At 66.3% G+C, this 57,671-nt stretch carries 47 protein-coding genes, 4 tRNA genes and 1 pseudogene (2 of these 52 running past the window's edge); 35 read left to right on the forward strand and 17 right to left on the reverse strand.

Annotated elements, in window-relative coordinates:
- From AC1AYN_RS02635 to AC1AYN_RS02645, 3 genes are all read left to right on the forward strand, one after another.
- Positions 1 to 992, forward strand: partial view of a DNA gyrase/topoisomerase IV subunit B gene (locus AC1AYN_RS02635; protein ID WP_476531894.1) — the final stretch only. The gene continues 1,297 nt to the left of window position 1, outside the view; only the last 992 of its 2,289 coding nucleotides appear in the window; its start codon lies off the left edge, out of view; it ends in the stop codon at positions 990 to 992.
- Positions 993 to 1,627: 635 nt separating this feature from the next.
- Complete coding sequence (locus tag AC1AYN_RS02640; RefSeq protein ID WP_476532317.1) at positions 1,628 to 2,602, forward strand: ribokinase; 975 nt, start codon at positions 1,628 to 1,630, stop codon at positions 2,600 to 2,602.
- Positions 2,603 to 2,739: 137 nt separating this feature from the next.
- A complete protein-coding gene (locus tag AC1AYN_RS02645) occupies positions 2,740 to 3,969 on the forward strand; it encodes an MFS transporter (RefSeq protein WP_476531896.1) in 1,230 nt (409 codons plus the stop codon).
- Positions 3,970 to 3,972: 3 nt separating this feature from the next.
- On the opposite strand, the gene AC1AYN_RS02650 is transcribed toward AC1AYN_RS02645, so the two are convergent.
- On the reverse strand, positions 3,973 to 5,370 hold the full coding sequence (locus AC1AYN_RS02650) for a DUF4153 domain-containing protein (protein WP_476531898.1): 1,398 nt from the start codon (positions 5,368 to 5,370) through the stop codon (positions 3,973 to 3,975).
- Between the two features lie 224 nt (positions 5,371 to 5,594).
- Here AC1AYN_RS02650 and AC1AYN_RS02655 point away from each other — a divergent pair, with 224 nt between their 5' ends.
- The 3 genes from AC1AYN_RS02655 to AC1AYN_RS02665 all read left to right on the forward strand — a co-directional run bounded on the left by AC1AYN_RS02655 (position 5,595) and on the right by AC1AYN_RS02665 (position 11,314).
- The gene (locus AC1AYN_RS02655; protein ID WP_476531900.1) at positions 5,595 to 6,173 is read left to right on the forward strand and encodes a DUF2975 domain-containing protein; all 579 of its coding nucleotides are present in this window, start codon (positions 5,595 to 5,597) and stop codon (positions 6,171 to 6,173) included.
- Positions 6,174 to 6,380, forward strand: coding sequence for a helix-turn-helix domain-containing protein (locus AC1AYN_RS02660; protein ID WP_476501865.1), 207 nt, complete (start codon positions 6,174 to 6,176; stop codon positions 6,378 to 6,380). It begins immediately after the preceding gene.
- 74 nt (positions 6,381 to 6,454) lie between these two features.
- Complete coding sequence (locus AC1AYN_RS02665) at positions 6,455 to 11,314, forward strand: DEAD/DEAH box helicase (RefSeq protein WP_476531902.1); 4,860 nt, start codon at positions 6,455 to 6,457, stop codon at positions 11,312 to 11,314.
- A 15-nt stretch (positions 11,315 to 11,329) separates the two neighbouring features.
- On the opposite strand, the gene AC1AYN_RS02670 is transcribed toward AC1AYN_RS02665, so the two are convergent.
- From AC1AYN_RS02670 to AC1AYN_RS02685, 4 genes are all read right to left on the reverse strand, one after another.
- Positions 11,330 to 11,758 (reverse strand): hypothetical protein, encoded by a 429-nt coding sequence (locus AC1AYN_RS02670; protein ID WP_476531903.1) that lies wholly within the window; start codon positions 11,756 to 11,758, stop codon positions 11,330 to 11,332.
- A 2-nt stretch (positions 11,759 to 11,760) separates the two neighbouring features.
- A complete protein-coding gene (locus AC1AYN_RS02675; RefSeq protein WP_476531905.1) occupies positions 11,761 to 12,906 on the reverse strand; it encodes a 4-hydroxybutyrate dehydrogenase in 1,146 nt (381 codons plus the stop codon).
- Positions 12,907 to 13,103: 197 nt separating this feature from the next.
- On the reverse strand, positions 13,104 to 13,232 hold the full coding sequence (locus AC1AYN_RS02680) for a hypothetical protein (RefSeq protein WP_476501861.1): 129 nt from the start codon (positions 13,230 to 13,232) through the stop codon (positions 13,104 to 13,106).
- Between the two features lie 646 nt (positions 13,233 to 13,878).
- A complete protein-coding gene (locus AC1AYN_RS02685) occupies positions 13,879 to 14,076 on the reverse strand; it encodes a hypothetical protein (RefSeq protein WP_476531907.1) in 198 nt (65 codons plus the stop codon).
- 230 nt (positions 14,077 to 14,306) lie between these two features.
- Between AC1AYN_RS02685 and AC1AYN_RS02690 the strand changes: the two genes are divergently transcribed.
- Positions 14,307 to 15,008, forward strand: a complete 702-nt coding sequence (locus AC1AYN_RS02690; protein WP_476531908.1) for an ADP-ribosylglycohydrolase family protein — start codon at positions 14,307 to 14,309, stop codon at positions 15,006 to 15,008.
- Here AC1AYN_RS02690 and AC1AYN_RS02695 read toward each other — a convergent pair.
- From AC1AYN_RS02695 to AC1AYN_RS02705, 3 genes are read right to left on the reverse strand one after another with little or no spacing between them, the layout of a single operon-like run.
- Positions 14,986 to 15,762 carry a hypothetical protein gene (locus AC1AYN_RS02695; protein WP_476531910.1) on the reverse strand — a complete coding sequence of 259 codons (777 nt, stop codon included), beginning with the start codon at positions 15,760 to 15,762 and terminating at the stop codon, positions 14,986 to 14,988. The two genes, AC1AYN_RS02690 and AC1AYN_RS02695, sit on opposite strands and share 23 nt — an antisense overlap.
- Positions 15,752 to 17,983 carry a hypothetical protein gene (locus tag AC1AYN_RS02700; protein WP_476501857.1) on the reverse strand — a complete coding sequence of 744 codons (2,232 nt, stop codon included), beginning with the start codon at positions 17,981 to 17,983 and terminating at the stop codon, positions 15,752 to 15,754. The genes AC1AYN_RS02695 and AC1AYN_RS02700 overlap by 11 nt, the downstream gene beginning before the upstream one ends.
- A 2-nt stretch (positions 17,984 to 17,985) precedes the next feature.
- Positions 17,986 to 19,413 (reverse strand): hypothetical protein, encoded by a 1,428-nt coding sequence (locus tag AC1AYN_RS02705; protein ID WP_476501856.1) that lies wholly within the window; start codon positions 19,411 to 19,413, stop codon positions 17,986 to 17,988.
- Positions 19,414 to 19,554: 141 nt separating this feature from the next.
- Between AC1AYN_RS02705 and AC1AYN_RS02710 the strand changes: the two genes are divergently transcribed.
- Both AC1AYN_RS02710 and AC1AYN_RS02715 read left to right on the forward strand, forming a co-directional pair.
- Positions 19,555 to 21,210 carry a restriction endonuclease gene (locus AC1AYN_RS02710; protein ID WP_476531912.1) on the forward strand — a complete coding sequence of 552 codons (1,656 nt, stop codon included), beginning with the start codon at positions 19,555 to 19,557 and terminating at the stop codon, positions 21,208 to 21,210.
- A gap of 564 nt (positions 21,211 to 21,774) precedes the next feature.
- A complete protein-coding gene (locus AC1AYN_RS02715; RefSeq protein WP_476531913.1) occupies positions 21,775 to 22,623 on the forward strand; it encodes an inositol monophosphatase family protein in 849 nt (282 codons plus the stop codon).
- 97 nt (positions 22,624 to 22,720) lie between these two features.
- Here AC1AYN_RS02715 and AC1AYN_RS02720 read toward each other — a convergent pair whose 3' ends face one another.
- From AC1AYN_RS02720 to AC1AYN_RS02745, 6 genes are all read right to left on the reverse strand, one after another.
- Positions 22,721 to 23,371 carry a response regulator transcription factor gene (locus AC1AYN_RS02720; protein ID WP_476531915.1) on the reverse strand — a complete coding sequence of 217 codons (651 nt, stop codon included), beginning with the start codon at positions 23,369 to 23,371 and terminating at the stop codon, positions 22,721 to 22,723.
- 188 nt (positions 23,372 to 23,559) lie between these two features.
- Positions 23,560 to 24,273, reverse strand: coding sequence for a hypothetical protein (locus tag AC1AYN_RS02725; protein ID WP_476531917.1), 714 nt, complete (start codon positions 24,271 to 24,273; stop codon positions 23,560 to 23,562).
- Complete coding sequence (locus tag AC1AYN_RS02730) at positions 24,270 to 25,622, reverse strand: ATP-binding cassette domain-containing protein (RefSeq protein ID WP_476531919.1); 1,353 nt, start codon at positions 25,620 to 25,622, stop codon at positions 24,270 to 24,272. Before AC1AYN_RS02730 ends, AC1AYN_RS02725 begins: the two co-directional genes overlap by 4 nt.
- 67 nt (positions 25,623 to 25,689) lie before the next feature.
- Positions 25,690 to 26,019, reverse strand: a complete 330-nt coding sequence (locus AC1AYN_RS02735; protein WP_476531920.1) for a transcriptional regulator — start codon at positions 26,017 to 26,019, stop codon at positions 25,690 to 25,692.
- The gene (locus tag AC1AYN_RS02740) at positions 26,016 to 26,678 is read right to left on the reverse strand and encodes a hypothetical protein (protein WP_476531921.1); all 663 of its coding nucleotides are present in this window, start codon (positions 26,676 to 26,678) and stop codon (positions 26,016 to 26,018) included. Before AC1AYN_RS02740 ends, AC1AYN_RS02735 begins: the two co-directional genes overlap by 4 nt.
- Before the next feature lie 321 nt (positions 26,679 to 26,999).
- Positions 27,000 to 29,678: a DNA gyrase/topoisomerase IV subunit A gene (locus AC1AYN_RS02745; RefSeq protein WP_476531922.1), complete on the reverse strand. Its 2,679-nt coding sequence runs from the start codon at positions 29,676 to 29,678 to the stop codon at positions 27,000 to 27,002.
- A gap of 118 nt (positions 29,679 to 29,796) precedes the next feature.
- On the opposite strand from AC1AYN_RS02745, the gene AC1AYN_RS02750 reads away from it, so the two are divergent.
- Positions 29,797 to 31,134: an alkaline phosphatase family protein gene (locus tag AC1AYN_RS02750; protein ID WP_476531923.1), complete on the forward strand. Its 1,338-nt coding sequence runs from the start codon at positions 29,797 to 29,799 to the stop codon at positions 31,132 to 31,134.
- Between the two features lie 61 nt (positions 31,135 to 31,195).
- On the opposite strand, the gene sepH is transcribed toward AC1AYN_RS02750, so the two are convergent.
- The gene (sepH, locus tag AC1AYN_RS02755; protein WP_476531924.1) at positions 31,196 to 32,275 is read right to left on the reverse strand and encodes a septation protein SepH; all 1,080 of its coding nucleotides are present in this window, start codon (positions 32,273 to 32,275) and stop codon (positions 31,196 to 31,198) included.
- A 153-nt stretch (positions 32,276 to 32,428) separates the two neighbouring features.
- Between sepH and AC1AYN_RS02760 the strand changes: the two genes are divergently transcribed.
- From AC1AYN_RS02760 to AC1AYN_RS02790, 7 genes are all read left to right on the forward strand, one after another.
- The gene (locus tag AC1AYN_RS02760; RefSeq protein WP_034530006.1) at positions 32,429 to 32,722 is read left to right on the forward strand and encodes a DUF4193 domain-containing protein; all 294 of its coding nucleotides are present in this window, start codon (positions 32,429 to 32,431) and stop codon (positions 32,720 to 32,722) included.
- Positions 32,722 to 33,204, forward strand: a complete 483-nt coding sequence (gene dut, locus AC1AYN_RS02765; protein WP_476531925.1) for a dUTP diphosphatase — start codon at positions 32,722 to 32,724, stop codon at positions 33,202 to 33,204. Before AC1AYN_RS02760 ends, dut begins: the two co-directional genes overlap by 1 nt.
- Before the next feature lie 77 nt (positions 33,205 to 33,281).
- Positions 33,282 to 35,612 carry a RelA/SpoT family protein gene (locus AC1AYN_RS02770; protein ID WP_476531926.1) on the forward strand — a complete coding sequence of 777 codons (2,331 nt, stop codon included), beginning with the start codon at positions 33,282 to 33,284 and terminating at the stop codon, positions 35,610 to 35,612.
- A 201-nt stretch (positions 35,613 to 35,813) separates the two neighbouring features.
- The gene (locus AC1AYN_RS02775) at positions 35,814 to 36,653 is read left to right on the forward strand and encodes a MetQ/NlpA family ABC transporter substrate-binding protein (protein WP_476531927.1); all 840 of its coding nucleotides are present in this window, start codon (positions 35,814 to 35,816) and stop codon (positions 36,651 to 36,653) included.
- 119 nt (positions 36,654 to 36,772) lie between these two features.
- On the forward strand, positions 36,773 to 37,591 hold the full coding sequence (locus AC1AYN_RS02780; RefSeq protein WP_476501842.1) for a methionine ABC transporter ATP-binding protein: 819 nt from the start codon (positions 36,773 to 36,775) through the stop codon (positions 37,589 to 37,591).
- Positions 37,592 to 37,593: 2 nt separating this feature from the next.
- The gene (locus AC1AYN_RS02785) at positions 37,594 to 38,274 is read left to right on the forward strand and encodes a methionine ABC transporter permease (protein ID WP_476501841.1); all 681 of its coding nucleotides are present in this window, start codon (positions 37,594 to 37,596) and stop codon (positions 38,272 to 38,274) included.
- A gap of 123 nt (positions 38,275 to 38,397) precedes the next feature.
- Entirely contained in the window at positions 38,398 to 38,937 is a 540-nt protein-coding gene (locus AC1AYN_RS02790) for a peptidylprolyl isomerase (protein WP_101622857.1), read from the forward strand.
- A 133-nt stretch (positions 38,938 to 39,070) separates the two neighbouring features.
- Here AC1AYN_RS02790 and AC1AYN_RS02795 read toward each other — a convergent pair whose 3' ends face one another.
- Positions 39,071 to 39,874 carry a Cof-type HAD-IIB family hydrolase gene (locus AC1AYN_RS02795; protein ID WP_476531928.1) on the reverse strand — a complete coding sequence of 268 codons (804 nt, stop codon included), beginning with the start codon at positions 39,872 to 39,874 and terminating at the stop codon, positions 39,071 to 39,073.
- Between the two features lie 146 nt (positions 39,875 to 40,020).
- Between AC1AYN_RS02795 and AC1AYN_RS02800 the strand changes: the two genes are divergently transcribed.
- The 18 genes and pseudogenes from AC1AYN_RS02800 (at position 40,021) to AC1AYN_RS02885 (ending at position 57,398) form a co-directional block, all read left to right on the forward strand.
- A complete protein-coding gene (locus AC1AYN_RS02800; protein ID WP_476531929.1) occupies positions 40,021 to 41,274 on the forward strand; it encodes a M20 metallopeptidase family protein in 1,254 nt (417 codons plus the stop codon).
- Positions 41,275 to 41,343: 69 nt separating this feature from the next.
- Positions 41,344 to 43,041 carry an NAD+ synthase gene (locus AC1AYN_RS02805; RefSeq protein ID WP_476531930.1) on the forward strand — a complete coding sequence of 566 codons (1,698 nt, stop codon included), beginning with the start codon at positions 41,344 to 41,346 and terminating at the stop codon, positions 43,039 to 43,041.
- Between the two features lie 51 nt (positions 43,042 to 43,092).
- Positions 43,093 to 43,299, forward strand: a complete 207-nt coding sequence (locus AC1AYN_RS02810) for a hypothetical protein (RefSeq protein WP_476501837.1) — start codon at positions 43,093 to 43,095, stop codon at positions 43,297 to 43,299.
- Positions 43,300 to 43,507: 208 nt separating this feature from the next.
- Complete coding sequence (gene pflB, locus AC1AYN_RS02815; RefSeq protein WP_476501836.1) at positions 43,508 to 45,883, forward strand: formate C-acetyltransferase; 2,376 nt, start codon at positions 43,508 to 43,510, stop codon at positions 45,881 to 45,883.
- 141 nt (positions 45,884 to 46,024) lie between these two features.
- A complete protein-coding gene (pflA, locus tag AC1AYN_RS02820; RefSeq protein WP_476501835.1) occupies positions 46,025 to 46,903 on the forward strand; it encodes a pyruvate formate-lyase-activating protein in 879 nt (292 codons plus the stop codon).
- Between the two features lie 63 nt (positions 46,904 to 46,966).
- On the forward strand, positions 46,967 to 47,617 hold the full coding sequence (locus AC1AYN_RS02825) for a DUF3000 family protein (RefSeq protein WP_476501834.1): 651 nt from the start codon (positions 46,967 to 46,969) through the stop codon (positions 47,615 to 47,617).
- A 43-nt stretch (positions 47,618 to 47,660) separates the two neighbouring features.
- The gene (locus AC1AYN_RS02830; RefSeq protein WP_476501833.1) at positions 47,661 to 48,929 is read left to right on the forward strand and encodes an HRDC domain-containing protein; all 1,269 of its coding nucleotides are present in this window, start codon (positions 47,661 to 47,663) and stop codon (positions 48,927 to 48,929) included.
- A gap of 51 nt (positions 48,930 to 48,980) precedes the next feature.
- The gene (tig, locus tag AC1AYN_RS02835; RefSeq protein ID WP_476501832.1) at positions 48,981 to 50,348 is read left to right on the forward strand and encodes a trigger factor; all 1,368 of its coding nucleotides are present in this window, start codon (positions 48,981 to 48,983) and stop codon (positions 50,346 to 50,348) included.
- A gap of 151 nt (positions 50,349 to 50,499) precedes the next feature.
- A complete protein-coding gene (locus AC1AYN_RS02840; protein WP_476532318.1) occupies positions 50,500 to 51,801 on the forward strand; it encodes a chloride channel protein in 1,302 nt (433 codons plus the stop codon).
- 165 nt (positions 51,802 to 51,966) lie between these two features.
- Positions 51,967 to 52,581, forward strand: coding sequence for an ATP-dependent Clp protease proteolytic subunit (locus AC1AYN_RS02845; RefSeq protein ID WP_101623121.1), 615 nt, complete (start codon positions 51,967 to 51,969; stop codon positions 52,579 to 52,581).
- Positions 52,582 to 52,586: 5 nt separating this feature from the next.
- Complete coding sequence (locus AC1AYN_RS02850; RefSeq protein WP_476531932.1) at positions 52,587 to 53,288, forward strand: ATP-dependent Clp protease proteolytic subunit; 702 nt, start codon at positions 52,587 to 52,589, stop codon at positions 53,286 to 53,288.
- 78 nt (positions 53,289 to 53,366) lie between these two features.
- Positions 53,367 to 54,734, forward strand: coding sequence for an ATP-dependent Clp protease ATP-binding subunit ClpX (clpX, locus tag AC1AYN_RS02855; RefSeq protein WP_476531934.1), 1,368 nt, complete (start codon positions 53,367 to 53,369; stop codon positions 54,732 to 54,734).
- 71 nt (positions 54,735 to 54,805) lie between these two features.
- Positions 54,806 to 54,882 (forward strand) — tRNA-Arg (locus tag AC1AYN_RS02860).
- Between the two features lie 32 nt (positions 54,883 to 54,914).
- Positions 54,915 to 54,988, forward strand: a tRNA-Arg gene (locus AC1AYN_RS02865).
- A gap of 46 nt (positions 54,989 to 55,034) precedes the next feature.
- Positions 55,035 to 55,111: transfer RNA gene (locus AC1AYN_RS02870), tRNA-Arg, on the forward strand.
- 32 nt (positions 55,112 to 55,143) lie between these two features.
- Positions 55,144 to 55,217 (forward strand) — tRNA-Arg (locus AC1AYN_RS02875).
- Between the two features lie 86 nt (positions 55,218 to 55,303).
- Positions 55,304 to 56,587, forward strand: a pseudogene (locus AC1AYN_RS02880) (Na+/H+ antiporter NhaA); the annotation flags it as partial.
- 55 nt (positions 56,588 to 56,642) lie between these two features.
- Complete coding sequence (locus AC1AYN_RS02885) at positions 56,643 to 57,398, forward strand: LOG family protein (RefSeq protein ID WP_476531935.1); 756 nt, start codon at positions 56,643 to 56,645, stop codon at positions 57,396 to 57,398.
- A gap of 13 nt (positions 57,399 to 57,411) precedes the next feature.
- On the opposite strand, the gene AC1AYN_RS02890 is transcribed toward AC1AYN_RS02885, so the two are convergent.
- A protein-coding gene (locus tag AC1AYN_RS02890; RefSeq protein WP_476531937.1) for a hypothetical protein crosses the window boundary here: on the reverse strand, positions 57,412 to 57,671 show its final stretch. It continues 484 nt past the right edge of the window; only the last 260 of its 744 coding nucleotides appear in the window; the start codon falls outside the window, past its right edge; its stop codon occupies positions 57,412 to 57,414.

Here is a 57,671-nt window from a genome sequence, read left to right on the forward strand (position 1 = left end):
GACTCGTGGCCGTCGTCACCGTGCGCATCGCCGAACCCCAGTTCCAGGGCCAGACCAAGGACGTGCTCGGCACCGCGCAGGTCAAGCCGATCGTCACCCGCATGACCGACAAGCAGTTCGGCGAGATGATCACCGGCGCCAAACGCGGCTACAAGGAGCAGTCGGCGCGCGTGCTCGAGAAGATCGTCGGCGAGATGCACGCCCGCGTCCAGTCGCGCAAGGCCAAGGAGGTCACGCGCCGCAAGAACGCGCTCGAATCCGCGTCGATGCCGTCGAAGCTGTCCGACTGCCAGCCGGGCAACGACGACGTGGCCGAACTGTTCATCGTCGAGGGCGACTCCGCGCTCGGCACCGCGAAGGCGGCCCGCAACTCCGGGTTCCAGGCGCTCCTGCCGATCCGAGGCAAGATCCTCAACGTGCAGAAGGCGTCGATTACGCAGATGCTGTCGAACAAGGAGTGCGCGGCCATCATCCAGGTGGTGGGCGCCGGAAGCGGCCAGAGCTTCGACATCGAACAGGCGCGCTACAACAAGGTCATCATGATGACCGATGCCGACGTGGACGGCGCGCACATCCGCATCCTGCTGCTCACCCTGTTCTACCGCTACATGCGCCCGCTCATCGAGCACGGCCACGTGTACGCGGCCGTGCCGCCGCTGCACCGCATCGCGCTCGCCGGTTCGCACAAGGGCGAGTACATCTACACGTATTCGGACGACGAGCTCGCCGGCAAGCTCGCCGACCTGGACCGCCGCCACATCTCCTACAACCCGGACATCCAACGCTACAAGGGTCTGGGCGAGATGGACGCCGACCAGCTGGCCGACACGACGATGGATCCGCGCACGCGCATGCTGCGCCGCATCCGCATGGAGGACGCCGCGCAGGCGGCCGAGATCTTCAGCCTGCTCATGGGCGACGACGTGCCGCCGCGCAAGGCGTTCATCGTCGAGAACGCGGACGACTTCGACCGTTCCAAGATCGACACCTGACGGTTCTCCCCATCGTGGGGATGCGGGAGGCGCGGGACGCCCGGTCGCGTGATGTCACGGCCGGGCGTTCCCATATGTGTGCGATTTGTGCGCAACCGCTACTATGCTTGTCCGATGTGAATACCGAGATGAGCGCAGAAGAAAGCGACGGCATGGACGCGGAACCGACGGAGGGATTCGTATCCGAACCTCCGGCGGACACCGAACGCATCCCCGTGATCCATCCCGACGCGGCGGCGATGCCCGCGGCGATTCCCCCCGTCACGCCGATGAGCGAACGGTCGAAGATCCAGTCGCAGGAGCGGCTCGCCTCCCTCGTGCACACCGTGGAGCAGGAGACGGCGGCCGCCGGTCTGCCGTCGCCGCTCACCCAATCCCAATCGCAGCCGCTCGTCGTGCAGGCCCCCACCCAGACCCAGCCGGTCGTGAAGGTGCCGTCGGTCGCGCGGCAGACGACGCCGCCGGTCGTCGCCAGGACGGCGGCCGCCAAACCGTCGCTGGCGAAGGCCGTGGTGGAGTCCGTCACCCAATCCATGCCGGCCGTCGTCACCAACGGCGCCGGCTCCGGCCTGAAGCCGGTGATGATGACCGGCGTCATCCCCGCCGTCATCCTCGAGGGCGGCGCGCGCCCGGTCATGCCGCAGGAGGTGCGCGACCGGCTGATCAGCCTCGAACGCGCCGAGGGGTCGGTCGCCGTCGTCGGCTCGATGAACGCCGACTACACGGTGACCACCCGACGGCTGCCCGAACCGGGCGAGACCGTCAGGGGAGGGGCGTTGAAGATCCTGCCCGGCGGCAAGGGCGCGAACCAGGCGTCCGCCGCCGCGCGTCTCGGCGCCAACGTGTGCATGTACGGCGCGGTCGGCGACGACGTGAACGCCGACTTCCTGCTCGGCGAACTCGACGCGGCCGGCGTCGACACGAGCGAGATCCTGCGCGCCGAAGGCACCAGCGGCACCACGGTCATCACCGTGGACGCCGACAACGAGAACACGATCGTCTACTCGCCGGGCGCGAACGGCAAGGTGAGCGCCGGCTACGTGCAGTCGCACCGCGAGGCGCTTGCCGCCGCGAGCGTGCTCGGCCTGTGCCTGGAAAGCCCGATGACCACCGTGATCGCCGCCGCCGAGGCCGCGCACGCGGACGGCGTCACCGTGCTGCTCAACGAATCCCCGTTCCTGCCCGAACTGCCGCACGAGCTCGTCACGTCCACCGACATCCTGCTTGTCAACGAGCATGAGGCCGCCCAGCTGCTCGAACTGGACGAGCCGGACGGCGGCGACTGGTCGGGCTGCGACTGGGACGACGTGGTCTCGCGCATCGCCGACTACGGGTTCGAGCGCGCGATCGTCACGCTCGGCGACCAGGGTTCCATCGTCATCGAGAACTACCGCTGGTACCGCGTCGACGTGGCGAAGGTGCCCGCCAAGGACACGACCGGCTGCGGCGACGCATTCATGGGCACCGTGCTCTCCGGTCTCGCCGCCGGCTACTCGCTGCTCGAATCCGCGCAGATGGCCTCCTACGTGGCCGGCTACGCCGCCACGCGCCTCGGCGCGCAGGCGTCGTTCGGCTCGGCCGCCGACGTGCTCGCCTACTTCTCCGCGTGACGGGCGCAGCGTGATCCGTCTCCCGCCGCATACGGCCCCGGGACGCCTTCGGCGTGTCCCGGGGCCGTTCTGTCATGTGCCGCCCGCTAGTATGTACGAACGTACATAACGATTGACCGTCACAGTGGAGGGAAACCATGGCAAGCCTGCTGCTCGCCGTCATCTACGTCGCCTTCATATCGCTCGGCCTGCCCGACGCCCTGCTCGGCGCCGCATGGCCGACGATGAGCCAGGATCTCGGCGCCCCCGTCTCGTGGGAGGGCGGCATCTCGATGACCATCTCCGCGGCGACCATCTGCTCCGCGCTCCTGTCCGACCGTCTCACCCTGCGGTTCGGCACGGGCCGCGTCACCGCCGCATCCGTCGCCATCACCGCCGCCGCCCTGATCGGCTTCTCCGTCGCCCCCAACTACTGGGTGCTGGTGCTCATCGCCATCCCCTACGGGCTGGGTGCCGGCGGCGTCGACGCGGCGCTCAACAACTACGTGGCCATCCACTACGAGAGCCGCCACATGAGCTGGCTGCACTGCATGTGGGGCGTCGGTGCGCTGATCGGCCCCTACGTGATGGGCCATGCGCTCGCCGGAGGTCAGGGGTGGCCGTGGGGCTACCGGTACATCGGATTCCTGCAGATCGGCCTGACCGCGATCCTCCTCCTCAGCCTGCCGTTGTGGAAGTCGCGCAAGGCGGCCGCGGCTCCGGCTCCCTCCGGGCCCGACGCCGATTCCGATTCCGACGCCGGCTCCGGCGACGGCGCGCAGGGCGCTCCGTCCGCCGAGCCCCGCAAGTCGCTCGGCCTCAAAGGAGTGCTCGCCATCCGCGGTGCGCGCGAGATCCTCATCATGTTCCTGTGCTATTGCGCCATCGAGCAGACCGCCATGCTGTGGGGATCCAGCTACATGGTGCTCGGCCAAGGCATCGACAAGACCACCGCCGCCCGCTGGGCCAGCCTGTTCTGCATCGGCATCACCGTGGGGCGCGGCCTGAGCGGCTTCATCACGATGAAGCTGTCCGACCCGGCGATGATCCGCCTCGGACAGGCGCTCATCGCGCTCGGCGCCGTCACCATGCTCATCCCGCTGCCGAACCACATCGGCGTGCTCGCCGGCCTCATGATCGTCGGCCTCGGCTGCGCACCCGTCTACCCGTGCGTCATCCACTCCACGCCCGGATACTTCGGCGAGGAGAACTCGCAGGCCATCATCGGCGTGCAGATGGCGTTCGCCTACGTCGGCTCCATGCTCATGCCGCCGCTGTTCGGACTCATCGCCCAGTACGTGAGCATCGGCCTGTTCCCGTTCTATCTGTTCGCGTTCCTCCTGCTCATGGTCGTCATGCACGAGGTGTTGCGCCGCAAGCGCGCGTGACGGTCACATCGCCGCCATCGCGCCCGCCGCGTCGAACCCGTGGGCCGCGTTGTACGCGTCGACCAACGCCATCGGATCGCACCATCCGAGCGCGACGTACCAGACGACGAACAGGACGAAGCACGTCGCGACCAACGGCAGCCGGTCCACGCGCATGCGCACCGTCGCCGTCTTCACGAGACACAGCACAAGCACCACGGCCAGCAGGCCGATGAACGTCAACGACGCGAACCTCAGCCACGTGAGCCCGTACGCGCCCACATACAGGCCGAGCCGCATGCCCGCCGAGACCAGCATCACGCCCGTCGCCGCGACGAGCGCGACGAGCATCGCCGTCACCGTGCGCGTGCGCGGCGCGTAGGAAAGCACGACGCCGAACACGCCCAGATCGATCGCGGCGACCAGCAGCAGCTGGAAGAACCCGCCGCGCGCATACTCGGCGTACGTCATGCCGTCCGGCAGGCCCGCGCCCGCGAACAGGAACGCGAACTGCACCGCGCAGAACACGGCGTACAGGGCGAGCACCGCGCCCAGCACGATCGCCGTCACCATCGGATCCAACGACAACGAGATCCGCCTGCCGTACAGTCCGGCGACCGCGCCATCGCGCATGTCCTGGTTCGCGAGCAGCGAGAACATGAACGGGAGCGCGGTCAGCACGAACCCCGCATGCCAGGCGAACGCCGTCACGTCGACGTCCGCGGCGAGGCGGGAGAGGGCGTAGGCGAAGACCATGTCGGCGCTCGCCAGCAGCGTGCCCAGGACGACGAGCATCGGTACGGCGATGGCCATCGCCAGTCCGATGCGTCGCATCGTCGGACGACGGTCGCCGTTCGGGACGGTGTGGGTGGTGGTGCGGGCGATTCCGGCGACGGCCCTGCCGAACGCTCCCAATCCGGAGAACGGCTGCACCGCCCAGCCGGTCAGCCAGCGCAACGCGACGCCGGCGGGGCGCCACGCGTCGAACCGGCCGTTCACGAGCTGCAGGTGCAGCATGAGCAGCGCGGGCACGGCCATGAACATCGTGAACGGATAGGTGACGTCGTACGCCGTGAGCGCGCCGGCCATGTCCGTCGCCGTCCAGACGGCGCAGGCGACGACGGCCGCGGCGACGAACCACGTCAGCGGGCGGCGGGAGGCCGTCCGCCAGTGCAGCAGGGTCGTCGTCGCCATGCAGACGGTCCAGAAGACGGCGATCGGCGTGAACGGGGATGCGTATCGGAACGGCGCCGCGATGACGAGACGGTCGAACGCCACGACGACGAGCAGCGAGACGGCGAGTGTGAGGATGGTCCGCGTCGAGGGTTTCGCGGCGGCGGGTGACGGTCGTGCGGTCGTTGGCCGCGTGGCGGGTGGTTGCGTAACGGGTGGTTGCGTGGTGGTCGATGGTCGCGGATTCATGTCGTGCTCCTTCGATGATGCGTGCGGCGGGCCGTCCGTCGCTTCGTCGTGCTTTGCCCTCACCGTAAGCTATCGAAAAACGATAGATGATTATCGAGATACGATTCTTCACCGAATTTGCATATCGAATTTCGATAGGTTATTATCGTCGTGCGATTGCAATGATGCGCTGCGCCAGTTCGGGATGGGTTCAGGTGCATGCGACAAGGAAGGCGGTGGGGCATATGGCTGGCGTCGATCGATCGGACGGGAGTGATGTACCCGACGTGCGGCTCTGGAAGGAGTATTACCCCACGGCGATCGCCGTGCTCAAGGCGATGATCGTCCTCTTCGAACTGATCTGCCTGTGGGGGCAGTACGCCGTGGTCGTACTCTCCGGCGACATCGTCGCCACGTACCCGGAGCTCGCCTCCGCCCGATGGCCGTACGCCATCGCCGGCGTGCTCGGCATCCTGTGCTTCGAGGTCGCGCTGATCCCCCTGTGGCGGCTGCTCACGCTCGCCAAACGGCGCGACGTGTTCTCCGGCAAGGCCGTCACGTGGACCGACGCCATCATCGCATGCGCCGCCGCCGAAGGCGCGCTCGTCCTGTTCGTGCTGCTCTACGGATCGCTCGCGCACGCCGAATATTACGATCCGACCCAAGGCGTCGCCGCGGACGTCGCGATGGGCGCCGCCGCCATGAGCGCGGCGTGCGTCGTCGCATTGCTGCTCATCGCCGCGTTCGTTCTCCTCATGCTCGTCATGAGGTCCCTGCTCAAAGCCGCCATCGCGCAACGCGACGAACTCGAGGCGGTGATCTGAATGGCCATCCGCGTGAACATCGACGTCATGCTCGCCAAACGCAAGATGAGCGTCGGCGAGCTCGCCGAGCGCATCGGCATCACGCCCGTCAACGTATCCGTGCTCAAGAACGGCCGCGCCAAGGCGATACGCTTCACCACGCTCGACCGGCTCTGCGCGGCCCTCGACTGCCAGCCCGGCGACATCCTCGAATACGTGGAGGACTGACCGGCCGGAGCCATCGGGCCGAGGTCCGGGCGGGCGTGTGTCGCGTGTCCGCGGCCGAGCCGATAATCGAACATATGTGCGAAGGATTGGAATCGTTCTCGGAGCCCACGAGGGTCTGGTTCCAGCGCGCCTTCGGCGAGCCGACCGAAGCCCAGCGCGGGGCATGGCCGGCCATCCGTTCCGGCAGGCACGTGCTCGTCGTCGCCCCTACCGGTTCCGGCAAGACCCTCGCCGCCTTCCTCTCCGCCATCGACCGCCTGATGGGGGCCTCCGAGAAGCGTGCCGCCCACGGCGTGCGCATCCTCTACATCTCCCCGCTGAAGGCGCTCGCCGTCGACGTGGCCAGGAACCTCGAAGCGCCGCTCGACGGCATCGCCCGCGAATGCGAAACGCTCGGCCTGCCCGCGCCGCGCATCCGCGTCGCCACGCGCAGCGGCGACACCACGCCCAAGGAACGCCGCGCCATCGCCGCCCACCCGCCGGACATCCTCGTCACCACGCCCGAATCGCTCTACCTGCTGCTCACCTCCAAGGCGCGACGCATCCTCAAGACCGTGGACACGGTCATCGTCGACGAAGTGCACGCGCTCGCCGGCACCAAGCGAGGCGCGCATCTCGCCCTGAGCCTCGAACGGCTCGACGGCCTCGTCGCCGCGGACGCGCCCGTGCAGCGCATCGGCCTGTCCGCCACCGTGAACCCGCCCGCCGAAGCGGCGCGGTTCCTCGGCGGAAACTGGCCCGTCACGATCGTGAACCCCGGTTCGCGTCCCGACATGGATCTGAAGGTCATCGAACCATTGGCGGACATGCGCGACCTCTCCTCCGCGAACGTGCCGAACCGCGCCGGCGGTGTCGATGCGCCGCGTGCCGACGCGCCGCACATCTCCGGCGTGACGCCCGCCATGCAACGGCTCGCCGAACGCAAAGGCCTCGCCGACCGTGATTCCTCCACGGCGATCATCGGCGCGGCAGGCGACCGCACAAGCGGGTCGATCTGGCCGGTCGTCGAGGCGAGCGTGCTCGACGAGATCCTCGCCCACCGGACCACGCTCGTGTTCGTCAACTCGCGCGGACTCGCCGAGAAACTCACCGCGCGGTTGAACGACCTGTACGCCGAACGCCGGGGGAGCGGGGGCTCCGTCACCTCTCCTACGGCGGCAGACATGGGATCGCCCGAAGGGCGCGAACGGTTCGCCGCGCACTACGACGCGGTCGTCGGCGGCACCACGCAGCTCGTCGGCTCGCACAAGCCGGACGACGTGATCGCGATGGCGCACCACGGCTCCGTGTCGAAGGACCGGCGCAAACAGATCGAGGAACGGCTGAAGCGCGGCGAACTCAAATGTGTGGTCGCGACGAGCAGCCTCGAACTCGGCATCGACATGGGGTCGGTCGACCTCGTCATCCAGATCGCGCCGCCCCTGTCCGTCGCATCCGGACTGCAGCGCGTCGGTCGCGCCGACCACCACGTCGGCGGCGTCTCGCACGCCCTGTTCTACCCGCTGACGCGCGAACAGATCATCGGCGTCACCGCCGCCATCGAACGCATGCGCGCCGGCGGCCTCGAACCATTGGCCATACCGCGCAACCCGCTCGACGTTCTCGCCCAGCAGACCGTGGCCGCCGCCGCGATGGACGACCTCGATCCGGACGCCTGGTATGCGGCCGTACGCCGCGCCGCGCCGTTCGCCGAACTCGACCGGAGCATATTCGACGCGGTCATGGGCATGCTCACCGGTGCCTACGACACCGAGGAGTTCTCCGCGTTCCGCCCGCCGCTCATGTGGAACCACGAGGCGAACCGCATCTCGGCGCGGCCCGGCGCGCAACGGCTCGCCGTCACCTCCGGCGGCACCATCCCGGACCGCGGCCTCTACACGGTCGTCCTGCCCGAAGCGGACGGCAACCAAGGGAGACGGAGGGTCGGCGAACTCGACGAGGAGATGGTGTACGAATCACGCGTCGGCGACGTCATCACGCTCGGCACCTCCACCTGGCAAATCCAGGAGATCACGCACGACCGGGTCGTCGTCACGCCCGCCCCCGGCCGCACCGCGCGCCTGCCGTTCTGGCACGGCGAGGAATCCGGCCGCGACGCCGGCTTCGGACAGGCCAAAGGCCACCTCATCCGAGACCTCGCCGCCGGCCTCACCATTTCCCGCTCCCCCTGTGAGGGGGAGCTGTCCACAAAGCGGACCGAGGGAGCAATGACGACGACCGACCAACATTGCTCCCCCTTCGAGGGGGAGCTGTCCGCAAAGCGGACTGAGGGGGTATCACCATCGTCCCCATCCTTCACCCCGTCCGTCCTCGCGCGCCTCGACGCCGACGGTCTCGACCGCAACGCCGTCGACAATCTCGCCCGGCTGCTCGCCGAACAGCAGGTGGCCACCGGCGTCATCCCCTCCGACCGCACGATCGTCATCGAACGATGCCCGGACGAGGAAGGCGACCAACGCGTCATCATCCACTCGCCATACGGCAGACGCGTCCACGAACCATGGTCGATGGCCATCACCACGCGTCTGAAGCAACGCTACGGATTCGACGGGCAGGCCTACGCGGCCGACGACGGCATCGTCATCCGCATCCCCGACGGCGTCGGCGACGTCCCCGCACGCGACCTGCTCCTGTTCGACCCCGACGAGCTCACGCGCATCGTCGAACGCGAGGTGGGGGAGAGCGTGCTCTACGCGGCACGGTTCCGTGAATGCGCCGCACGCTCCCTCTACCTGCCGCGCACCGAACCCGGCCGGCGCGTGCCGCTGTGGCAGCAGAGGCTCCGCGCCGCCCAACTGCTCGCCGCCGCACGCACGCGACGCAACTTCCCGCTGCTGCTCGAAACCGCGCGCGAATGTCTCCAGGACGTCTACGATCTCAAGGCCCTGCGCGACCTGATGATCGGACTCGACGCCGGAACCATCGTCATGAAGGACACGGCCACCGAAACGCCGTCCCCGTTCGCCGAGAACCTGCTGTTCGGCTTCGTCGGATCCGTCATGTACCAGTACGACGTGCCGCAGGCCGAACGCAGCGTGCGCATGCTGTCCATGGACCCCGATGTGCTCGAACGGCTGCTCGGCAACGCCGACATGAGCGCCGTGCTCGACCCGGACGTGATCGCCGACGTCTCGCGGGAACTCGCCGGACGCACGTTCTGGAACGAACTCGCCGCCGACGACGTGACCGGACGCGTCACCCGCTACGCGAAGACCCACGGGCCGTTCACCGCGGACCGGATGATCGCCGACCTCGGCATCGACGCGACCGAAGCCGTGCACGCGTTGGACGGACTCGAACAGCGCGGCGAACTGCTGCACGGACGGTTCATGGATGACGCCGGGGATGCCGGGGACGTCGACGGTGGCGCGGACACTCCGGAGCGTGCGGGGAGCAAGCCGACGCAATGGCTGCATCGCGACGTGTTCCGCCGCATCCGCGCGCGGTCGCTCGCCAAGGCGCGCGAGGCGATACGACCCGTGCCGGCCGCCGCGTACCAGTCGTTCCTGCTGCAACGGCAGGGCGTCGGACCGGTCGGAGGCGAGACATACGAGGGCGCGGACGGGCTGATGCGCGTCATCGAGCAACTGGAGGGTGTGACGCTGCCCGCAGCCGTCTGGGAGTCGTCGGTGTTCCCGGCGCGCGTCGCCGGATACACGCCCGCCATGCTCGACGAACTGCTCGCCGGCGGCGAAGCGGCATGGTTCGGCTCCAAAACCGGCAGCACGAAACCCGCAGATACCGGCCTCATCGCCTTCCACCCCGCCGACTCCCCCCTGCTGGAACGGCAGTCCGGGGGAGAGAACACTGAAAAAAGTCCGTATGCCGCGGCCATCCTCGCCGCACTATCCTCCGGCGGCGCCTACCACGCGGCCCAGCTTGCCGACGCCGCAAAACACGTCTGGACCACGATCGCCGAGCCCGACATCGACGCCGCGACCGGCGAGATCCTCCTGCCCGAGTGGGATATGACACGCTTCGAGGAGGCGCTGTGGACGCTCGTCTGGCAGGGGAAGGTGACCAACAGCTCGTTCGCACCCGTGCGCGCATTGGGAGCCGGCACGCGCAAGGTGCGCACGCCGTCGCGCGCGTCGCGCCGGCGCATCCGCATGCGGCCCGCGACGCCGATGACGTTGGCGGGATTGTGGTCCGCGGTCGGCATGGCGGACGCGGATGACGTACCGGACACGGACGATATGGGGAACGTGGAGAACATGAGTGCCGACGGCGGCGAGCGGCGCGCGCTCGAACTGGTGGAGATCCTGCTCGACCGGTACGGCGTCATCGCCCAGCCGCTGGTCGACAAGGAGAATCTGCCCGGCGGATTCCCCGCGCTGTATCCGCTGCTCAAACGCATGGAGGAGCATGGGCGTCTCGCACGCGGCATGTTCGTCGAAGGATTCGGTGCCGCCCAATTCGCCGAACGGGAGACGGTCGACGAACTGCGGCGGGCCGGAGGCGACGGGCGCGGTGGAACTGGTGCGTCGGAGGTGTCGGGTGGACCGGGGGAGCCGGGCGTGGCGTCCGGGCATATGCGCTCGCCGGCGGCGTTGTCCGTGCTCGACCCGGCGAACCTGTACGGCTCGGCATTGCCCTGGCCGTCCGCGCCGGCGGGAGCATCCAAGCCGGTGCGGCGCGAAGGCGGCATCGTCGTGCTGGCCGCCGGCGGGCCGGTCGCCTATGCGACACCGAAATCGAAGCATCTGACGGTGTTCGCCGGCGGCGTGCCGGACGCCGGGGCCGACGCGAGGCTGCGTCTCGGTCTGACCGAACTCGCCTACGCGCTGCGCCGCGGCGGCGCGGAAGGCGTGGCCGCACGCACCATCACGTTCGCCGACGTGAACGGCGTGCCATTGAACGCACGCAACCCATATACGCACGTCCTCCACCAGGCCGGTTTCACCCCCGTGCCGCAGGGCATGCGATTGTACTGAACGGGACGGGCGGGCTCAGCCAATCGCGGGACGCACGTCGAGCGTACAGACGACGCCCGTCTCCCGACGCACCCATTCGATGGCCTGCAACGCGGCGATGTTCCACAGGGCGTGTGGGATGCCGCCCAGATCGGGCTGCTCCGCCCAGAAGGTCACGTCGTCGTCGAACACGGTGACGACCGTATCCTCCTCGGCCGGGGTGATCATCCGGTACAGGCGTTTCGCGAGCGTCGCGACGAACTCGTTCGCGGCGGCGAACGTGTCGTTGAGATGCTGGTCGGCGGTCACGGGCGGGCCGACCAGCTCCCACGACTCCACGTCGGAGGCGTCCCAGTGCGCGGACTCGCCGCCAACCTTGCGTTCGATGGTCACGAACAGGCGGGCGAACTCGCCCGAAGTCAATCCTGTGACCCGCCTGCGCGTCGCCAGTTCGATGGGCGTCATCGTCAGTACAGCTCCTCGAAGATCTTGCGCACGCGGGCCGCGTCGAGCGGCACGTAGTTGTTGCGCATGAGGCGGGCCTGCGTGGTCATCACGCGGTCCGTGAACTCGGGCAGATCCTCGCGGGTCACGCCGTACTCGTGCAGCGCCTTCTTCGGCAGCAGCTGGTCGATGAGCCTCTCCAGCTCGTCGTACACGTCGGCCACGTCGCAGCCGAGCAGTCCGGCGAGCACGCCGTTGAGCTTCGCGATCTCGCCGTCCGGCTTGATCTCCATGTAGTTGCGCAGCACGCCGGTGAACATCGCGTAGTTCGATTCGCCGTGCGGCACATGGTACTTGCCGCCCAGCTGGTAGCTCAGCGCGTGCACGGCCGCGCAGCCGCCCGTGTCGAAGCTGATGCCCGCATAGTCGGAGGCGATGAGGAAGTCGGTCATCAGCTCGTTGCGCTTCACACGGCGCTTGTCGACATCGCCCTCCGGGCCGCCGGCCTCGACGATCGCCTGATAGCCGCCTACGATCATGCGCATCGCCTCATAGCCGAACAGGCGCGTGTACGGGGTCGCGTTCGGGGAGAGCGTGGATTCGACCGAATGCACGAGCGCGTCGAGCGAGCTGGTCATGAACACGTGGTCGGGCAGACCGTACAGGAGTTCGGGGATGAGCACCGCATGGTCGGCGAACATCTCCGGGCCGGCGATGCCCGCCTTGCAGCCGAGACGCGTGCGGTTGATGGCCGCGATCTCCGTGACCTCGCTGCCCGTGCCGCACGTGGTGGGCACGAGCACGAGTCCCACCGTGCGTTTGAAGTCGGGCAGATGATCGATGACCTCATCGATCGACGCGCCGCCCGCCACGGCCACGATCTTCGACATGTCCATGACGGCACCGCCGCCGATTGCGACGATTCGGTCATAATCGAACGCCTTCGCGTCCTCGATGATCGCGTCGATCATCACGTCGGTCGGCTCCTGGTTACCGTACTTGTCGACGAGCAGCACGTGCGCGCCGTTGAGATGGGGCTCGAGGAACGCGTCGTGAATCATGCCGATGGTGACGACCAGGTCGCGCGGGCCGAGCCCGAACTCCTTGGCGAACTCCTCGAGTGTGTCGAACTGGTGGATGTCCTTCGGGCCTACGGTGAGCATCTTCATGGATGTGCCTGCCTTTCCTTTGCGTGCCGTATGTGTCCGGTTATGTCCGGTGCGTCGTGGTCTGCGCGAACCGCCCCGCTGGCGCGTGATGGTAATGCCGTGACGTATCGGCCATGTTGCGGTGGGGCGTCGTGCCGGGGGCTGGATTGCGGTTCCGGCACGACGCCCCGCGGTTCCAGTCGACGCCGGTGCCGGTGTTAGTTGCCGGCGTCGGCGTCGCCATAGGCGGTATAGGCGTCGACGCTCGGATCGTAGGCGTCGGTCGTCGGCCCGGTCGCGCCGATGAGCCACGGTTCCGCGAAATCCAGCATGGTGAGATCCAACATGGTCGGCTCCTTTCCGAAGGTGGTTGCCTTGGTGGGGCCCAGTATGCCGGCGGGGGATTGGCGCATGCTCCGAGGAAGATGAAGGACTCCCGGCAATCCTGTGAAGGAACGGCGCTCGCGGATCCGTCGTCCGGTTCCGAAGCAAGCTACCCCGGTTCTCTCCGTGGTTTTCTGAGCTGCTGTCCCATTATCGCGATGTGCCGTGGCGGGCAGCACGCTACGGGGAACCGATGCTGGGATACGCGAATGTGTATGATTTGGCAGGCTATGTGCATGGTTCAGAGGGCAATATGCATGGTCGAAGCGTGGAAGTGCATGGTTTCGGAGGCAACCTGTAGTTGGAAACGACCAACCTGCATGGTGTCCTTTTGAAAGCGACCTGCAGGGCGAATCCTTGGTTTTGCGAAAACCTCGGAATTCCGCCGAATTGATATCGCGGCAATGTCATGGATTCGCGTTCTTCACGGCATGGCCGTGCACGTTCGGCCTCTGATCGTGCACGTTGCCGCCGGAACCATACACGTTGCCGGTTGAGCCATGCACGTTGCCATCCGAACCATGCACATTCGCCTTGAGACTCCGGAACGGTCGCCTGGGCCGCCTATTTGCGTGCGTCCAGTCCATGGCTGGAAAACCTGCGGCGGCGTCAGCGGAAGCTGATGCCGCCCTTGTGTCCGGTCGCCTTGAACGGCATCGCGCGCCTGCCGGATTTCGCCACGCCGCGGGCGTTCGCATTGACGGAGGACTGCCGGGCTTTGCCGTCGGCGTGCTTCGGCTCGTTCCAGGGCTGTCCGTCATGCCGCGGCGGCTTCGGCCATCCGGATGTGTTGTTAGGGATGCTCATGTTTGCCAGTGTAATGGTACGGTGCCGGTATTTCGGGAACGGGGTTTATTCTCGTTTCAGGGATTGTTCGTGACCGTGGAATCCGCTGACGACGTGAGCTGAATGCTCACAAGAACAAGGAGATAGCCATGACAGCGATGTTGCGGGATGCCGTGTACGGGCAGGCGGTGGGGGACGCGCTCGGCGTGCCCTACTAGTTCAGGAGGCGCGGCAGCTTCCACGCGGAAGATATGACCGGTCACGGCACGCACGATCAGCCGGCCGGCACATGGAGCGACGACACGAGCATGGCGCTCGCTGTCTGCGATTCGATCCGTGCGGACGACGGGCGCATCGACGTGGGCGACATGCGCGCTCGGTTCGAGGACTGGTATCGGCATGACGCGTACACGGTCGACGGCCTGTTCGACATCGGCAACACCACGGTCGAGGCGCTGGTGACAGGCCGCGGCTGCGACGGCGAGTGGGACAACGGCAACGGTTCGCTGATGCGCACGATTCCGCTCGCGTTCACCGGTGCGACCGACGACGAGATCCGTGCGGTAAGCGCGATCACGCACGCCCATCCGACGAGCATGGACGCCTGCGTGCGTTTGGTCGCGTTCGCGCGGTTGCTGATCGCCGGCCGTAAGCCGGTCCAGGCGTTGGCGGAGGTGCAGCCGGTGCGCGCCGACGTGGCGTCGCTGCCGGAGACGGAGATCCGTTCCGGCGGGTACGTGCTGGATACGCTGCTCGCCGCGATCTGGTGCCTGCTCACCACGGACTCGTATGCGGCATGCGTGCTGAAGGCCGTGAACCTCGGTTCGGATACCGACACCACGGCCGCCGTGGCCGGAGGTCTTGCCGGCATCGTCTACGGCGTGGACGGAATCCCCGCCGACTGGATGGCGGCATTGCGCGGCAAGCAGGTCATCGAGCGGTGTCTGTTCTGATCGGTGGGTGGAAGGATCGTCGCTGCAAGATGGCGTAGCCTTCGGATTCAAGCAGTTTCGCGAGCGCAAGGGCGTATTCCGCTCGTGCGATTCTGCGAGACCTGTCGTCGACGGAGGACGTCGGCCATGTCAGCAGGTCGAACCGTGCGGCCTGCGTGGAACCGGATGGTGGGTGCGACAGGTCGATGGTGATGTAACGTCCATCCTCCGTCGGAGTGATGGCGGCTTTCCTTTTCGACGAGCGGTGCCGGGGAGCATCGTCGACAGGCGCCGTCGAGGGCGACGGCGCCTTGCCGGCGAGGTAAGCCATGCCCGACATCGGGAGCACGTCGGTAGGGTTGAGGTTCGTCGGATCGGCCGATCCCAGTACGATGGAGCACTGCGCGCCGAGCGGAACCGTATGCCGCGCCGTGCAACGGTACAGTCCGTCGCCGGTTTCGACGAGGTCGCTCACGTCGGTCAACGTCCGCACCATATCCGACAGATTCCTCCGCATACCGGCACCGTGGTCGTACCAATCGAGTACGCCCGGGTACAGGCCCGCCAGATTACGCAGCCATGCCTCGCTTTTGCGTGCGATGGTCGGCCTGCTGATTCCGTAGGAGCCGCCGAAACCGTCGTCAAGGCAGAACGCCTGCATCCAGAACCGGAGCGCGGAATACGAGACTCGGCAGACGAATCGCGTATCATCCTCGCCGTGCATGCGGGGGATCCCGAGATCGCCTGCCATGGTTCTCAACAGATCACCGGCCATTGCGGCCCCGTTCGATGCGTGCCAGCAATTCTTTGACGAATGGGGGTTCCTTGCCGTCGATGCGGATGGCTCGTGCCTGCTCCATACCGAAGGCGGCATAGGTCTGCAGGGCGAGATGGGCGGACGTCCACCGTCGACCATCTCCGGGAATCGGGAACCGGGCGGAGATGGCTGCCGGAAGCATCAACGAGGACAACGGCAGCGACGTGTGCTCCCGCATGGCGGTGGCGGTGTCGAACGCCATCTGCCATTTGGTTTCAGAACGATGGAAAGCGCTCGCGAACCGCTGCATGGTCGTCGGTGTGGCCGGCAGCTTGACATACCGTTCGGTCGGCAGATAGAACACGTGATCCCAGACTTCGGCGGCGACGAGCCGCAGATTGCCGTATGCGCCGATCGGCAGGATGATCGTCGATTCGGAATGGAGCCGTGACAGTGCGAATAGCAGACTCTCGTTCACCGTGTCGAAGACGTTGTCCAAGACCAGCACGCCGTCGCCCGTATCCGACAGCAGACGATCCAACGCTCGGGCGTCGTTCCAATCAGCCGGAACCGTCGCATGACGGGCCGGTTCGCCACGCATCGCATAGGACAGGGCGTTGGCCAGATCCGCCGCGAACGTGGAATCCACGGCCAGAAGCCGTGCCGGCGACAGCATGATCCCGCAGGCGCTCGCCAACTCGTTCGGAGACTCCCTGGGCTTGCTTGTGTCAACGATGCCGGAGGCACGCAGATTGTTCGACAACACGCGTGTGAATCGTTCCTCACTATACTGCGCCGGAATCTTCGGGTAGGTGATTGCCGACAGGAGATAAGTTTCATTGTTGACGGTGCTGGAGGCATTGGCGCCCGCGGCTGGAGTGCTGGCGGAATGCTCCGACGTGACTGATCCCAACACGGCCTTCAGACCGAGCCGCAGCGCGACATCCTCATCCAGACGATCTAACACGGTCTTCCGCTGCTGTTCAAGTTCGGCCAGCTTGGATTCTTGTTGTTCGTGGATACCGGTAAGCGCTGCACGAGCATTCTCCAGCTCCCGATTTGCTTCATCGACTTCAGCCTGCAATGGCGATATGAGATTGCCAAGCCGCTCATAAGACTCGGAACGGGAGCGAATGCTTTCTTCCAATTGTGTGAGCTCACCCTGCTTGAGTTGGATTCGCTGTTCGAGCGCCTTCTGCTTCATGGCGATTTCACCGTTAAGAGCTGCGATTCGTTTGTTTCGTTCTTCTTCCCACTCGGATAGGACCTCTTGGCGACATGCCGCTATGCAAGCGCGTTTGAAGGCGCCATCGCTGGCGAGAGTGTCTTTCACGAGATGGGCCATCTGATTGTCGTCATATATGAAGCGAGCGATGGTTGTTCGTAAACGTTGTATATCCACGGGCGACAACAGGGAATCGAATTCGTTGAGACGTTCAGGCGCCTGAAATGCTTCTTTGATGGTTTCGACCAGTCGCTGCTCGTCGGTTCCAGGAGCAAAAGCTCGGACATTGTCCACATACCATCGCATGTAATGCAAGGCATACCTTGATAGCGGTTGGACAAGTACTTTGTTCTTTACGCGTGGCAGAGAGATATTGGTGTATATGGCGCGCCTATATCCGATGTCCGACGGATTCTCTGGAAGATGGGTGACGTCATTGATGCTCAGTCTGTATCGGTTGGCACCCAGAGCGGCGGTGAATTTCAACCGGATACGGTTGCCGGAATAATCCAAATCATCTCTGTTCAACAGGACGGTGTCGAGCTTGCCATTCTGCTCTGCATAGATGACAAGGACATGTCTCGTGGGTTTTCCTGAATAGTCCCACCCATGCTGGAGATTATCGCGGAGTTCTTGCAAACTATTAGCCGGACTGTTGATTACCTCATAGAATTCTGGAACGGAATCGTATGGGTGCGTGTACGGATTCCGTATTAATGGGAGCTCAGGCTTATCCGCATTCGGTTTCCAGTGAACGAAGAGAAAATCTTCTTCCTTGTCATAAAGGGTGTCAAGGGTATCCTTGTGATACAACGTTTTGGGGTCGTTTGGATCTGTTTGCTTTGCCCGCTTGGCATTGCGGTCATCACGATATGTCCAAGTGAACGATTCATCGCCATTGAGATTCTTCCGATAATCAAGAAGCCGGGTCAGGGTGATGATATGACCGCTCTTGTCACGTTTTGCCATGCAGACGGAGGCATGGGTGAATTCGGAATCGTTGATCCAGGGCATGATTACATCCTTTCCCTGAGTTGTGCGATGGCGGTGCTTTGCGAGTGCGGTTGCGCGAGCTGTGGGATGCCTAGCCGTCGGCGAGCTATTCGGGCGCCGCCGCTCAGAGGCAGGGGAGAGGTGCCGGTGGCGTCGCCGGGAACGTCATTCCTCGATGGGGTCGTGCCGGGCGTGTCGGGAGCGCCGATTGTGTCCGACGCGCCCGTATCCGCAGCGGAATCATCCGACGTTTCTTCGATACCGTTCTTATCTTCGGTCTGTCTCCATTCGTCGTACGGATGCAGATCGTCCGGATAGTTGGGGCCGATATACGCCGTGCTCCATGGCATGCGCTTGGTCGGTTTGAAGAACACGCAGTAGGAGTCGTTCTCTTCGGTGATGTCGGGCTTGTCGAATCCGAGCAGCCCTACGGCGCGTGCCCGCGGATCCTTCGGCAGGAATCGTTGCGAGACGATACGGTCCGGCATCGGTTCGTCCCCGGTCTGATACGGCGCGCGATACGTGGGGGTCGACCATCGGAACAATGGTTCGTCCACGCCCCAGGAGCGTAGGGACGGCGGCCACAAAAGCTGCGCCGAACAGTCGTAGTCCGATATGAAGTAGCCGAAGGCGCCGAGCCAGTTGTTGGCTTTGTCCAGACGCGCCGACGAGGCGCCGATGCGCACCTCATACACGAGGAGCGGCCCATCGTCGACGACGCCCCTGCTGTTCGTGAAGTCGAAGTAGCTGCCGAGATTCTTGAGACGTCGTTCGCTTCCGATGATGTAATAGTCGACGCCGGTCTGCAATGCGGAACGTTCCGGCAGCCTGCGTCCGCCGTTGCCTCCGAACGCGCTGGAGAACACCATCAGGTCGTCGTGCGGTTGCGGGCACCCCACATGGCGTCGCCACCGTTTCGGAATGACGATGCGCGTCTCCGGATCACGCTCAGGCTTCGGGAGTCTGATGGTGTTCGAACGTTTCGTAAGCAGTTCGCGCATGGGGTAGTCGACGCCGTCGACCGTCACGACGTCCGTATCCGTCAGCTTGCGCAGCATGTGTTGCAGCCCGCGTCGGCGTAGCGAGAACTCGATGTGGAACCGATTGCCTCCACGCTTGTCACGACGTAGGAACATGAGCAGTGACGGTACCCTGTCGTCCTGCTCGACGGCCGAATCCGGGTGGTATTGTTCGCAGAGCTGCGCCCATTTGTCGTTTTTGAGATGACTGAAATACGGGGATTTCGTGCGACGGTTGCCTTTGCCGCGTGCGCCCGACTGACGTTTGTGATCATACTTGGGGCCCATGGCTCCGGGGATGAGTGGACGCCTGCAGTACGGGCAGTTGAACCGGATGGAGGAGGGCGGGTCCCCGAACCGGTCGTTCACGTCTTGCGCGGTGACGAGTGTGGGCGCGGCAGTCTGCACCATCATCACCGCACTGTCCACCATGGCGTCCTCGTCTCCTCATCGCGATCCGAACCAGTTCATCTCACTTTACCGGAGCGTCGTGCGAGACCGATGGAATACCCGGCACGTGTCGGGCAAGACGGACGTGCGATGGCGGCTACACTGAGACGTTATGTCTGCTAAATGTCTGCTAATGGAATGATCGACAACCGTTCCTCGCTGGTGAAGGACGATCTGGTGCGCACCATCCGCAAGGGAGGCCGTATAAAAGAGCGCCTGCTGAGCTTCGACGAACCCACCCGGTTCATCTTCAGCCATTCCGCACTGCGTGAAGGCTGGGACAATCCGAACGTGTTCCAGATATGCACGCTCAAACATTCCGACTCCGAAACCGGCAAACGGCAGGAGGTCGGCCGTGGTCTGCGCCTGTGCGTCAACAAGGAAGGCGTGCGCCAGGACTCGAACGTGCTTCGTAAGGACGAGGTGCAGGAGGTCAACCTGCTCACCATCATCGCCTCCGAAAGCTACGAGACGTTCGCCCAATCCCTCCAGAGCGACATGAGGAACGAACTGCGCGAGCGCACGATCAGCATCGACAACGCGTTCTTCACACACGTCGCCGTGCCCGCCGAAAAACTCGGACCGGAGCACGCGGGGGAGAGGACCATCACGTTCACAGCCAAGGAGTCAAGCGACATCTACTTCACGCTGGTGCAATGCGGTCTGATCGACAGGGATGGCAAACTCACCGACGTCTACCGCAACGTGCGACTCAACGAGTGCGCCGTCGCGACACTGCCCGAAACATTACGGGGCAAAGCCGACGCCATCCGATACACGCTTGACGGCGTGCTCGAAGGCACCACGACCGTCGCCATCGGCAACGCCCTGCAAGCGAAGATCACCCGCAACCCGCTGAACGCGAACTGGGAGAAACGCGAATTCCAAGAGCTTTGGAAGCGCATCAACCACAAATACGCGTACACCGTGCACTTCGACGATGACGAGCTCATCGAGAAATCCGTCAAGGAGATCAACGACAAACTCGTCGTCGCCAAGCTTTCCTACACGGTCACGCGAGGTATGCAGAAACACGAGGCCACACGCGAGGCGATCGCCGACGGCACGCATTTCACGCGCGACCGCAGTGACTCCGTCGACCTGAATGTGGACGCATCCAACGGCGTCACCTACGATCTGCTTGGAGAAATCGCACACGGCGCATCCATCACACGACGTTGCGTGGCCGCCATCCTCAAACGCATCCGCGGTGACAAATTCCGCATGTTCCGTGACAACCCCGAGCAGTTCATCGCCAAAACGGCCAGGCTCATCGTCGGGCAGAAGGCCACGATGATCGTGGATCATATCTGCTATGACCGCATCGAAGGTGACTATGATGCGAGCATCTTCACCGCCGGTACCACCGCACGTGAGGAGAAGGACGCCTACAGGGCCAGCAAATGCGTGCAGGATTGGGTCTTCCCAGACGGGTTCGCGCATGACAGCGTCGAACGCCGATTCGCCGAAAGCCTCGACACCGCCGGCGAGGTCGCCGTCTACGCGAAACTACCGCGCGGATTCCGCATCCCCACACCAGTCGGCGACTACGCTCCCGACTGGGCCGTGGCCTTCCGTGAAGACAGCGGGCTCAAACACCTGTTCTTCGTGGTCGAGACCAAGGGCGATTTGAGCAGTCTCGACCTGCGTGGAGTGGAGAACGGAAAAATCGCGTGCGCGAAGACCCTGTTCAACGAGCTGAAACTCGCCGGCGACGTGCGTTACGAAGACGCTGACTCATATAGCACGTTGCTCGACAAGGTCAAGGCGTTGCAATAGGCGCAAGACGGGGCGCCACAAGAGTCGATACGGCTTATTGTGGCATCCCGTCCCCCGTAGTCGTCATGCGCGTCGAAGGCGATTATCAGACGTTTTGCTGGTGCGGATTCGCGGAAGCATTGGAGACGGGGCGCTCTGTGGCATCGAATGTGTATGGCTCAGTCTCGGATGTGTATGGTTCTGGCATGAACGTGTATGGTTTCTGGGGCTTCCTGTACCTCGAATCGGGCAACCTGCATGGTATGCCGCTGAAGAAGACTGGTCGAGAGGCGAATGAGCGGCAGGGTATTGTCTTGAAATCCTTGGAATTCCGCCGTTATTGCTGGACATCCGTCGGCATGATTCGCGGGTCTTCACGAGGGCGTCGTACACGTTCGCCTCCGAATCATGCACGTTCGCCCCGAAATCCTGCACAACCACTCCGTAACCGTACACGTTCCTCTCCAAACCATGCACATTCGCCCCGACACCATGCACGTTCGCCCTGAGGGCCTTACACTTTGAACCAGTACGACCTGCGGCACCGAATCCGCCGCGGGCGGACAGCGTCAAGGAGTGGAACCAATGGACACGGACATGCACACCGACACCAGCACATCGCCAAACGTCACAGACCCCACCACCACAACCCCCATCACCATCGCCGGCATGACCGAACTGGTGCATGAGGCCGCGCGCCGCTACGTGCTCGCGGATTCCTCGGCCGACGCGCGCGAACGCATCACGGTCAAGGGCGTGGCCGACTTCGTCACCGAGGTCGACATGGGCGTGCAGTCCTTCCTCAAGACCGCGCTCGCCGACCGTTGGCCGCATGTCGCGTTCCTCGGCGAGGAGAACGGCGAACAGCATGTGGACTTCACCGGCCTCACCTGGGTGCTCGACCCGATCGACGGCACCACGAATCTCATCCACGACTTCCGTCACAGCGCCATCTCGCTCGCCCTGCTCGACGGCGACCGGACCGTCAAGGCCGTCGTATACCAGCCGTTCAGCGGCGAGACGTTCACCGCCGAAGCGGACCGCGGAGCCTATCTCGACGGCCGGCCCATCCACGTGTCCGGCGAGACCGACATGGCGAGATCGCTCGTCAACGTGGGCACGTCGCCCTACCATCACGAGCTCGCGGCACGCAATTTCGAGATCATGCGCCGCGTGTTCGTCGACTCGGCCGACATTCGCCGCACCGGCTCCGCCGCGCTCGACCTCGCCTATGTGGCGTGCGGTCGCGCCGACGCCTACTTCGAGATGGACATCAAGCTGTGGGATTACGCGGCCGGCCGACTGCTCGTCACCGAGGCGGGCGGCATGGTCGGCGACTGGGAGGGCCATGACCTCGGCCATCGGCTCGAGACCGGCGTGCTCGCAGGCACGCCCGCCATCTTCGCCGCGCTGCGTGACCGTTATCTCGCATGATGCGTGATCGACGTCTCACGTGACGTGAGACGGGCGCGACGGGACCGCCCCGCGTCACGCGCACATCGCGTCACGTCACGCCCACCTCACGCCCGCCTCACATCACGCGGAACGAATCCCCATGCTGGTTCAGGTTGAGCCCCGCGTGCCGCAGCTTCTTATCCAGCGTGTACAGCGCATTGCGGATCAGGTCCTCTCCGGCGAAGTACCGGCCGAGGCCGCGTTGCAGATCGTCCAAGCCCACGAACCGCCCGTTCGCCTTCACCAACGCCTCCAGCACGTCGTATTCGAGACGGGAAAGCGGCATCGGCCGGTGCGTGCTCGCGAAATACGCTTTGCGGTTCGCAAGGTCCAGCGTCAAGTCGCCGCGGATGATCATCGATTGTGCGCCGAGCCCGTTCGACTCGCGCGACAGCATCTCCACGTAGGCGAGCAGTTCCGTGTCGGAGAACGGCATGCGCAACGTCGCGTCGGGGGAGTGCTCGGGCGTGGGGGAGGAGGTCGTCGCCAGCAGCAACGATCTGATGTGCGGCGTCACGGAGGACGCCGTGGCGAGCGCCTGCGGCGTGTCGACGATGACCGCGTCGAACGGCGCGTTCTCGTCGTCGCGCATCGCGTCCGTCACCGCCGAACCGAACGTGCCGGCCAACGCCGGCTCCACCGTGGTCACGACGTGACCGGCGCGTTCGAGCGTATCCGTGATCGCGCGGGACAGGGCCACGCCTTCCACCGCCACAAGCAGTTTCATGATTGTCGCCTCCTGCGCCACAAGTGTAGTAGCACCGCAGCGGTGCCGGTGCGGCTGAGTGGCTGCCCGGCGTCCCCCTCAGTCCCGCTTCGCGGGCCAGCTCCCCCTGAAGGGGCGCAATCGGGAGATACCACGAACGTCACGGCGGAGCGTCACGCAGCTCCCGCCAGCGGGCGCAATCGGATGCGTCACTCCTGCACCGGCCGCAGCGTGTCCGGGTAGCGCCTGCGCGCCAGCGCCACGGTGAGCGCGGCCATCGCCAAACCGAACCCCACGGCCAGCACCGGCGCGCCGCCAAGCGGCAGACGCAGGCACAGGCCGACGAACCCGGTCACCAGCACCGGCGACACCAGCATGCCGACGGTCATCCCCAAAGCGCCGCCGCCGATGACGAGCAGCATCTCCTCGAGTGCGAACGCGGTCGTCAACGGCGCGACGAGCGTGAACAGCACATCGGGGATCGGCAGGGTGCCGTGCGCCGTCATCAGCCCGCACCATGCGAGGTACGCCATGATTAGCAACGTCATCGTCTCGGCGACCGCCATCGGCAGCAGGCTCTTCGCCAGGCAATACGTGAGCATCGGCCTGCCGGAGCAGCGGAACAGCTCCATGGTGCCGTCGCCCGCATGCTCGCCGCCGGCGGCGTTGGCCGATTCGGAGAACATCGACTTGTTGGCGTCCAGCGTGTGCAGCGTGCTGTACGTGGCGGACCAGCCGGTCATCGGCGCGCATATGATCGCGAACATCAGCCCGTCGGAGATGCCGGCGTCGTTGCCGCCGCCCGGCGTCGACGTCAGGAACGCGACCATCAGCAGCATCGTCGTGAGGAACAGGGCGAACGTGCCCCAGCAGAACGGGGACGTGCGGAAGATCCGCCAATCACGCCACAGTATCGCCTTCATCGTGTCTCCTTTCCCTCCGCCGGGTTCGCGTGCAGTCCGAAGTCGACGTGGTCGCGTTCGCGTCCGAGCGTCACCGCATTCCGGAACGTGCTCTCATCGGAGAAACCGGCGACCATGCAATCCCTGACGATCCGCTTGTCGTCGAGGACGACGACGCGGTCGGCCACCTGGCGGCAGTAGTCGAGGTCGTGCGTGATGGTGAGGATCGTGCGGCCGTCCGCCTTGAGCTGCCGCATCAGGTCGATGAGCAGCTGGCGGGTGATCGGGTCCACCGCGTTCGTCGGCTCGTCGAGCAGGATGAGTTTCGGGTCGAGCAGCAGTCCCGCCATGAGCCCCGCGCGTTTGCGCAGTCCGGTGGACAGCTCCTTCGCTTTCTTGTCGAGATGGTCCTGCAGTTCGAACGCGCGCACCATCGGCAGCGTGTCGAGATGCTCGAGGTCAATCGGATGCGGATTCTCGCAAGTGGCGTAGAGCATCGCGCGGAATCTGAGGTTCTCGCGTATCGTCATGTTCATCGCGAGATTGCCGGATTCGGTCAGTTGGAACACGTCGCGCATCGAATGGAACACGTCCGCGTTGATCGCGGCGGAACCCCGCCATGGGCGCAGCAGTCCGGTGACGAGCGAGAACAGCGTGGTCTTGCCCGCGCCGTTGTAGCCGAGGATGCCGAGCGACTGGCCTTCCGGCACGTCCAGATCGACGTGTTCGAGCACCGGCTTGTTGCGTTTGTATCCGAACGTCAGGTCCCGCACGCGGATGGCGAGGGGAGCGGTGGGAACGGCGGCGTCCGATGCGTCGTCCGCGATGCCGTGGTCGAGTGTGTTCGTGGTCATGAATATCGCCTTTCCGTGGGAGACGAGTTGGTACAGGTATGTCGCGGCGACGATCGGCAGCGGCGTGAGCGCCGCCGCCACGCCCTGCCCGCCTTCGACGAGCGGGCGCAGCGACGGGATGAGCGACGTCGGGACGGTCGCGAGCAGCAGCGACAGTACGGCGGGCGGCAGCAGCGCGGTGACGAGTTGCGCCACGGGGTACCGCCACGTCGACTGGCCGCCCGCGCGCAACGCCGCGATGACGCCTTCCGCCGCGTCGTCAAGGAACGCATCCACGGTCAACGGCGCGAGTCCCACGCCGATGATGGCGAACGCGCACCGGTACAACGGCGATGCGAGTCTCGTCGTCAGATCCGTTCCGGCGATGAGCGCGATGATCGTCGCCGAACCGATGACGGTGAGGCCGATGACGAGCAGTTTCGCCGGATCGTGCCGCAACTGGATGAGATTCTTATAGAGAACCGCGTGCATATGCGCCTCGATGATGAAGTGAGAGTGGATTTCGGGCAGGCTCACGCAAGGGCCCGATGATGAAGGACGTGGGGGATCGGCCCCTCGTCAGAGGGAGGCCGATTAATGGCCGCTATCGTCCTGCGACGATGGCGCGGAGGGCGGCGACATGGGAATGGAACGCGGCTTCGCCCTTCGTGGTGAGCTTCACCCACGTGACCTTGTACGCCTTGCCGCCGTCTCCGGCGCGCTTATCGAGCGTGACGTAACCGTGGTCGGCGAGCGTCTTCAGATGCTTCGAACAGGTGGCGTCGCTCACGCCGATCGTGTCGCGCAACGTGTCGAACCGGACCGTGCCGTAGGTGTCGAGCAGCCCGCAGATGCGCAGGCGCACCGGCGCATGGATGACCTCGTTGAACACCGGTTCCGGGGCGTTCGCGTCATGCGCTTCAGACACGGTCATGACGCTTCTCCGATTCGTGTGAACCCGTTCCGGCGGGGCGTGGCCCCACGCATCAGCCGTATGTATTCGTCGAAATACCGCAAGTAGGTCACGGCGGACAGCAGCGCGCACAAGGGGATGCCGATCAGGGCCGGCCACCAGGATGCGCAGAACAGGCCGAGCAGCAGCATGCCGCCAGGGACGACCGCCCAACTGCAGGTGACGAAGACGATGAACGCCGTGCGGTACCCGCCATCCCGCAGCGCATGCGGGGCTGGGGAGAGCTGCCGGCGGTTCCACATGCCGATGCCGGTGACGCGTTGCGCGCGGGCCATCAGCGCCGCATAGCCGCCTACGATCAGTATGGCGACGATGACGTAGATCCACACGTCGATGATGGTGAACTCGCCGTGCCCGGCGAGCAGCGCCCATCCGATGAACCAGTACAGTCCGGCGTTCGCCAGTCCGAGGATGCCTCCGATCAGCGTGTTCGGAATCCTTGTGCCTGCATCCAATCGATTCGCGACGTTGTTGCGGTCCAGATCCAATGCGTCGAGCGATGCCATCGCATCCATGACGTCCGGCGGCGTGCCGGTGGCCGCGATGTGTTCCGGCCGCGTCATGCCGGACATGGCCGTTTCGTCGATGCGGTCGTTCTTCTCGCCATTCGGTTCCGTCATGATGACCCCCTTCGTGTAAACGGCGATGCGGGACGGGAGGTCGAAGCGGCGCGCCGTATCCGAGCGGGTATGACGAACGCCCAAACCTCTTTCCGTTATGGAAAACAATATCACTTTCCAATGCGGAAACAAGTTTGGGCGAGGTGTGTCGGATGAACGTTTGGCAAACCCCGGGGCGCGCCGTGACGTGGCCCCCTCTGACGAGGGGGCTGTCGGCGTAGCCGACTGGGGGAGAGATGGCCTACGGCCGCCGTCTTCTCTCCCCTCCGTCCGCCGTTGGCGGCCACCTCCCTCGTCAGAGGGAGGCGATGCCGTCCCGAATCAGCCGACGAAGGCGATGGCGGCGGCGAGGTCGGTGCCGGAGCCATCGCGGCGCATGTCCGGCTTCGGCAGGTCGACCGGAGCGCCCGAATCGGTGGAGGCGTTGAGCGGATACGCGCCCACGTAGGCGGCGATCAGCGTGTTCTGACCCTTGAGGAACCGCTGCGAGCGTACGCCGCCCGTCGCACGGCCCTTCGTCGGGTACATCTCCAGCGGCGTCACCTTCGCCGAACCGTTCTCCGTGCCGGGCAGCGCCTCCTCGTCGCCGGCCACGGTGAGCACCACCGCGCCGGACGCGGACGCCAGCCCGTTCTCGCCCTCCTCATACGTCCACGCGACCTTGCCGGCGGGCACCACGGCGAATGCGAGCACGCGCGCCCCCGCGGCCAGACGGATGCCGGCCATGCCGCCGGCCGTGCGACCCTGCGGACGCACGTTCTTCGCTTCGAACGTGAGCAGCGACGCGTCGGACGCGACGAACACGATGCGGTCCTCGTCCGCGGCGGGCGCGGCGGCCAGCACTTCGTCGCCGTCCTTCAGGTCGATGACCTGCCACGAGTCCATCGTGGTCGGCGCCTCGCGGTTCCAACGCTTCACGACGCCGCCGCGCGTGCCGATCGCGAGCGGCGGCAGCGTGCCGCCCTCCTCGGCCGGTTCCATCGCGAACGCGGCGACCACATGCTCGCCGTCCACCGGGTCGGTGCTTTCGGTCATGCCGATCAGCTCGTCCGCCTTCACGCCGCCGGCCACGCCCAGCGTTTCCGAGGCGGGCAGCGAGGGCAGATCCACCGCGTGCGCGAGCACGAGACGGCCCGCGGACGTGACCAGTCCAAACGTGGAGCGCGTGGTCGTCGGGAAGATCGCGTGGATCTGGTCGTCCTTCACGCGCTTGTCCGAAGCGGACCGGGCGGCGTACACGTCCATCGCGCTCGGCGTGGTGCGCGCGATTAGACCGGTCGCGCTCAGCATCACCACGCACGGCTCGTCGTCGATCTGCAGTGCGGCCGCGACCGGGGCCTCCTCGCCCGCCTTCTTCGCGGCGGCCGTGGCAGCGGCCACGTCGGCGGCGACCGACGAGACGGTGGCCGCGTCGCGCGCCGCCTGCAGCGCCTCGCGCGAGACCGAGGAATCGTCGCCCTTCGCGACGACCGGCGCGAGCGATCCGTCCGGGCCCTCGTCGAGCAGCACGGTGCGGCGCGGCGTCCCGTACTTCGCGACGGTCTCGTCCATCTCGCGCACGACGACGCGGTCCAGTTCGGCCGCCGAGGCGAGAATGCGCTCCAGCTCCTCGATGCGCTTCTTCAGGTCGTCGCGCTCCGCCTCCAGTTCGATGCGGCTCATGCGCGTGAGCCTGCGCAGACGCAGGTCGAGGATGTACTGCGCCTGCACCTCGTCCAGGTCGAACACGGCCATCAGCCGGCTCTTCGCCGTGTCCGCGTCGTCGGAGGTGCGGATCACTTGGATCACCTCGTCGATGTCCACCATGGCGAGCAGCAGGCCCTCCACCAGGTGCAGGCGCTCCAACGCCTTCCTGCGGCGGAACTCGCTGCGGCGGCGCACCACCACGCGGCGATGCTCAACCCACACCTGAAGCAGCTCCCTCAATCCCATCGTGTGCGGACGGCCGTCGACCAGCGCCACGTTGTTGATGGTGAAGTTGTCCTGCAGCGGCGTGTGCTTGAACAGCTGGGCGAGCACCGCGTTCGGCTCGTAGCCGGTCTTGATCTCGATGACGATGCGCGTGCCGTTGTGACGGTCGGTCAGGTCGATGGCGCTGGTGATGCCCTCCAGCTTGCGGTTCTTCACGCCCTCCGAGATGCGTTCGAGCACGCGCTCCGGGCCCACCATGAACGGCAGTTCGGTCACGACGATCGCCTTCTTGCGGGCGGTCACGTTCTCGATGTGCGTCTTCGAACGGGTGGTGAGCGTGCCGCGGCCCGTCTCGTACGCCTCGCGGATGCCGCCGCGGCCGATCACGATGCCGCCGCCCGGCCAGTCCGGTCCGGGCACGTAGTGCATGAGCTCCTCGAGCGTCGCGTCCGGATGCGCCATCAGATGCTTCGCCGCGGCGACCACCTCGCCGAGGTTGTGCGTGGCCATGTTCGTCGCCATGCCCACGGCGATGCCCGAGCCGCCGTTGACCAGCAGGTTCGGGATGGCCGACGGCAGCACCGTCGGCTCCTTGAGCTTGTTGTCGTAGTTCGGCGTGAAGTCGACCGTGTCCTCGTCGATGTCGGCGTTCATCGCCAGCGCCGCCGGGCCGAGACGCGCCTCCGTGTAACGGGAGGCGGCCGGGCCGTCGTCGAGCGAACCGAAGTTGCCATGGCCGTCCACGAGCGGGAGCCTCATCGCGAACGGCTGGGCGAGGCGCACCATCGCCTCGTAGATCGCGGAGTCGCCGTGCGGGTGCAGCTTGCCCATCACCTCGCCGACCACGCGCGCCGACTTCATGTACGGACGGTCCGGCGTGAGGTTCATCTGGCCCATCTGGTAGATGATGCGCCGCTGCACGGGCTTCAGGCCGTCACGCGCGTCCGGCAGCGCACGCGCGTAGATCACCGAATACGCGTATTCGAGGAACGACTTGCTCATCTCCTCGTTCAACGGCGTTTCGACGATGTGCTCCTTCACCGTGCGCGGATCGTACGCGGCGGCTGCGGACCTGCGGTGTGATGCCATGTGACGGACTCCCTGAAGACGATTGAAAACCCGCAACATACTATCATGCCGCCATCATGCCGCCGTTGCCGCCGGACCGACGCCAGCCGACCGCATCGGACTACTACTATGGGGAGGCATGAGTGTGGAGACGCCTGAGATGGAAGAGCTGCTGCGGTTGACGGACACCGCCCGGTACGGGGACTGGTCGTCCGGCCGGACGCCCGGTCGCGCGACCAGCGACCCGGAGGACGGAACCTCCGTCGCGCCCGGCGTCCGCGGAGGCGCGCTGCACCTGTCCTCCGTGCTGCCGGCCGTCTCCGCGGCGATCGGGCATCCGACGCCCACCCGCGTGCACCAGGATCCGAAGACGCTCCAGACCGCGATCGGCCTGCCTGACGCGCATTCCGCGATCGTCGTGCTCGTGGACGGCCTCGGCTATTGGAACCTCGCCATGCGCCTCGGCCATGCCCCCTACCTGCGCGCGCTCATGCGCGACACCGCCAACCAGCGGCCCATCTCCACGTGCGCGCCGAGCACCACCGTCGCCGCGATGGCCACGTTCGGCACCGGCACCTGCCCGGGGATGACCGGCATGGCCGGCTACACGCAGCTGGAACCGTCGTCGGGGCGTCTCATGCAGCTCATCCAGTTCAAGGACGCGCTCGCGCCCAAGCCCGCCGGCCCCGGCGGCCGGTTCGCGGCGCAGCCGGCCGACCCGATCGTCGACCCGCACGACCTGCAGCGTGAGCCCACCGTGTTCGAGCGCCTCGCCGCCGAAGGCGTGCCCGTCACCAGTTCAGGCCTCGCCAAGTTCAAGGGGTCGCCGCTCACCGAGGCGGCGCTGCGCGGCGGGACCTACGTGTCGGGCGTGACGCCGCGCGACCGCGTGCGCGCCGCCGCGCGGGCCGCCCGCGAACCCGGATTGTCCTATCTGTACATCCGCGACGCCGACAAGGTCGGCCACAACCACGGCTGGGACTCCGAGCAGTGGATCGGCGCGTTCGAGCGCATCGACGCGCAGCTCGCCCTGCTCGCCCGCGAGGCGCCGAAGGGCACGCTCATCGTCATCGTCGCCGATCACGGCATGGTCATGTCGGACGGACGCGAACGCATCGACATCGCCGCCGAACCGGAGCTCGCGCGGGGCGTGCGTCTGGTGGGCGGCGAGCCGCGCGCCCTCATGCTCTACGCCGAGCAGGACGAGAATCCGGAAGACATCGCCGCGAGGTGGCGCGACCGGCTGGGGGAGAAGGCGCTGGTCCGCACGAAGCGCGAGGCCGTCGCCGACGGTCTGTTCGGACCGGTCGACGCGCGCGTCGCACCGATGCTCGGCGACGTGATCGTGCAGGCCGCCGGCCAGGTCACGCTCGTCGACAGCCGCACCCAGTCGGACAAGGCGACCAGACTGCCCAGCGTGCACGGCTCCCAGACTATGCTGGAAATGGACATCCCCTGCCTCATCGACATGGCCTGACGGCCGTCGACAAGACAGGGGATGCATCGCGCGGACGGACGGCGGCGAAGACCACCGGCCGTCACTCGCCGAAGAGGATCTCGTCCCAGCTGGGCACAGCGGAACGGCCTGAACGGCGTCGCGCCGCCTCCGCGCGTTCCGTGCGCGGGCGCTCCTCGCCGGCGGCATTGACGGAACGCGCCGCATCGTCGGACGCCCCCGCCAGCGACGTCTGGCCGTCCGCCGCGCCGGCGTCGGGGGCCGGAGCCGGTTCCGCGTTCGTGCGGAACACGGGGATGTCGTCCGTGGTCGTGGCCATCGGGGAATCGGACTGCTGCGCGGCGGGATCGGGGGACTCCTCCGCTTCCGGGCGCACCGCCGGCAGCGAAGGCGACGGCGGTGCGACGGAAAGACCGTCGGGAGACGTCGCCGGAACCGGAGTCGCGGCCGGCTGCGCGGCGGCCCCGTGGCCCGCTTCCGGTGCGGCTGGCTGCGGACTGGGCTGCCGCGTGACCGCCGGCGCGCCCGCGACGCCGCTCGCCGCGGCGGAGGCGGCCGGCTCCGGACCGACGCCGAGACTCTGCTCGCCGATCAGCTTGCGCGCCGCGGCGTTCAGGCAGACGATGGAATTGTCATGCATGTCCCACGTCCATTCGGCATGCACCTTGCGCCCGGCGGACATGAACCGCGCGACGATGTGCCACGGCTCGTGATGGCGGCGGGTCGCCGACCACGTGAGCGTGTCCCGGTCGACGCGCGCCGCCAGCAGCGTCATGTCGATGATCTCCTCGATCGTGCGCAGACGGGAGCCCTTCGGTGCGGGCACGCGCTTGAACTGCTCGATCGCGTACTGCTTCTCCGTCTGCACCGAGGCGGAGAAGCGGCGCACCAGCGCCTCGGCCAGACCGTAGTGGGCGGCCACCTTCGCCGGGTCGGCGCCGGCGCGGATCAGCTGCTGGATCTGCGAGATCGGCAACGTGTCCATCGTGTGCGGCTGGCGGCGCTTCATCGACTCCGAACGGATCTGCTTGGCCTCGAGCAGGGCCCGCTCCAACGCGTCGTCCACGGTGACGACGAAACGCTCACCACCTGCCTCGAACACCAGGTCGCCGGCGTCGGAGACATGGTCGAGACGGGCCCCCCGAGGCGAATTGTCAGGCATGCGCGCACCACTTTCCTCAAAAACTTGTATCACAATACAGTATGCCCCACGTGTCGAACTTTACGAGTATTTGAAATCGTGTATTCTATGGGCGAGTAAACCAGTCTTCGGGCCCCGCCGGCACGGCGGGCCCCGTGCTACGAAAGGATCGCGATGGCTCAGGATTATGATTCCCCCCGCAACAAGGATGAGGACGAGGAATCGCTGCAGGCTCTCGGAAAGGGCTCGCAGAACTCATCGAGCGACATCGACGACGACGAGAACGCCATTGCCGAGGACTACGAGCTGCCGGGTGCCGACCTGAGCAACGAGGACTCCTCCGTGACGGTCATCCCGATGCAGGGCGACGAGTTCATCTGCTCCGAGTGCTTCCTCGTCAAGCACCGTAGCCAGCTCGCCTACATGACCGACGACGGCCAGCCCGTGTGCCAGGAGTGCGCCGCCTGATGACCTTCGATCCCGCGTACAACGAACCCGAGAACACCGAGGTTCTCGTCAAGGCCGTGAATCCGGACCAGCCGGCCGAACTCGCCCGACTGTTCTACGCCCACGCGGGCGACGCCGGCGCCGATCTGCGCGCCGCCGAGGCGTTCGAGCTGAAGCCGTTCCAGCGGGCCCTCGTGCCGACCGGCGTGGCCATCGCGCTGCCCGCAGGCTACGTGGGACTCGTGCATCCGCGCTCCGGTCTCGCCGCCAAGCAGGGCGTGACCGTGCTCAACGCGCCCGGCACCATCGACGCCGGCTACCGCGGCGAGATCAAGGTGCCGCTTATCAACCTGGACCCGGAGCGCACCGCGCGCTTCGAGGTCGGCGACCGCATCGCGCAGCTCGTCATCCAGCGCTACGTCGAGGCGAGGTTCGTCCCCGCCGAGACGCTGCCGGGATCCGACCGCGCGGAACGGGGCTTCGGCTCCACGGGAGTCGCCTGATACGCGGTAGGATAAACGCGTCGGACGCGTGGAAGACGCGTTAGGATGGAAATCCATACGAGCGAGGGAGGTGCGCCATGGCGGGCGACGATATGGAATTCGATTCCGCACGCAAACTGGGATGCGAGGTCAGCACCGATCCGATCAATCCGCTGCTGCCGATCATGCAGGCGTGCCGCGTGCACCATCCCGGCGAGGACCTGACCATCCTCGAACGCGCGTACCGCCGCGCCGTGATCCAACATTCCGCGCAGCGGCGCAAGTCGGGCGAACCGTACATCATCCATCCGCTCGCCGTCGCGCAGATCCTCGCCGACCTCGGCATGGGGCCGCTCGTCGTGGCCGCCGGCCTGCTGCACGACACGGTGGAGGACACCGACTACACGCTCGACCAGTGCCGTGCCGAGTTCGGTGACACCGTCACCGGCCTCGTGGACGGCGTCACCAAGCTTTCGAAGATGGAATACGGCGACTCGGCGCAGGCCGAGACCATCCGCAAGATGGTCGTCGCGATGAGCCGCGACGTGCGCGTGCTCGTCGTCAAGCTCGCCGACCGCGTGCACAACGCGCGCACCTGGCGCTACGTGAAGACCTCCAGCGCCGTCAAGAAGGCGCACGAGACGCTCGACGTGTACGCGCCGCTCGCCAACCGCCTCGGCATGAACGCCATCAAGACCGAGCTCGAGGAGCTGAGCTTCAAGGTCATCTACCCGAAGATCTACAACGAGATCGTCGTGCTCGTCGCCCGCCGCGCCGGGCAGCGCGACGTGTACCTCAAGCAGATCCTCGCCGAGATCAACGAGGACCTCGACGAGCAGCACATCAAGGCGTACGTGACCGGACGCCCGAAGGACTACTTCTCCATCTACCAGAAGATGATCGTGCGCGGCCACGATTTCGCCAACATCTACGACCTGGTGGGCGTGCGCATCATCGTCGACTCGATCCAGGACTGCTATGCGGCGCTCGGCGCCGTGCACGCGCGGTGGAACCCGGTGCCCGGCCGGTTCAAGGACTACATCGCGATGCCGAAGCTCAACATGTACCAGTCGCTGCACACCACGGTGGTCGGCCCCGGCGGCAAGCCCGTCGAGATCCAGATCCGCACGTGGGACATGCACCGGCGCGCCGAATTCGGCATCGCCGCGCACTGGAAGTACAAGGAGAACGGCCAGGCCGGCCGCGCGCTGAGTTCGCCTGACAAGTCCGACCGCAAGCGCGAGGGTTCCGAGAACCAGGAGCTGAGCGAGGCCGACAACCTCAAGTGGATCCAGCAGCTCGCCGACTGGACCAGCGAGACCCCCGACTCCAACGAGTTCCTCGGCTCGCTCAAGGAGGACCTCGGCTCGGCCGAGGTGTACGTGTTCACGCCGAAGGGCAAGATCATCTCCCTGCCGGCGGCCGCCACCCCCATCGACTTCGCCTACGCGGTGCACACCGAGGTCGGCCACCGCACGATGGGCGCGCGCGTCAACGGGCGTCTCGTCCCTCTCGACACGAAGCTCGAGAACGGCGACACCGTCGAGATCCTCACCTCCAAGTCGGACACGGCCGGCCCGTCGCGCGACTGGCTGAGCTTTGCGAAGAGCCCGAAGGCGCGCAACAAGATCCGCCAGTGGTTCTCCAAGGAGCGCCGCTCCGAGGCGATCGAGGAGGGCCGCGACGAACTGACCCGCGCCATGCGCAAGCGCAGCCTGCCCATCAACACGCTGCTCACGCCGGAGGCGCTGATCGGCGTGGCCGACGAACTCAACTTCCCGAACGCGGACGGCCTGTTCGCCGCCATCGGCGACGGCCAGATCTCCACGCAGAACGTCATCTCGCATCTCGTCAAGGACGCGGGCGCCGACGAGGTCGACGAGGAGATCGAACAGGAGGTCCTGCCGCTCAAGCCCGTCGAGACGCGTCAGAAGACGAACAGCAGCTCCGGCGTGTCCGTCAAGGGCGTCGGCGACGTGTGGGTCAAGCTCGCCCGTTGCTGCATGCCCGTGCCCGGCGACAAGATCATCGGCTTCATCACGCGCAACCAGGGCGTGTCCGTGCACCGCACCGACTGCCAGAACATGATCGACCTGCAGCGCCGCCAGCCCGAACGCGTCGTCGAGGTCGAATGGACGAGCACCAAGGGCGTGTTCATGGTCAAGATCCAGGTGGAGGCGCTCGACCGGCGCAACCTGCTTTCCGACGTGACGCGCGTGCTCTCCGACCACGGCGTGAACATCATCTCCGGCTCGATCTCCACCGGCTCCGACCGCGTGGCCACCAGCCAGTTCAGCTTCGAGATGGCCGACCCGCAGCACCTCAACACCCTGCTCGCCGCCGTGCGCAAGATCGAAGGCGTGTTCGACGTGTACCGCATCACCGGCGCGAAGGACTCCGCCGAGCCGCGCCTGCGCCGCATGCAGTGAGCATGCGGCGGCGCGCCCCGGCGCCGAGGCCGTGATACGCGGCGCGTGTCGGTTCGCGTGTCGCGTGAGGCGCGCGCTATAAGCAACGTCGATTACGGTACCGCGTTGCGCGCGGCAAACGTTTGTATAGTGGCGAAGCGTTGGGAACGGCGAAGGCCGTTCACCGCCGATATGGATGATGAATTGAGAGAGGAAGACATCATGCGCTTCACCAAGTCCGCCGCGGCTGCCCTGGCCGTCGTCGCCGTCGCCGCGCTCGGCCTGTCCGGCTGCGGCAGCTCGTCCACCGCCACCAGCAAGGAGGACGACAAGACCATCACCGTGGCCGCCAGCCCGACCCCGCACGCGGAGATCCTCGACAAGGCCGTCAAGCCGATCGTCGAGAAGGACGGCTACAAGCTCGAGGTCAAGCAGTTCACCGACTACGTGCAGCCGAACACCGCCACCGAGGACGGCGAGGTCGACGCCAACTACTTCCAGCACAAGCCGTACCTCGACAACTTCAACAAGGAGAAGGGCACCCACCTCGTCTCCGTCGAGACCGTGCACTTCGAGCCGTTCGGCCTGTACCCGGGCAAGACCAAGAAGATCGCCGACCTCAAGGACGGCGCCGTCGTGGCCGTCCCGAACGACGCCACCAACGAGGCGCGCGCCCTCCTGCTCCTGCAGGACGCCGGCCTGATCAAGCTCAAGGATCCGGAGGACATCAACGCCACGCCGAAGGACATCACCTCCAACCCGAAGAACCTCCAGTTCAAGGAGCTCGAGGCGGCCGTCGTGCCGACCGTCATCAACGACGTGGACATCGCCGCGCTGAACGGCAACTACGCCATCCAGGCCGGCTTCGACGTCACCAAGGACGCCCTGCAGATCGAGAAGGCCGGAGGCCTGGCCGCCAAGACCTACGCGAACATCCTGGTCGTCAAGAAGGGCAACGAGAACACCGCGAAGACCAAGGAGCTCAAGAAGGCCCTCAACTCCAGCGAGGTCCGCGACTACATCAACAAGAACTACAAGGGCGCGGTCGTCCCGGTCTTCTGATCGGTCTCCAGCCCTTCCGCTAGCATGCCGCACGGTATACGGGTGACGCGTCCGACGCGAATCACCGCCATATCGTGCGGCATCGTGCATATCACGACCACATACGACAGGAACGATCCATGATCCAATTCGACCATCTCAAGAAGAGCTATGGCACCGGCGCGGACGCGCACGAGGTGCTCCACGACATCAACCTGACCATCAACGACGGCGAGGTGTTCGGCTTCCTCGGCTCCTCCGGCGCCGGCAAGTCGACGCTCGTGCGCACCATCAACCTGCTCGAGCGCCCCACCGAAGGCAAGGTCGTCATCGACGGCAAGGACGTCTCGCACGTCACCGGACGCGACCTCGCCGAGCTGCGCACGAAGATCGGCATGATCTTCCAGGACTTCAACCTGTTCCAGCAGCGCACCGTGCTGCGCAACGTCACTTTCCCGCTCGAGCTCGCGCACCGTCCGAAGGCGCAGCGCATCGAACGCGGCAAGCGCCTCCTGCGCCTCGTCGGCCTCGAAGGGTTCGAGGACCGGTATCCGAGTCAGCTGTCCGGCGGTCAGCAGCAGCGCGTCGCCATCGCGCGCGCCCTCGCCAACGAGCCGAAGATCATGCTGTGCGACGAGGCGACCAGCGCCCTCGACTCCACCACCACCGTGCAGATCCTCGACCTGTTGCGCCGCATCAACCGCGAGCTCGGCGTCACGCTCGTCATCATCACGCACTCGCTGTCCGTCGCCCGCAACATCTGCGACCGCGTCGCCATGATCGACGGCGGCTACATCGTCGAGACCGGCGAGACCGCCGAACTGTTCGCGAACCCGCAGAGCGACATCCTCAAGGCGCTCATCGCCAGCGCCGAGGAGCAGAACGGACGCGACGAGGACGAGGACGGCAAGCCGGTCGAGCCGGCCAAGGCCGCCGCGAAGCATGAGGAGGCACGCTGACCATGGGACAGACCATCACCGAATTCATCGCGAACTACGGCGAGCTCATGCTCGAAGGCACCCGCGATACGCTCATCATGACCGCGGGCTCTACGCTGCTCGCCTACGTGATCGGCGTGCCACTCGGCGTGCTCCTCACCATCACCGGTGCCAAGTCCATCTGGCCGAACCGCCCGCTCAACACCGTGCTCGGCTGGATCGTGAACATCGGCCGTTCCATCCCGTTCATCATCCTGCTTGTCGCCATCATCCCGTTCACGCGCCTCATCGTCGGCACGTCGCTCGGCGTCGAAGGCGCGATGGTGCCGCTCGTCATCTCCGCCGCGCCGTTCGTGGCTCGCGTCGTCGAACAGTCGCTCGCCGACGTGGACGGCGGCCTCATCGAGGCCGCGCAGAGCTTCGGCGCGAACAACTGGCAGATCGTCACCAAGGTGCTTCTGTTCGAAAGCCTGCCGTCGCTCGTGCGCGGCGCCGCCATCACGTTCATCAACCTGTTCGGCTACTCGGCGATGGCCGGCACCGTGGGCGCCGGTGGCCTCGGCGACATCGCCATCCGCTACGGCTACCAGCGCTACGAGTACGACGTGATGCTCGTCGCCGTGATCCTGAGCGTCATCCTCGTGCAGGTCATCCAGTCGTTCGGCGACTGGTTCGCCAAGCGCATCGACCACCACGTCCGCTGATTGCGCAGGCGATCGTCCGCGATGCCGTCGGCCCGCGTCCGTCCCCGCATCGGGACGGACGCGGGCCGACGCCGTTCCATGGGTCCGTCCCCGTCGTCTTGCGACTATGACAGACTTGACGCCATGACTACGATCATCATGCGCACCTCCGAAGGTGACATCACCATCAACCTGTTCGACGACAAGGCCCCGGAGACAGTGAAGAACTTCCTCGGCCTCGCCACCGGCGAGAAGGAGTGGGCGGACCCGTACACCGGCCAGCCCTCCCACGGCAAGTTCTACAACGGCCTGAGCTTCCACCGCATCATCAAGGACTTCATGATCCAGGGCGGCTGCCCGCTCGGCAACGGCACCGGCGGCCCCGGCTACGACTTCGACGACGAGATCGACCCGACGCTCAAGTTCGACCGCCCCTACCTGCTCGCCATGGCGAACGCCGGCCTGCGCCGCGGCCGCGACGGGAAGATCCACGGCACCAACGGCTCCCAGTTCTTCATCACCACCGTGCCGACCCCGTGGCTCGACGGCCACCACACGATCTTCGGCGAGGTCGCCGACGACCAGTCCAAGGCCGTGGTCGACAAGCTCGAGGCGCTGCCCACCGACCCGATGGACCGTCCGACCGAACCGGCCGTGATCCTTTCCGTCGACGTCGCGGAGTGACGATCGCGGTAGAGACGGCATAGACCCCCTCAGTCCCGCTTCGCGGGACAGCTCCCCCTGAAGGGGGCGCAATCCGTTCTGCGCCCCCTTCAGGGGGAGCTGTCGGCCGCAGGCCGACTGAGGGGGTCCTCTCTTACAGCACGTGGAAGTGCTTGAGAGCGTTCATCACGCCGTCGTGGTCGACGTCGTCGGTCACGTAGTCGGCGGCGGCCTTCGGACCTTCGGTCGCGTTGCCCATCGCCACGCCGATGCCGGCGAACTCCAGCATCGTCACGTCGTTGCCGCCGTCGCCGAACGCCATCACCTGTTCGCGCGTCCAGCCGTAATGGCGCATGAAGCGTTCCATGCCCTTCGGCTTGCCGCCGTCCGCCGGAATCAGGTCGACGAAGTCCGGATGCCAACGCACGCCCGCCACGTTGCGGCACAATCCGACGATCTCCTTCTCCTGTTCGTCGCCGATGTACGGGCTCACCTGGAACGTCTCATGCGTCGCGGGGCGCGTATGCGGGTCGTCGACGAACACCTTCGGCGCGGTCTTGCCGAGCTGCTTCCACGTGGCGCGCATCGGCTCGGTCACCTGGTTGAAGTACACGTAGTCGGATTCGCAGAAGTTCGCCACCACGTCCGGGTGGCGGTCCAGCCAGGCGACGATCGTGCGCACGTCCTGCGGGTCGAGCGCCTCCTTCTCCAGGAAGCCGTCATGGTCGACGCAGTACTGGCCGTTCAGGCCGACGATGCCGTCGAACGTGACCGGGATCATGTCGAGCACGACGGTCATGTGGCTGGGCGCGCGGCCCGAACAGATGAACACCTTCACGCCCTTCGCCTGCAGCTGGTGCAGCGCGTCGATCGTGGACTGCGGGATCGTGTGCGTCACGAAGCTGGTGAGCGTGCCGTCGATGTCGAAGAACGCGGCGCGGATGTCGGGCGTGGTCATGGTGCCTCCTCGCGGGAATCGCAGGAATCGGATCGTTCCGCATCCCAGTCTAGGGAGGTGAGGGGAGACGACGGGCGGAACGGGTGTCGGAACCGTCGACGGACGTATCCGTCCCGTCCACGCGGGCACGACCTACAATCGGGCGTATGAGCGAACGCAACGCAACAGACCGCACAGACCACGCAACCGACATCACCGCCTCCGCCGTCGTCGGGCACGTCGAGGCCGACCCGGACCTCGTCGCGATTCGGCACTACCTGCACGCGCATCCGGAACGCAGCTTCAAGGAATACGACACCAGCATCTACCTCGCCGACCAGTTGAAGGCGCACGGCGTGGAGGTGCTCGATAACCCGTTGGAGACCGGTGTCGTCGGGCTCATCCGCGGCGAGGGCGGACCCGGGCCGCGCGTCGCCCTGCGCGCCGACATCGACGGCCTGCCCATCGTCGAGGACACGGGGCTGCCGTTCGCCTCCGTCAACGAGGGGGTCATGCACGGCTGCGGCCACGACCTGCATATGACCGGACTGCTCGGCGCCGCGTTCTGGCTCGCCGAGCACCGCGACCGGTTCGCCGGCAGCGTGAAGATTCTCTTCCAGCCGAGCGAGGAGACCGGCCAGGGCGCGTTCGCGATGCTCGACGCGGGGCTTCTCGACGACGTGGACGCGATCATCGGCACGCACAACAATCCGAACTACGCGCCCGGCGAGGTCGCGGTCGGCGTCGAGCCGATGATGGCCGGCTGCGTGCGCTTCCAGGTGACGCTCCACGCGGACGGCACGCACGCCGGATACCCGCACAAGGGCACCGGTCCGATCGAGGCGCTCGCGTCGATGGTGCTCGAACTGCAGACCATCGTCAGCCGCAACGTCAACGCGCTGCATCCGCTGGTCCTGTCCATCACCGAGGTGCACGGCGGCCGCGTGTGGAACGTCGTGCCCGCCGAAGCCGGTTTCCAGGGCACCGTGCGCTACTTCCACAAGGAGGACAGCCTGCTCGCCGAACGCCGCTTCAAGGCGGTCGTCGGGCATACGGCGGAGGCGTTCGGCATCACGGCGGACGTCACGTGGGACGACTTCCAGGATCCGGTCGTCTCCGACGCGCCGCTCGCGCGCGCCGTCGCCGCCGACGTGCGCGGCTACGCGGCGTTGGAGACGATCCGCCCGTCCATGGCGGGGGAGGACTTCTGCGAGTTCGCGCGCACGACCCGCTCCGTGTTCGCGTTCATCGGCTCGAACGGTGCGGAGGGATGCGCCGACTGGCACAGCCCCCGGTTCGTCGGCCTCGACGCGTCGATTCCCACGTTCGTCGACTTCTACGTGAACGCCGCGTTGCGCGTGCTCGCCGAACTCGGCGCCTCCGGTCCGGGTTCCGGTTCCGGCGACGGTGCCGCTCGCTGACGGGACGGGATGACGCCGCGGGACGGCGTTGACGGGACGGACGACGACCACGGATTAGGATAGGGAGACATGACACAGATTCGCTTCGCACTCGCCCAGATCGACACCTGCGTCGGCGCGCTCGACGCCAACGCGGACAAGGTGCTCGACTACAGCCGCCGCGCCGCCGCCGACGGCGCCAAGGTCGTCGTCTTCCCGGAGATGACGCTCACCGGATACCCGATCGAGGACCTCGCCCTGCGCCGCACGTTCCGCCAGGCCGCATGGGACAAGGCCAACGGGCTCGCCGAATCCCTGAGGAAGGAGGGACTGCGCGACCTGTACGTGGTGGTCGGCACCGTCGGCACCGACCATGAGACCTCCAAGCCCTACAACCGTCTCGTCGTGCTGCACGACGGCGTCGTGTGGGCCGGCTACGACAAGCACTTCCTGCCCAACTACGGTGTGTTCGACGAGTTCCGCATCTTCAAGGCCGGCGAACGCTCCGTCGTGCTCGACGTGGACGGTGCTCGCCTCGGCGTCGCCATCTGCGAGGACATCTGGCAGGACGGCGGCCCCGTCGCCGAACTCGCCGGCCGCGACATCGACGCGCTCGTCACCATCAACGGCTCCCCGTACGAGGAGGGCAAGACCGACGTGCGCCTCGAACTGGCGAAGCGCCGCGCCGCCGAAGTGGAGGCGCCGCTCATCTACGTGAACCAGGTCGGCGGCCAGGACGACCTCGTCTTCGACGGCGGCAGCTTCGTCGTCGATGCCGACGGCACGCTGCTCGAACGCGCCCCCATGTTCATGGAGGACCTCGCCTTCTGGACGCTCGACACGGCGAAGGTGCACCAGGCCAAGTCCACGGTCGCGCCGAAGCTCGACCCGGACGAGGAGGTGTACACCGCCTGCGTGCTCGGCCTCAAGGACTACATGGCCAAGAACGGCTTCCACGGCGTCACTCTCGGCCTGTCCGGCGGCATCGACTCCGCGCTCGTCGCCGCCATGGCGGCCGACGCGGTCGGCGGCGACAACGTGCACGGCATCTCCATGCCCTCCATGTACTCCTCCGACGGTTCCAAGGACGACGCGGCCGACCTCGCCGCGAACATCGGCGCCCATTACGACGTGCAGCCCATCGAGCCGTTGTTCAAGGCGTTCCAGGGCCAGCTCGACCTCGACGGCGTGGCCGCCGAGAACCTGCAGGCGCGCATCCGCGGCGTCATCGTCATGGCCTATTCGAACTCGAAGGGGCTGCTCGCCGTCGCCACCGGCAACAAGTCAGAGCTCGCCTGCGGCTACTCCACGATCTACGGCGACGCGGTCGGCGGCTATGCGCCAATCAAGGACCTGCTCAAGACGCGCGTGTGGGAGCTGTCCCGCTGGCGCAACAAGGCGGCCGCGGCCGGCGTCGGCATAGGCGGCCTGAAGATCGTGGGCAACGAGGCGGGCGATCCGGGCACGCCGCTCGAGAACGGCGTGATGATCCCGGTCGCCTCCATCGAGAAGGCGCCGTCCGCCGAGCTGCGCCCCGGACAGAAGGACTCCGATTCGCTGCCCGAATACGAGCTGCTCGACCAGGTGCTCGCCGCGTACATCGAGCACGCGCACGGCCGCGCCGACCTGCTCGCCGACGGCTTCGACGAGAAGACCGTCGACACGGTGATGCGTCTCGTCGACCGCGCCGAATGGAAGCGCCGCCAATACCCGCTGGGTCCGAAGGTCACCGCGCTCGCGTTCGGACGCGACCGCCGCCTGCCGATCACCAACGCGTTCCGCGAGTAACCGCGAGTAACCGCGAATAAACAGTCGTGCCATTGCAGAAGGGAGATCATCATGGCGAAGGACACGCGATGGTATTTCAACATGGTCACCGGGGAACCCGAACAGGGGCCGAAATCCCCGATCGAGCAGCGCATGGGGCCGTACAAGTCCCGCGAGGACGCGCTCGACGCGTGGAAGATCTTCCAGGACCGCGAGACCCTCTGGAAGGAGCAGGACCGGCAGTGGAACCTCGACTGGGACCGGCCGCATAAGGCGTAGCGGCCATGGCGACGGCTCCGGGGCGTGAGCCCCCTGGCCGCCGCCGATTGCGGCAACCGATGGAAACCGGCGCGGAACGGGCGTGTGAACGATAACGCAATGTGAGATATGTCACGCCCGTTTTGCGCCTTTTCCCATTTTCGGGCGGTTACACTGGGAGACAACGACGACGAAGGTGCGTCGGAAGATACAACACCAAGGAGTGGAAATGACAGCTGTTGAATCTGCTGCACTGACCGCGGAAGAGCTCGACGCGAAGGCGTGGGACGGCTTTGAGGGCGGCAACTGGCAGAAGGACATCGACGTTCGTGACTTCATCCAGAAGAACTACACCCCGTACACCGGCGACGAGAGCTTCCTCGCCCCCGCCACCGAGAAGACCAAGCACCTGTGGAAGTACCTCGACGACAACTACCTGGCCGTCGAGCGCAAGCAGCGCGTCTACGACGTGGACACCCACACCCCGGCGGGCATCGACGCCTTCCCGGCCGGCTACATCGACTCCCCGGAGGTCGACAACGTGATCGTCGGCCTGCAGACCGACGTCCCCTGCAAGCGCGCGATGATGCCGAACGGCGGCTGGCGCATGGTCGAGCAGGCCATCAAGGAGGCCGGCAAGGAGCCGGATCCGGAGATCAAGAAGATCTTCACCAAGTACCGCAAGACGCACAACGACGGCGTCTTCGGCGTGTACACCAAGCAGATCAAGGTCGCCCGCCACAACAAGATCCTCACCGGTCTGCCGGACGCCTACGGCCGCGGCCGCATCATCGGCGACTACCGCCGCGTCGCCCTGTACGGCGTGAACAAGCTGATCGCCTTCAAGAAGCGCGACAAGGACTCCGTGCCGTACCGCAACGACTTCACCGAGCCGGAGATCGAGCACTGGATTCGCTTCCGCGAGGAGCACGACGAGCAGATCAAGGCCCTCAAGCAGCTCATCAACCTCGGCAACGAGTACGGCCTCGACCTGACCCGCCCGGCGCAGACCGCGCAGGAGGCCGTGCAGTGGACCTACATGGGCTACCTCGCCTCCATCAAGTCCCAGGACGGCGCCGCCATGTCCTTCGGCCGCAACTCCGCGTTCCTCGACTGCTACATCGAGCGCGACCTCCAGGCCGGCAAGATCACCGAGACCGACGCCCAGGAGCTCATCGACAACATCGTCATGAAGCTGCGCATCGTGCGCTTCCTGCGCACCAAGGACTACGACGCCATCTTCTCCGGCGATCCGTACTGGGCGACCTGGTCCGACGCCGGCTTCGGCGACGACGGCCGTCCGCTGGTCACCAAGACCTCGTTCCGTCTGCTCAACACGCTGACCCTCGAGCACCTCGGACCCGGCCCGGAGCCGAACATCACCATCTTCTGGGATCCGAAGCTGCCGGAAGGCTACAAGCGCTTCTGCGCCAAGATCTCCATCGACACCTCGGCCATCCAGTACGAGTCCGACCGTGAGATCCGCGGCCACTGGGGCGACGACGCGGCCATCGCGTGCTGCGTCTCCCCGATGCGCGTCGGCAAGCAGATGCAGTTCTTCGCCGCCCGCGTGAACTCCGCCAAGGCCCTGCTGTACGCCATCAACGGCGGCCGCGACGAGATGACCGGCATGCAGGTCATCGACAAGGGCGTGATCGACCCGATCCTCCCGGAGGCCGACGGCACCCTCGACTACGAGAAGGTCAAGAACAACTACGAGAAGGCCCTCGAGTGGCTGTCCGAGACCTACGTGATGGCGCTGAACATCATCCACTACATGCACGATAAGTACGCGTACGAGTCCATCGAGATGGCCCTGCACGACAAGGAGGTGTACCGCACCCTCGGCTGCGGCATGTCCGGTCTGTCCATCGCCGCCGACTCCCTCGCCGCGATCAAGTACGCCAAGGTGTACCCGATCACCAACGCCGAGGCCAAGAACCTCGAAGGCCACGAGTACGAGTACGTCGAGGGCGCCGATGACGACCTGGTCGTCGGCTACCGCACCGAGGGCGAGTTCCCGATCTATGGCAACGACGACGACCGCGCCGACGACATCGCCAAGTGGGTCGTCTCCACGGTCATGGGCCAGGTCAAGCGCCTGCCGGTCTACCGCGGCGCCGTCCCGACCCAGTCCATCCTGACGATCACCTCCAACGTCGAGTACGGCAAGAACACCGGTTCCTTCCCGTCCGGCCACAAGAAGGGCACCCCGTACGCCCCGGGCGCGAACCCGGAGAACGGCATGGACTCCCACGGCATGCTGCCGTCCATGTTCTCCGTCGGCAAGATCGACTACAACGACGCTCTTGACGGCATCTCGCTGACCAACACCATCACCCCCGATGGCCTCGGTCGCGACGAGGAGGAGCGCATCGGCAACCTGGTCGGCATCCTCGACGCCGGCAACGGCCACGGCCTCTACCACGCGAACATCAACGTCCTGCGCAAGGAGACCATGGAAGACGCCGTCGAGCACCCGGAGAAGTACCCGCACCTGACCGTGCGCGTCTCCGGCTACGCGGTGAACTTCGTCAAGCTCACCAAGGAGCAGCAGCTCGACGTCATCTCCCGTACCTTCCACCAGGGCGCCGTCACCGACTGATTCCCGTCGGAGACCAGCGGCCGCGTGAAGCGGTAGAACGATGAAGGGGTGGGATTCGTCCCACCCCTTCCTTATGCGACAACTGCAACAACCAATACGATTACGATCATTCCGTGCATCACTCGGAACAGGAGGACGACGATGCCCGAAACCCAGTTCCGCACCACCACGCGCCACATGCTGCGCGAATCCAAGACCTACGCCAAGCAGACCCTCATGGGAGGCCTGTCCGGCTTCGAATCGCCGATCGGCCTCGACCGCCGCGACCGCATCGCCGCGCTCAGGTCCGGCGACATCGGCTTCGTCCACTCGTGGGACATCAACACGTCCGTCGACGGCCCGGGCACGCGCATGACCGTGTTCATGTCCGGCTGCCCGCTGCGCTGCCAGTACTGCCAGAACCCGGACACCTGGAAGATGCGCGACGGCAAGCCCGTCACGCTCGAGGCGATGATCAAGAAGGTCGACCGCTACAAGGACCTGTTCAAGGCCACGCACGGGGGCATCACGTTCTCCGGCGGCGAGTCGATGATGCAGCCCGCCTTCGTCTCCCGCGTGTTCCACGCCGCCAAGGAGATGGGTGTGCACACCTGCCTCGACACGTCAGGCTTCCTCAACACGAGCTACACCGACGCGATGCTCGAGGACATCGACCTGTGCCTGCTCGACGTCAAATCCGGCGACGAGGAGACCTACCACAAGGTGACCGGCGGCGTGCTCCAGCCCACCATCGACTTCGGCCAGCGCCTCGCCAAGGCCGGCAAGAAGATCTGGGTGCGCTTCGTGCTCGTGCCCGGACTCACCGACTCCGAGGAGAACGTCGAGAACGTGGCGCGCATCTGCGAGAGCTTCGACGGGGCGGTGGAGCACATCGACGTGCTCGGCTTCCACCAGCTCGGCCGTCCGAAGTGGCACGAGCTGCGCATCCCGTACCCGCTGGAGAACCAGAAGGGCCCGAGCGCCGCGCTGCGCGAACGCGTCGTCAAGCAGTTCGAGGCGCACGGCTTCACCGTGTACTAGATTCGCCCCAAATCCCCGCGTGCCGATGCCCCGAAAGCGCGCGGGGGCACCTACGCTGGAGATATGGCCGACATCTACGCATTTCCCACGGGCGTGAAATCGCGCACCGGGCGTGACGCCGGTCCGGGACTGCCGGGCCGGCCGGCCGGCGTGCCCGACGACGTATGGCATGCGGTCGAATCGGTCCGCGGCATGCGACGCATCGGGGACGTACGCTATCGCGAGATCCCCGTCCCCTCGACGCTCGCCGACTACGGCATCGGCGTCGAACTCGAGGCGGGCACGCGCGACGACGACGCGGGCTTCCCCTTCGACGGCATCACGCCGGGAGGCGTCGCCACCGGATGGATCATGATCCTCTACAGCGCGACGCCGCGCGACGACTGGGGATCACGCTGGCGTTGCGTCGCGTTCGCGCGGCTCCCGCTCGACAACGACGAGGACGACGCGCTCGCCCCCGACCTCTACTGGGACCTCATGTGCGACCATCTCGACGGCGTCGATCCGGACAGCGTGGGCGGCACCGTCACCGTCACGCGCAACACCGCGTTCGGCTCGCTCGGACGCGACGATTCCTCCGGATGCGAGATCCGCGTCTCCTTCACCCCCACGACGTTCGACGGCATGCCGTATGATGCCGGAGCGAGCGTGTCCGTATGGGCCCGCTTCCTCAAATCCACCATTCTCTTCGACGGGGAAACGGACGTTGACTGAACCGAAAGCGGAACCAAGACTGCAATCCAAGCCGCGTGGGGGCGTGCCCCCACTGACCGACACGCCGGAAGGCTACCGACGTGCCTGCGAGGCGTTGGCCGGCGCGTCCGGACCTCTCGCCGCCGACGCGGAGCGCGCGTCCGGATTCCGCTACGGGCACGAGGACTGGCTCATCCAGTTCAAACGCGAGGGGGCGGGCATCGTCCTGCTCGACCCGGTCGCGCTCACCCGCGCCGGCGTCGACTGGAACCGGTTCAACGACGCGGTCGGCGACGCCGTGTGGATCATCCACGACGCGATGATGGACCTGCCGGGATTCGCCGACATCGGGCTGACGCCCCGCGGGCTCTTCGACACGGAGGTCGCGGCGAGGCTCCTCGGACTGCACCGCTTCGGCCTCGCCTCCGTCACCGAGCAGTACCTCGGCATCACGCTCGCCAAGGAGCATTCCGCCGCCGACTGGTCGTATCGTCCGCTGCCGTACGACTGGCGCAACTACGCGGCCCTCGACGTCGAGCTCCTCATCGAGCTCGAGTCGCTCATGCGCGCCGACCTGAAACGCGCCGGCAAGGAGGAGTGGGCCGAGGAGGAGTTCGCGCACATCCTCGCCGAAGGCACGTCCGGCAGACCCCGCCACGAGCATCCCGTGCCGTGGCTGCGCATCTCCCACATCACCGAGATCAACCGCGACCCGCGCGCCCTCGCCGTCGCGCGCGCCCTGTGGACGAAGCGGGACGAGCTCGCCCGGCTCCACGACATCGCGCCGACGCTGCTGCTCGCCGACTCGTCGATCATCGAGGCGGCGAAGCGCAAACCGCACAACGCGCGCGAGTTCCGCGCCGTGCGCTGCCTCAACGAGCGCGTGCGCATGCACACGGGAGGCGAACAGGACAAGATGTTCGAGCGGTATGCGCCGATCCAGCGCGCCGTGAAGCCCTCCGTGTGGAAGGCCGCCATCCAGGAGGCGCTCGACCTGCCCGACGACGAGCTTCCGGTCATGCCGTCGGGCCATGGCGACGCCCGCGGCGGCAGGGACGACGGCGAGGAGACGAACGCGCCGCGCGGCATGCGCATGTGGGAGCGTCGCCCGGAACGTCTCGCCCGGCTCAAGCGCGTGCGGAAGGTCGTCAACCAGATCGCGGAGGACACGCGCACGCCCGCCGACGTGATCATCCGCCCGCAGATCATCCGCAACCTGTGCTGGACCGACGACCCGGCGTCGCGCGACGTGGCGGCCTTCCTCGCGGCGCAGGGCGCGCGCGACTGGCAGGTGAAACTCGTCGCAGCGTCCGTGTCGCGCGTTATAATGTGACGGTTGCCTTCGGGCAGATATAGGAAAAACAACTTTTCAGGAGCGTTTAGCGTGAAGATCAGCGTTCGTAACCTCGAACCCACCAAGGTGAAGCTCACCATCACCGTCGAACCGGAGGAGTTCGACCCGTACCTCGATGCCGCTCGCAAGGACATCGCCAAGCAGGTGAACGTGCCGGGCTTCCGCAAGGGCCACGTTCCGGGCAAGATCATCGACCAGCGTTTCGGCTTCGGCGCCGTCGCCGGTGAGGCCGTCAACGATGGCGTGCCGGAGCTCTACTCCAAGGCCCTCGAGGAGAAGAAGATCCACCCGATGGCCCAGCCGGAGTTCGACGTCGTCGAGGTCCCGCAGTCCGCCAAGGACGAGACCAAGCTCAAGTTCACCGCCACCGTCGAGCGCCGCCCGGAGATCGAGCTGCCTCAGATCGACGGCATGGAGATCGCCATCGCCGCCCCGGAGGTCAAGGACGAGGACGTCGACAAGCGCCTCGAGGCCCTGCGCCAGCGCTTCGGCACCCTGGTCGGCGTGGACCGCCCGGCCGCCAAGGGCGACTTCGCCAACATCGACCTGTCCGCCGAGATCGACGGCGAGACCGTCGACTCCCAGGAGGGCGTGAGCTACGAGCTCGGCTCCAACACCATGCTCGACGGCCTCGACGAGGCGCTCGACGGCCTGTCCGCCGGCGAGGAGACCACCTTCGAGGGCACGCTGGAAGCCGGCGAGCACGAGGGCGAGAAGGCCACCGTCAAGGTCAAGGTCAACTCCGTGAAGGCCGAGGAGCTGCCGGAGCTGGACGACGACTTCGCCCAGGAGGCCTCCGAGTTCGACACGCTCGAGGAGCTCAAGGCCGACATCCGCAAGGCCGCCGGCGAGGACGCCAAGGGCCGTCAGGCCACCGAGGCCCGCGACGCGTTCCTCGCGAAGCTGGCCGAGGGCCTCGAGATCCCGGTGCCGAAGGGCGTCAAGGCCGCCGCGGTCGAGGAGCACCTCAAGGGCCTCACCCCGGATCCGGAGAAGGCCACCGACGAGCAGAAGAAGCAGGCCGAGGAAGGCGCCGAGAAGGAGATCAAGGACCAGATCCTGCTCGACACCCTCGCCGAGAAGATGAACGTCGAGGTCTCCCAGGCCGACGTGTTCAACTTCCTCGCCTCCATCGCCCAGCAGTACGGCATGGACCCGAACGCCTTCATCCAGGCGATTATCAAGAACGGCCAGCTCGGCTCCGCCGTGCAGGAAGTCGGCCGCTCCAAGGGCCTGCTCGCCGGCATGCGCGCCGTCAAGTTCACCGCGAACGGCGAAGAGGTCGACCTCTCCGCGTTCCTCGGTGACGCCGCCGAAGAGGAGGAGGCCGAGTCCGTCGAGGCCGCTTCCGCCGCCGCCGCGGTCGCCGACGAGCTGTCCTCCAAGGACGGCGAGTGAGCATAGCCGCGCGTTAGCGTGATATGACGTATGGAGGCTTGGAACCATCCGGGTTCCAAGCCTCCATTTCGTTATGCCGGTCGTCATGCCGACGATCGGCTCCTTCCGACGAGGGATCCCGGCGCGGCCGGGTGAGGGAGAGAGGATGACGATGCACGAACGGATCCGCATGGATCGCATGGTATGGCTCGTCGCCGCGACGCTCGTTCTGGGCGCGCTGATCGGCGCGGGGGCCGGACTGCTCACGCTGCTGCTGTACGGCGTCGAGCACGTGATGCTCGGCTACGTGGAGAGCGGTGCCATGCCCGGCCCGTTCCACGTGCCGGCCGTGCGCCGCGCCGTGTCCGTGACCGTGGGCCTGTCCGTCGCCGCGCTGGCCTGGTGGCTGCTGCGTACGAAGACCACGAAGGTGCCGTCCGTCAAGAAGGCGGTCGCGGGGGAGCGGATGCCCTGGTGGCAGACCGTCGTGCACGTCGTGCTCCAGATCTTCATCGTCGGATCCGGCGCGTCCATCGGCCGCGAGGTGGCGCCGCGCGAACTCGGCGCGATGCTCGCCCAACGCTTCTGTGACCTGTTCCGCATCGGCGGGGAGGGAAGCGGCGAGGCGGGGCTCGCCGACCGGCGCATGATCGTCGCCGTGGCCGCCGGAGCCGGTCTCGGCGGCGTCTACGACGCGCCGCTCGCCGGCATGTTCTTCGCCGTCGAGATCCTGCTCGCCGATGTGACGATCGAGAAGGTCGGATTCGCGTTGGGCATGTCCGCGACGGCCGCCTACGTCGCCTCGCTCGTCAAGGGCCGCCACACGTTCTACGCCGTGGCGGGCATGACCGCCGACTACACGCCGAGCCTCATGCTGTTCGCGTTGCTGTGCGGCGTGGCCTGCGGCGCGGCGGGCGCGCTGTTCCGGCGGGGATCCTCGTGGGCGACCGCGCACCAGCCGCACGGCAGGGCGCTGCTGTGGCAGATGCCGCTCGCGGGCCTCGCCACCGGTCTCGTCGCCGTGTTCGCGCCGCAGGTGATGGGCAACGGCCGCGCCGCCGCCCAGCTCGGCTTCGACGGTCTTGCCGCCGGCTCCGGGGCCGGTTCGGCGCAGGTCTGGCCGCTCATCGGCCTGTTGGCGGCCACGTTCCTCGCGAAGGCCGTGACGACGCTCGCCACGATTCGGTCCGGCGCGTCCGGCGGCGTGCTCCAGCCCGGCATCGCGCTCGGCGCCACGTTGGGCGCGACGCTCGGACTCCTCTGGTCGTTCGCGTTTCCCGGCGACCCGGTCGGCGTGTGCGCGCTCATCGGGGCCGCCGCGCTGCTCTCCGCCTCCCAGCAGGCGCCGCTCATGGCCATGTGCCTCATCATGGAGCTCGCCGAGGCACCCATCGCGCTCTTCGTGCCGGTCGGATTGGCCGTCGCCGCCTCCGCGCTCACGTCGCAGCGGATGCTCGACGCGTGGAAACGGTGAGCGGGGCCGCTCCGCCAGTCCCTGCCCGCCACCGTCCGCCCGGCCGCGCACGCCGCCGCGAACCTGTACGCGTCGAGCCGAAAGCGGGCGCAAATGCGCCGCGCCGTCGCTTGAAGGCGGTAGGCTTGAATACTGTTTATGACAGTATTCGAAATGGAGAATAAGGTGAGCAACACTCTTGCAACCCTCCCGGTCATGGCCGACGACGCACCGGCCGCCGGATTCGCCGACCCGATCTTCAACAGGCTCCTCAAGGACCGCATCATCTGGATGGGTGAAGAGGTCAAGGACGACATGGCCAACCGCATCTGCGCGCAGATGCTCATGCTGGCCGCCGAGGACCCGAAGAAGGACATCTGGCTGTACATCAACTCGCCGGGCGGCTCCATCACCGCCGGCATGGCCATCTACGACACGATGCAGCTCATCGAGCCGGACGTGGCGACCGTCGGCCTCGGCATGTGCGCCTCGATGGGCCAGTTCCTGCTGAGCTCCGGCACCAAGGGCAAGCGTTTCCTGACCTCGCACGCCCGCGTGCTCATGCACCAGCCGTCCGGTGGCATCGGCGGCACCACCACCGACGTGCGCATCAACGCCGAGCTCATCATGGACATGAAGAAGACCATGAGCGAGCTGACCGCCGAGCAGACCGGCCACACGGTCGAGGAGATCTACCGCGACAACGAGTACGACCACTGGTTCACCGCCACCGAGGCGCTGGAGTACGGTTTCGTGGACAAGATCATCACCACGCACGATTCGATGACGAAGGGAGAGTGAACAACATGGCATCCGAGGAAGCGAAGTTCGCCGCACGCGCCGACCGTCTGGCCGGTCCCGCCGGCGTCGTCGGCTTCATGCCGGCCGCGCGCCGCGAAGCCGCGTTCGCGCCGCAGAACCGATACATCCTGCCGCAGTTCGAGGAGAAGACCCCGTACGGCTTCAAGAGGCAGGACCCGTACACGCGCCTGTTCGAGGACCGCATCATCTTCATGGGCGTCCAGGTGGACGACACCTCCGCCGACGACATCATGGCGCAGCTGCTCGTGCTCGAATCGCAGGATCCGAACCGCGACGTGATGATGTACATCAACTCGCCCGGCGGCTCGATGACGGCCATGACCGCCATCTACGACACGATGCAGTACATCAAGCCGGACGTGCAGACCGTGTGCCTCGGCCAGGCCGCCTCCGCCGCCGCGATCCTGCTCGCCGCCGGCACCAAGGGCAAGCGCCTCATGCTGCCGAACGCGCGCGTGCTCATCCACCAGCCGGCCATCGACCAGGGCTTCGGCAAGGCCACGGAGATCGAGATCCAGGCGCGTGAGATGCTGCGCATGCGCGAATGGCTGGAGAAGACGCTCGCCAAGCACACCGGCCAGTCCCAGGAGAAGATCGCTAAGGACATCGAGGTCGACACGTTCCTCACGGCCGGCGAGGCCAAGGAATACGGCATCGTCGACGAGGTGCTCGAACACCGCCAGTGAGGCGGACGAACCGGGGCCGCCCTGCCGTCTATTCGGCCGGGCGGCCCCTATGCGACGTACGAGGGTGAAGGAGATGCGATGGGGCGTGTGGTGAGCTACGACGACGGCGTGCCGAAGTGCACGTTCTGCGGCAAGACCGAACATCAGGTGCGCAAGCTCGTCACCGGCCAGGGGGCCGCGATCTGCGACGAGTGCATCGAACTGTGCGTCGGCATCATCTCCGAGGAGCGGCACAAGGACGCCGAGGTCAACGCGCTGCAGCTGCCCAAACCCGTGCAGATCAACGCGTACCTCGACAAGTACGTGGTCGGCCAGCAGGCCGCCAAGCGCGCCCTGTCCGTCGCCGTGTACAACCACTACAAGCGCGTCAACATGGAGCTGGCGGAACGCGCCGGCGAACTCGACGAGGCGCACGGGCGGACGCGCGGCCGTCGCCGCCGCGACCCGCTCGCCGACGTCGAGGTCGCCAAATCGAACATCCTCCTGCTGGGTCCCACGGGCGTCGGCAAGACGTATCTCGCGCAGACGCTCGCCCACGTGATGAACGTGCCGTTCGTCATCACCGACGCGACCACGCTCACCGAAGCCGGCTACGTGGGCGACGACGTCGAGACCGTGCTGCAGCGGCTCATCGAGGCGGCGGACGGCGACGTGTCCAAGGCGGAGCACGGCATCGTCTACATCGACGAGATCGACAAGATCGCGCGCAAAAGCGGTGAGAACACGTCCATCACGCGCGACGTGTCCGGTGAGGGCGTGCAGCAGGCGCTGCTGAAGATCCTCGAAGGCACCGTCGCCTCCGTCCCCACGGAAGGCACGCGCAAACACCGCGACATGGAGACCGTGCAGATCGACACGCGCGGCATCCTGTTCATCTGCGGCGGCGCGTTCGTCGGCCTCGCCGACATCATCAAGACGCGTCTCGGCGCGCGTGAAAGCGGCTTCGGCGCCGCATGGCACGACCATCAGGTGCCGGACGAGGAGCTGCTCCAACAGGTGAGCGCCGACGACCTCGCCGAGTTCGGACTGCTGCCCGAATTCATCGGACGTCTCCCCGTCGTCAGCGTGCTCGACGAGCTCGACGAGGACGATCTGGCGGCCGTGCTCACCAAACCGGGCAACGCGCTCGTCAAGCAGTACATGAAGCTGTTCGCCGCCGACGGCGTGGATCTCGCGTTCACGCGCGAGGCGGTGCGCGCCATTGCCGCCACGGCGATACGGCAGGGGACGGGCGCGCGCGGGCTCAGATCCATCATCGAACGCACGCTGCAGGACACGATGTTCCAGCTGCCGAGCATGCCCGACGTGACCCAGGTGATCGTCGACAAGGCGTCCGTCACCGGCGCCGGCGTGCCGAAGATGGTGCGTTCCAGCGAAAGCGTGGACACGCAGGAGCTGCGCCCCGTCACGGCGCGCTCCCAAGGACGGAGGCGGCGCGCGGCGTGACGCGACACGCCGACCTTGCGAATCCGCGGACGATGGGTAATATATGTCGAGTTGCCTGAGCAAGACAACATGCGCCGGTAGCCCAGCGGATTAGAGCAGCTGACTACGGATCAGCAGGTCGCAGGTTCGAATCCTGTCCGGCGCACCACCTCGGACCGCACGAGGTAAACCAAGCGGTATGCGCGAGTAGCCCAGCGGATTAGAGCAGCTGACTACGGATCAGCAGGTCGCAGGTTCGAATCCTGTCTCGCGCACTCGTCACGGATGATTCCGTGGCATTGATAACCGAATATTCGGTATGCGCCGGTAGCCCAGCGGATTAGAGCAGCTGACTACGGATCAGCAGGTCGCAGGTTCGAATCCTGTCCGGCGCACCACCTCGGACCGCACGAGGTAAACCAAGCGGTATGCGCCGGTAGCCCAGCGGATTAGAGCAGCTGACTACGGATCAGCAGGTCGCAGGTTCGAATCCTGTCCGGCGCACGATAAAGCCCCTCTCACGCATGTGACAGGGGCTTTTCCAATATCGGCCGGACGAATCATGAACGGCCATGATCCGGGGAGGACGCATGACGAACGGCAGCAGCACCCGCGGCAGGGGAGTCGGTCGCAGGGGAGTGTGGGGCACCATCCGCCACATCGCCGCATCTGACCGTCTCTCCGGACTCATCATGCTGTCCTTCGCGTTCCTCGGCCTCATCCTCGCGAACCTGCCGGCCACCGCCCACGCGTTCGAGACCATCGCCGAAACGCATATCGCCGTGCCGCGCACCAACCTCGACCTGCCGATCGGCCACTGGGCGCAGGACGGGCTGCTCACCATCTTCTTCCTCACCGTCGGCCTCGACCTGAAACAGGAGCTCACCACCGGTTCGCTCGCCAACCCGAAGGCCGCCGCCGTGCCGATGCTGTGCGCGGTGGGCGGCATGGTCACGCCGCCCATCCTGTTCACCGCCGTCACCGCGCTGCTCGCGCAATACGGGCCGGGCCCCGCGGGTTCCCTCGTGCTCACCACCACGGGCAGCGAGATCCCGTTCGCGGAGATGGCGCGCGGCTGGGCCGTGCCCACCGCCACCGACATCGCGTTCTCGCTCGCCGTGCTCGCCATCTTCGCCAAAGCGCTGCCCGGCGCGATCCGCGCGTTCCTCATGACGCTCGCCACCGTCGACGACCTGCTCGCCATCATCCTCATCGCCGTGTTCTTCTCCGCGCTCAACGCGTGGTACTGGTTCATCGGCATCGCCGCCTGCGCGGCCGTCTGGGCGGCGCTCGTGCGCATGCGGCGCGTGCCGTGGCCGCTTGTCGCCGTCGTCGGCGTCCTCGCCTGGGTGATGATGTTCGAGGCGGGCGTGCATCCGACGCTCGCCGGCGTGCTCGTCGGCCTGCTCACCCCCGCGCGCGAGGTGCACGGCGAGACCACGCCGCGCGCCGACCGGTACGCAGGCAAGCTCCAACCGTTCTCCGCGCTGCTCGCCCTGCCCGTGTTCGCCCTGTTCGCCACCGGCGTGCACTTCGAATCGCTCACGCCCGCGCTCATGCTCTCGCCGATCGTCATCGCGCTGATCGTCGCGCTCGTCGTCGGCAAGCCGCTCGGCATCATGACCACCGCATGGCTGTCCACCCACCTGTTCGGCCTCAAGATGGCGAAGGGGCTGCGGGTGCGCGACATGTTCCCCGCCGCCTGCGCGTGCGGCATCGGCTTCACCGTCGCGTTCCTCATCGCCTCCCTCGCCTACGACAATCCGGAGCTGTCCGCCGAGGCGCGTTTCGGCGTGCTCGTCGGCTCGCTCATCGCCGCCGCCATCTCCGGCGTGCTGCTGAGCCGTCAGTCGAAACGATACGAGCGCGAGGCGCATGAGGCTGCGTCGCGCGTCTGACCTTGCGGCCGGCGCGTTAGAATCGTGCGGTATGAGCAATGACAACGACGCGGACGCGCCCCTGGGACAGACCTACCATCGCGGACCGATCATCATGCGCGGGGACATGATCCCCGCCGACAACACCACCGCCAACCTGCTGAGGCCCGACGACGGCACCGGCTGGCTGCACATGGACCCGTGGCGCGTGCTGCGCATCCAATCCGAATTCGTCGACGGCTTCGGCGCGCTGGCCGAACTGGGGCCCGCGGTCGCTATATTCGGCTCCGCCCGCACGCGTCCCGACGACCCCGCCTACGAGGCGGCCCGCCACATGGGCGAACGGCTCGCGCAGGCCGGTGTGGCCGTGATCACCGGGGGAGGACCCGGCATCATGGAGGCGGCGAACAAGGGTGCCGCGCTGGCCGGCGGCAAATCCGTGGGCCTCGGCATCGAACTACCGCACGAGCAGGGCATCAACGACTACGTGAACCTCGGCATGAGCTTCCGCTACTTCTTCGTGCGCAAGCTCATGTTCGTGAAATACTCGTCCGGCATCATCGTCTGCCCGGGCGGCTTCGGCACGCTCGATGAGATGTTCGAGGTGCTGACCCTCGTGCAGACGCACAAGGTGGACGGCATGCCGGTCGTCCTGGTCGGCAAGGCCTACTGGCAGGGCCTGTTCGACTGGCTGGAGGGGCCCGTCAAGGAGCACGGCATGATCTCCGGCGTCGATCCGCGGCTCGTGACGATTACCGACGATCCGGACGAGGCCGTGCGCGTGGCCACCGGTGCAATCCGAGGATAAGGCCGTCGACCGGCTATCCGCGGAATCGGACGTCGTCGCGTGGGGCGCTCCCGATCCGGTACGTCCAGCCGAGCAGGAGCGGCGAGAACACGATGAAACGGTCCGATACGAGCGTCAGCAACGGCAGGACGAGGAACAGGACGAACGACAGCAGGTTCGGACCATGCACCAGAACGCCGAACACGCCGACGAGGACCATCACGGCGGGGAAGACGAGAAGCCGTATCAGCCGGCCACAGGCGAGACGCGCGGATGACGCCCCGGTCGATTCGT

Source organism: Bifidobacterium sp. LH_413, assembly GCF_056357015.1.

Coding starts and splice junctions, on each gene's coding strand:
- AC1AYN_RS02640 (WP_476532317.1), top strand. CDS start 1,628: ATGCCGCAGGAGGTGCGCGACCGGCTGATCAGCCTCGAACGCGCCGAG.
- AC1AYN_RS02645 (WP_476531896.1), top strand. CDS start 2,740: ATGGCAAGCCTGCTGCTCGCCGTCATCTACGTCGCCTTCATATCGCTC.
- AC1AYN_RS02650 (WP_476531898.1), bottom strand. CDS start 5,370: ATGAATCCGCGACCATCGACCACCACGCAACCACCCGTTACGCAACCA.
- AC1AYN_RS02655 (WP_476531900.1), top strand. CDS start 5,595: ATGGCTGGCGTCGATCGATCGGACGGGAGTGATGTACCCGACGTGCGG.
- AC1AYN_RS02660 (WP_476501865.1), top strand. CDS start 6,174: ATGGCCATCCGCGTGAACATCGACGTCATGCTCGCCAAACGCAAGATG.
- AC1AYN_RS02665 (WP_476531902.1), top strand. CDS start 6,455: ATGTGCGAAGGATTGGAATCGTTCTCGGAGCCCACGAGGGTCTGGTTC.
- AC1AYN_RS02670 (WP_476531903.1), bottom strand. CDS start 11,758: ATGACGCCCATCGAACTGGCGACGCGCAGGCGGGTCACAGGATTGACT.
- AC1AYN_RS02675 (WP_476531905.1), bottom strand. CDS start 12,906: ATGAAGATGCTCACCGTAGGCCCGAAGGACATCCACCAGTTCGACACA.
- AC1AYN_RS02680 (WP_476501861.1), bottom strand. CDS start 13,232: ATGTTGGATCTCACCATGCTGGATTTCGCGGAACCGTGGCTCATCGGC.
- AC1AYN_RS02685 (WP_476531907.1), bottom strand. CDS start 14,076: ATGAGCATCCCTAACAACACATCCGGATGGCCGAAGCCGCCGCGGCAT.
- AC1AYN_RS02690 (WP_476531908.1), top strand. CDS start 14,307: ATGACCGGTCACGGCACGCACGATCAGCCGGCCGGCACATGGAGCGAC.
- AC1AYN_RS02695 (WP_476531910.1), bottom strand. CDS start 15,762: ATGGCCGGTGATCTGTTGAGAACCATGGCAGGCGATCTCGGGATCCCC.
- AC1AYN_RS02700 (WP_476501857.1), bottom strand. CDS start 17,983: ATGCCCTGGATCAACGATTCCGAATTCACCCATGCCTCCGTCTGCATG.
- AC1AYN_RS02705 (WP_476501856.1), bottom strand. CDS start 19,413: ATGGTGGACAGTGCGGTGATGATGGTGCAGACTGCCGCGCCCACACTC.
- AC1AYN_RS02710 (WP_476531912.1), top strand. CDS start 19,555: ATGTCTGCTAATGGAATGATCGACAACCGTTCCTCGCTGGTGAAGGAC.
- AC1AYN_RS02715 (WP_476531913.1), top strand. CDS start 21,775: ATGGACACGGACATGCACACCGACACCAGCACATCGCCAAACGTCACA.
- AC1AYN_RS02720 (WP_476531915.1), bottom strand. CDS start 23,371: ATGAAACTGCTTGTGGCGGTGGAAGGCGTGGCCCTGTCCCGCGCGATC.
- AC1AYN_RS02725 (WP_476531917.1), bottom strand. CDS start 24,273: ATGAAGGCGATACTGTGGCGTGATTGGCGGATCTTCCGCACGTCCCCG.
- AC1AYN_RS02735 (WP_476531920.1), bottom strand. CDS start 26,019: ATGACCGTGTCTGAAGCGCATGACGCGAACGCCCCGGAACCGGTGTTC.
- AC1AYN_RS02740 (WP_476531921.1), bottom strand. CDS start 26,678: ATGACGGAACCGAATGGCGAGAAGAACGACCGCATCGACGAAACGGCC.
- AC1AYN_RS02745 (WP_476531922.1), bottom strand. CDS start 29,678: ATGGCATCACACCGCAGGTCCGCAGCCGCCGCGTACGATCCGCGCACG.
- AC1AYN_RS02750 (WP_476531923.1), top strand. CDS start 29,797: ATGAGTGTGGAGACGCCTGAGATGGAAGAGCTGCTGCGGTTGACGGAC.
- sepH (WP_476531924.1), bottom strand. CDS start 32,275: ATGCCTGACAATTCGCCTCGGGGGGCCCGTCTCGACCATGTCTCCGAC.
- AC1AYN_RS02760 (WP_034530006.1), top strand. CDS start 32,429: ATGGCTCAGGATTATGATTCCCCCCGCAACAAGGATGAGGACGAGGAA.
- dut (WP_476531925.1), top strand. CDS start 32,722: ATGACCTTCGATCCCGCGTACAACGAACCCGAGAACACCGAGGTTCTC.
- AC1AYN_RS02770 (WP_476531926.1), top strand. CDS start 33,282: ATGGCGGGCGACGATATGGAATTCGATTCCGCACGCAAACTGGGATGC.
- AC1AYN_RS02775 (WP_476531927.1), top strand. CDS start 35,814: ATGCGCTTCACCAAGTCCGCCGCGGCTGCCCTGGCCGTCGTCGCCGTC.
- AC1AYN_RS02780 (WP_476501842.1), top strand. CDS start 36,773: ATGATCCAATTCGACCATCTCAAGAAGAGCTATGGCACCGGCGCGGAC.
- AC1AYN_RS02785 (WP_476501841.1), top strand. CDS start 37,594: ATGGGACAGACCATCACCGAATTCATCGCGAACTACGGCGAGCTCATG.
- AC1AYN_RS02790 (WP_101622857.1), top strand. CDS start 38,398: ATGACTACGATCATCATGCGCACCTCCGAAGGTGACATCACCATCAAC.
- AC1AYN_RS02795 (WP_476531928.1), bottom strand. CDS start 39,874: ATGACCACGCCCGACATCCGCGCCGCGTTCTTCGACATCGACGGCACG.
- AC1AYN_RS02800 (WP_476531929.1), top strand. CDS start 40,021: ATGAGCGAACGCAACGCAACAGACCGCACAGACCACGCAACCGACATC.
- AC1AYN_RS02805 (WP_476531930.1), top strand. CDS start 41,344: ATGACACAGATTCGCTTCGCACTCGCCCAGATCGACACCTGCGTCGGC.
- AC1AYN_RS02810 (WP_476501837.1), top strand. CDS start 43,093: ATGGCGAAGGACACGCGATGGTATTTCAACATGGTCACCGGGGAACCC.
- pflB (WP_476501836.1), top strand. CDS start 43,508: ATGACAGCTGTTGAATCTGCTGCACTGACCGCGGAAGAGCTCGACGCG.
- pflA (WP_476501835.1), top strand. CDS start 46,025: ATGCCCGAAACCCAGTTCCGCACCACCACGCGCCACATGCTGCGCGAA.
- AC1AYN_RS02825 (WP_476501834.1), top strand. CDS start 46,967: ATGGCCGACATCTACGCATTTCCCACGGGCGTGAAATCGCGCACCGGG.
- AC1AYN_RS02840 (WP_476532318.1), top strand. CDS start 50,500: ATGCACGAACGGATCCGCATGGATCGCATGGTATGGCTCGTCGCCGCG.
- AC1AYN_RS02850 (WP_476531932.1), top strand. CDS start 52,587: ATGGCATCCGAGGAAGCGAAGTTCGCCGCACGCGCCGACCGTCTGGCC.
- clpX (WP_476531934.1), top strand. CDS start 53,367: ATGGGGCGTGTGGTGAGCTACGACGACGGCGTGCCGAAGTGCACGTTC.
- AC1AYN_RS02885 (WP_476531935.1), top strand. CDS start 56,643: ATGAGCAATGACAACGACGCGGACGCGCCCCTGGGACAGACCTACCAT.